Source organism: Pseudomonas sp. GV105, from assembly GCF_003058185.1.
In the GTDB taxonomy this organism is placed as follows: Bacteria; Pseudomonadota; Gammaproteobacteria; order Pseudomonadales; family Pseudomonadaceae; genus Aquipseudomonas; species Aquipseudomonas veronii.
The window spans coordinates 229,478-286,101 of sequence record NZ_QBUF01000006.1 but is presented as its reverse complement, the minus strand read 5'-3'; the positions used below and the strand labels follow the sequence as shown (position 1 = coordinate 286,101).

57 protein-coding genes (2 of these 57 running past the window's edge) are annotated in these 56,624 nt (G+C 61.4%); 43 read left to right on the top strand and 14 right to left on the bottom strand.

The genetic code is table 11. The annotated features are described in order from the left end of the window. From C8K66_RS14000 to C8K66_RS13985, 4 genes are all read left to right on the top strand, one after another. Positions 1-1,499: the 3' portion of a response regulator gene (locus C8K66_RS14000; RefSeq protein WP_046382920.1), read on the top strand. The gene continues 1,255 nt to the left of window position 1, outside the view; 1,499 of the gene's 2,754 nt are visible here — the last part of the coding sequence; its start codon lies off the left edge, out of view; the stop codon is at positions 1,497-1,499. 72 nt (positions 1,500-1,571) lie between these two features. Continuing rightward, the gene (locus C8K66_RS13995) at positions 1,572-2,561 is read left to right on the top strand and encodes a 2-hydroxyacid dehydrogenase (RefSeq protein ID WP_057004413.1); all 990 of its coding nucleotides are present in this window, start codon (positions 1,572-1,574) and stop codon (positions 2,559-2,561) included. A gap of 71 nt (positions 2,562-2,632) precedes the next feature. After that, entirely contained in the window at positions 2,633-3,073 is a 441-nt protein-coding gene (locus tag C8K66_RS13990) for a hypothetical protein (protein WP_017848021.1), read from the top strand. Beyond that, positions 3,070-3,474, top strand: a complete 405-nt coding sequence (locus tag C8K66_RS13985) for an META domain-containing protein (protein WP_057004414.1) — start codon at positions 3,070-3,072, stop codon at positions 3,472-3,474. The genes C8K66_RS13990 and C8K66_RS13985 overlap by 4 nt, the downstream gene beginning before the upstream one ends. Before the next feature lie 115 nt (positions 3,475-3,589). Here C8K66_RS13985 and C8K66_RS13980 read toward each other — a convergent pair whose 3' ends face one another. After that, complete coding sequence (locus C8K66_RS13980) at positions 3,590-4,051, bottom strand: TlpA disulfide reductase family protein (RefSeq protein WP_017848023.1); 462 nt, start codon at positions 4,049-4,051, stop codon at positions 3,590-3,592. Between the two features lie 115 nt (positions 4,052-4,166). On the opposite strand from C8K66_RS13980, the gene arsC reads away from it, so the two are divergent. The 3 genes from arsC to C8K66_RS13965 are packed head-to-tail and all read left to right on the top strand — an operon-like array spanning position 4,167 to position 5,534. Further along, complete coding sequence (arsC, locus tag C8K66_RS13975) at positions 4,167-4,520, top strand: arsenate reductase (glutaredoxin) (RefSeq protein WP_046382919.1); 354 nt, start codon at positions 4,167-4,169, stop codon at positions 4,518-4,520. Beyond that, complete coding sequence (wrbA, locus tag C8K66_RS13970) at positions 4,517-5,131, top strand: NAD(P)H:quinone oxidoreductase (protein WP_017848025.1); 615 nt, start codon at positions 4,517-4,519, stop codon at positions 5,129-5,131. Before arsC ends, wrbA begins: the two co-directional genes overlap by 4 nt. Further along, the gene (locus C8K66_RS13965) at positions 5,115-5,534 is read left to right on the top strand and encodes a DUF2069 domain-containing protein (RefSeq protein WP_017848026.1); all 420 of its coding nucleotides are present in this window, start codon (positions 5,115-5,117) and stop codon (positions 5,532-5,534) included. Before wrbA ends, C8K66_RS13965 begins: the two co-directional genes overlap by 17 nt. Before the next feature lie 83 nt (positions 5,535-5,617). Here the strand turns inward: C8K66_RS13965 and C8K66_RS13960 are convergent, their stop codons facing one another. Beyond that, positions 5,618-6,289 carry a DNA-3-methyladenine glycosylase I gene (locus C8K66_RS13960; RefSeq protein WP_017848027.1) on the bottom strand — a complete coding sequence of 224 codons (672 nt, stop codon included), beginning with the start codon at positions 6,287-6,289 and terminating at the stop codon, positions 5,618-5,620. Positions 6,290-6,356: 67 nt separating this feature from the next. Continuing rightward, complete coding sequence (ttcA, locus tag C8K66_RS13955; protein WP_017848028.1) at positions 6,357-7,181, bottom strand: tRNA 2-thiocytidine(32) synthetase TtcA; 825 nt, start codon at positions 7,179-7,181, stop codon at positions 6,357-6,359. 303 nt (positions 7,182-7,484) lie between these two features. Between ttcA and C8K66_RS13950 the strand changes: the two genes are divergently transcribed. Together C8K66_RS13950 and C8K66_RS13945 are read left to right on the top strand one after the other, a co-directional pair. Next, on the top strand, positions 7,485-8,087 hold the full coding sequence (locus C8K66_RS13950; protein ID WP_108525111.1) for a Yip1 family protein: 603 nt from the start codon (positions 7,485-7,487) through the stop codon (positions 8,085-8,087). 129 nt (positions 8,088-8,216) lie between these two features. Beyond that, positions 8,217-8,711: a SprT family zinc-dependent metalloprotease gene (locus C8K66_RS13945; RefSeq protein ID WP_079445028.1), complete on the top strand. Its 495-nt coding sequence runs from the start codon at positions 8,217-8,219 to the stop codon at positions 8,709-8,711. A 114-nt stretch (positions 8,712-8,825) separates the two neighbouring features. On the opposite strand, the gene C8K66_RS13940 is transcribed toward C8K66_RS13945, so the two are convergent. Beyond that, complete coding sequence (locus tag C8K66_RS13940) at positions 8,826-10,007, bottom strand: CaiB/BaiF CoA-transferase family protein (RefSeq protein ID WP_057004417.1); 1,182 nt, start codon at positions 10,005-10,007, stop codon at positions 8,826-8,828. 158 nt (positions 10,008-10,165) lie between these two features. On the opposite strand from C8K66_RS13940, the gene tusD reads away from it, so the two are divergent. From tusD to C8K66_RS13910, 6 genes are all read left to right on the top strand, one after another. Further along, positions 10,166-10,558 (top strand): sulfurtransferase complex subunit TusD, encoded by a 393-nt coding sequence (gene tusD, locus C8K66_RS13935; RefSeq protein WP_046382916.1) that lies wholly within the window; start codon positions 10,166-10,168, stop codon positions 10,556-10,558. A gap of 1 nt (position 10,559) precedes the next feature. After that, entirely contained in the window at positions 10,560-10,910 is a 351-nt protein-coding gene (tusC, locus tag C8K66_RS13930) for a sulfurtransferase complex subunit TusC (RefSeq protein ID WP_017848033.1), read from the top strand. After that, positions 10,910-11,188 (top strand): sulfurtransferase complex subunit TusB, encoded by a 279-nt coding sequence (gene tusB, locus C8K66_RS13925; RefSeq protein ID WP_017848034.1) that lies wholly within the window; start codon positions 10,910-10,912, stop codon positions 11,186-11,188. Before tusC ends, tusB begins: the two co-directional genes overlap by 1 nt. Then, on the top strand, positions 11,185-11,520 hold the full coding sequence (locus C8K66_RS13920) for a TusE/DsrC/DsvC family sulfur relay protein (RefSeq protein WP_017848035.1): 336 nt from the start codon (positions 11,185-11,187) through the stop codon (positions 11,518-11,520). The genes tusB and C8K66_RS13920 overlap by 4 nt, the downstream gene beginning before the upstream one ends. Further along, positions 11,517-12,518: a glycosyl transferase family protein gene (locus tag C8K66_RS13915; protein WP_108525109.1), complete on the top strand. Its 1,002-nt coding sequence runs from the start codon at positions 11,517-11,519 to the stop codon at positions 12,516-12,518. The genes C8K66_RS13920 and C8K66_RS13915 overlap by 4 nt, the downstream gene beginning before the upstream one ends. An 88-nt stretch (positions 12,519-12,606) precedes the next feature. After that, the gene (locus C8K66_RS13910; protein ID WP_057004419.1) at positions 12,607-13,602 is read left to right on the top strand and encodes a glutathione S-transferase family protein; all 996 of its coding nucleotides are present in this window, start codon (positions 12,607-12,609) and stop codon (positions 13,600-13,602) included. Between the two features lie 106 nt (positions 13,603-13,708). On the opposite strand, the gene cysG is transcribed toward C8K66_RS13910, so the two are convergent. From cysG to ftsK, 6 genes are read right to left on the bottom strand one after another with little or no spacing between them, the layout of a single operon-like run. Continuing rightward, complete coding sequence (cysG, locus tag C8K66_RS13905) at positions 13,709-15,103, bottom strand: siroheme synthase CysG (protein ID WP_017848038.1); 1,395 nt, start codon at positions 15,101-15,103, stop codon at positions 13,709-13,711. Continuing rightward, positions 15,104-16,384 carry a serine--tRNA ligase gene (gene serS, locus C8K66_RS13900; protein WP_017848039.1) on the bottom strand — a complete coding sequence of 427 codons (1,281 nt, stop codon included), beginning with the start codon at positions 16,382-16,384 and terminating at the stop codon, positions 15,104-15,106. It abuts the gene before it with no gap. Positions 16,385-16,400: 16 nt separating this feature from the next. Beyond that, on the bottom strand, positions 16,401-16,775 hold the full coding sequence (crcB, locus tag C8K66_RS13895; RefSeq protein WP_057004421.1) for a fluoride efflux transporter CrcB: 375 nt from the start codon (positions 16,773-16,775) through the stop codon (positions 16,401-16,403). Next, positions 16,775-18,097, bottom strand: coding sequence for a replication-associated recombination protein A (locus C8K66_RS13890; RefSeq protein ID WP_017848041.1), 1,323 nt, complete (start codon positions 18,095-18,097; stop codon positions 16,775-16,777). The genes crcB and C8K66_RS13890 overlap by 1 nt, the downstream gene beginning before the upstream one ends. A gap of 27 nt (positions 18,098-18,124) precedes the next feature. After that, a complete protein-coding gene (gene lolA / locus C8K66_RS13885) occupies positions 18,125-18,748 on the bottom strand; it encodes an outer membrane lipoprotein chaperone LolA (RefSeq protein ID WP_017848042.1) in 624 nt (207 codons plus the stop codon). 54 nt (positions 18,749-18,802) lie between these two features. Further along, positions 18,803-21,208: a DNA translocase FtsK gene (gene ftsK, locus C8K66_RS13880; RefSeq protein ID WP_017848043.1), complete on the bottom strand. Its 2,406-nt coding sequence runs from the start codon at positions 21,206-21,208 to the stop codon at positions 18,803-18,805. A 496-nt stretch (positions 21,209-21,704) separates the two neighbouring features. On the opposite strand from ftsK, the gene aat reads away from it, so the two are divergent. From aat to infA, 3 genes are all read left to right on the top strand, one after another. After that, entirely contained in the window at positions 21,705-22,385 is a 681-nt protein-coding gene (aat, locus tag C8K66_RS13875) for a leucyl/phenylalanyl-tRNA--protein transferase (protein ID WP_017848044.1), read from the top strand. A gap of 55 nt (positions 22,386-22,440) precedes the next feature. Continuing rightward, positions 22,441-23,148 (top strand): arginyltransferase, encoded by a 708-nt coding sequence (locus C8K66_RS13870; protein WP_017848045.1) that lies wholly within the window; start codon positions 22,441-22,443, stop codon positions 23,146-23,148. Between the two features lie 100 nt (positions 23,149-23,248). Further along, positions 23,249-23,467, top strand: coding sequence for a translation initiation factor IF-1 (infA, locus tag C8K66_RS13865; RefSeq protein ID WP_002553999.1), 219 nt, complete (start codon positions 23,249-23,251; stop codon positions 23,465-23,467). A gap of 185 nt (positions 23,468-23,652) precedes the next feature. Here infA and clpA read toward each other — a convergent pair whose 3' ends face one another. Both clpA and clpS read right to left on the bottom strand, forming a co-directional pair. Continuing rightward, a complete protein-coding gene (gene clpA / locus C8K66_RS13860; RefSeq protein ID WP_017848046.1) occupies positions 23,653-25,923 on the bottom strand; it encodes an ATP-dependent Clp protease ATP-binding subunit ClpA in 2,271 nt (756 codons plus the stop codon). 29 nt (positions 25,924-25,952) lie between these two features. Further along, entirely contained in the window at positions 25,953-26,321 is a 369-nt protein-coding gene (gene clpS / locus C8K66_RS13855; RefSeq protein ID WP_010567912.1) for an ATP-dependent Clp protease adapter ClpS, read from the bottom strand. A gap of 224 nt (positions 26,322-26,545) precedes the next feature. Here clpS and cspD point away from each other — a divergent pair, with 224 nt between their 5' ends. Further along, positions 26,546-26,824 carry a cold shock domain-containing protein CspD gene (cspD, locus tag C8K66_RS13850; RefSeq protein WP_057004490.1) on the top strand — a complete coding sequence of 93 codons (279 nt, stop codon included), beginning with the start codon at positions 26,546-26,548 and terminating at the stop codon, positions 26,822-26,824. 79 nt (positions 26,825-26,903) lie between these two features. On the opposite strand, the gene icd is transcribed toward cspD, so the two are convergent. Continuing rightward, the gene (icd, locus tag C8K66_RS13845; RefSeq protein WP_026140163.1) at positions 26,904-28,160 is read right to left on the bottom strand and encodes an NADP-dependent isocitrate dehydrogenase; all 1,257 of its coding nucleotides are present in this window, start codon (positions 28,158-28,160) and stop codon (positions 26,904-26,906) included. A gap of 505 nt (positions 28,161-28,665) precedes the next feature. On the opposite strand from icd, the gene C8K66_RS13840 reads away from it, so the two are divergent. The 22 genes from C8K66_RS13840 to nuoN all read left to right on the top strand — a co-directional run bounded on the left by C8K66_RS13840 (position 28,666) and on the right by nuoN (position 55,057). Beyond that, complete coding sequence (locus C8K66_RS13840; protein ID WP_017848049.1) at positions 28,666-30,891, top strand: NADP-dependent isocitrate dehydrogenase; 2,226 nt, start codon at positions 28,666-28,668, stop codon at positions 30,889-30,891. A 155-nt stretch (positions 30,892-31,046) separates the two neighbouring features. Next, the gene (locus tag C8K66_RS13835; RefSeq protein ID WP_046382912.1) at positions 31,047-31,493 is read left to right on the top strand and encodes an NUDIX hydrolase; all 447 of its coding nucleotides are present in this window, start codon (positions 31,047-31,049) and stop codon (positions 31,491-31,493) included. A gap of 59 nt (positions 31,494-31,552) precedes the next feature. Then, positions 31,553-32,677 carry a tRNA 2-thiouridine(34) synthase MnmA gene (mnmA, locus tag C8K66_RS13830; protein ID WP_057004423.1) on the top strand — a complete coding sequence of 375 codons (1,125 nt, stop codon included), beginning with the start codon at positions 31,553-31,555 and terminating at the stop codon, positions 32,675-32,677. Then, entirely contained in the window at positions 32,674-33,297 is a 624-nt protein-coding gene (gene hflD / locus C8K66_RS13825; protein ID WP_017848052.1) for a high frequency lysogenization protein HflD, read from the top strand. The genes mnmA and hflD overlap by 4 nt, the downstream gene beginning before the upstream one ends. A 125-nt stretch (positions 33,298-33,422) precedes the next feature. Next, positions 33,423-34,793: an adenylosuccinate lyase gene (purB, locus tag C8K66_RS13820; RefSeq protein ID WP_046382910.1), complete on the top strand. Its 1,371-nt coding sequence runs from the start codon at positions 33,423-33,425 to the stop codon at positions 34,791-34,793. An 84-nt stretch (positions 34,794-34,877) separates the two neighbouring features. Then, positions 34,878-36,047 (top strand): cupin domain-containing protein, encoded by a 1,170-nt coding sequence (locus C8K66_RS13815; protein WP_017848054.1) that lies wholly within the window; start codon positions 34,878-34,880, stop codon positions 36,045-36,047. Then, positions 36,040-36,462 (top strand): GNAT family N-acetyltransferase, encoded by a 423-nt coding sequence (locus C8K66_RS13810; protein WP_017848055.1) that lies wholly within the window; start codon positions 36,040-36,042, stop codon positions 36,460-36,462. The genes C8K66_RS13815 and C8K66_RS13810 overlap by 8 nt, the downstream gene beginning before the upstream one ends. 425 nt (positions 36,463-36,887) lie before the next feature. Next, positions 36,888-37,625, top strand: a complete 738-nt coding sequence (locus C8K66_RS13805; protein ID WP_017848056.1) for a secretin N-terminal domain-containing protein — start codon at positions 36,888-36,890, stop codon at positions 37,623-37,625. A 493-nt stretch (positions 37,626-38,118) separates the two neighbouring features. Next, entirely contained in the window at positions 38,119-39,444 is a 1,326-nt protein-coding gene (aceA, locus tag C8K66_RS13800; RefSeq protein ID WP_024076175.1) for an isocitrate lyase, read from the top strand. Between the two features lie 658 nt (positions 39,445-40,102). Then, entirely contained in the window at positions 40,103-40,516 is a 414-nt protein-coding gene (locus tag C8K66_RS13795; RefSeq protein ID WP_003219575.1) for an NADH-quinone oxidoreductase subunit A, read from the top strand. A 10-nt stretch (positions 40,517-40,526) separates the two neighbouring features. Further along, a complete protein-coding gene (locus C8K66_RS13790) occupies positions 40,527-41,201 on the top strand; it encodes an NADH-quinone oxidoreductase subunit B family protein (protein WP_003219572.1) in 675 nt (224 codons plus the stop codon). Positions 41,202-41,273: 72 nt separating this feature from the next. Further along, positions 41,274-43,058, top strand: coding sequence for an NADH-quinone oxidoreductase subunit C/D (nuoC, locus tag C8K66_RS13785; protein ID WP_017848058.1), 1,785 nt, complete (start codon positions 41,274-41,276; stop codon positions 43,056-43,058). 2 nt (positions 43,059-43,060) lie between these two features. Continuing rightward, entirely contained in the window at positions 43,061-43,558 is a 498-nt protein-coding gene (gene nuoE / locus C8K66_RS13780; RefSeq protein ID WP_017848059.1) for an NADH-quinone oxidoreductase subunit NuoE, read from the top strand. Continuing rightward, entirely contained in the window at positions 43,555-44,910 is a 1,356-nt protein-coding gene (gene nuoF / locus C8K66_RS13775) for an NADH-quinone oxidoreductase subunit NuoF (protein WP_108525107.1), read from the top strand. Before nuoE ends, nuoF begins: the two co-directional genes overlap by 4 nt. A gap of 135 nt (positions 44,911-45,045) precedes the next feature. Next, the gene (nuoG, locus tag C8K66_RS13770; RefSeq protein ID WP_108525105.1) at positions 45,046-47,760 is read left to right on the top strand and encodes an NADH-quinone oxidoreductase subunit NuoG; all 2,715 of its coding nucleotides are present in this window, start codon (positions 45,046-45,048) and stop codon (positions 47,758-47,760) included. Further along, a complete protein-coding gene (nuoH, locus tag C8K66_RS13765) occupies positions 47,757-48,764 on the top strand; it encodes an NADH-quinone oxidoreductase subunit NuoH (protein ID WP_017848062.1) in 1,008 nt (335 codons plus the stop codon). The genes nuoG and nuoH overlap by 4 nt, the downstream gene beginning before the upstream one ends. Positions 48,765-48,775: 11 nt before the next feature. Continuing rightward, positions 48,776-49,324: an NADH-quinone oxidoreductase subunit NuoI gene (gene nuoI / locus C8K66_RS13760; RefSeq protein WP_003174725.1), complete on the top strand. Its 549-nt coding sequence runs from the start codon at positions 48,776-48,778 to the stop codon at positions 49,322-49,324. A gap of 9 nt (positions 49,325-49,333) precedes the next feature. After that, entirely contained in the window at positions 49,334-49,837 is a 504-nt protein-coding gene (nuoJ, locus tag C8K66_RS13755) for an NADH-quinone oxidoreductase subunit J (RefSeq protein ID WP_017848063.1), read from the top strand. 2 nt (positions 49,838-49,839) lie between these two features. Continuing rightward, positions 49,840-50,148: an NADH-quinone oxidoreductase subunit NuoK gene (gene nuoK, locus C8K66_RS13750; protein ID WP_026140165.1), complete on the top strand. Its 309-nt coding sequence runs from the start codon at positions 49,840-49,842 to the stop codon at positions 50,146-50,148. Beyond that, positions 50,145-51,998, top strand: a complete 1,854-nt coding sequence (nuoL, locus tag C8K66_RS13745; RefSeq protein WP_017848065.1) for an NADH-quinone oxidoreductase subunit L — start codon at positions 50,145-50,147, stop codon at positions 51,996-51,998. Before nuoK ends, nuoL begins: the two co-directional genes overlap by 4 nt. Positions 51,999-52,053: 55 nt before the next feature. Beyond that, positions 52,054-53,586, top strand: coding sequence for an NADH-quinone oxidoreductase subunit M (gene nuoM / locus C8K66_RS13740; protein ID WP_010566880.1), 1,533 nt, complete (start codon positions 52,054-52,056; stop codon positions 53,584-53,586). Positions 53,587-53,593: 7 nt separating this feature from the next. Beyond that, positions 53,594-55,057: an NADH-quinone oxidoreductase subunit NuoN gene (nuoN, locus tag C8K66_RS13735; protein ID WP_017848066.1), complete on the top strand. Its 1,464-nt coding sequence runs from the start codon at positions 53,594-53,596 to the stop codon at positions 55,055-55,057. Between the two features lie 88 nt (positions 55,058-55,145). Here the strand turns inward: nuoN and C8K66_RS13730 are convergent, their stop codons facing one another. Continuing rightward, complete coding sequence (locus C8K66_RS13730) at positions 55,146-55,970, bottom strand: arylamine N-acetyltransferase (protein WP_108525103.1); 825 nt, start codon at positions 55,968-55,970, stop codon at positions 55,146-55,148. Positions 55,971-56,090: 120 nt separating this feature from the next. Between C8K66_RS13730 and C8K66_RS13725 the strand changes: the two genes are divergently transcribed. Both C8K66_RS13725 and C8K66_RS13720 read left to right on the top strand, forming a co-directional pair. Next, the gene (locus C8K66_RS13725) at positions 56,091-56,327 is read left to right on the top strand and encodes a DUF6555 family protein (RefSeq protein WP_046382905.1); all 237 of its coding nucleotides are present in this window, start codon (positions 56,091-56,093) and stop codon (positions 56,325-56,327) included. 224 nt (positions 56,328-56,551) lie between these two features. Beyond that, on the top strand, positions 56,552-56,624 hold the beginning of the coding sequence (locus tag C8K66_RS13720; protein ID WP_046382904.1) for a DUF3087 domain-containing protein. 449 nt of this gene lie beyond the right edge of the window; the window shows 73 of its 522 coding nt (coding positions 1-73); the start codon lies at positions 56,552-56,554; its stop codon lies beyond the right edge, outside the window.

The following is a 56,624-nucleotide window of genomic DNA, read 5'->3' as shown; positions in this document are numbered from 1 at the left end:
GCACCATCGTGGCCCGGGCGATGATCGAGGATGAACAAGAAGACAGTGTGCAACTGCGCATCAGCGTGCAGGACACCGGCATCGGCCTGTCCAACCAGGACGTGCGCGCGCTGTTCCAGGCGTTCAGCCAGGCCGACAACTCGCTGTCGCGCCAACCGGGCGGCACCGGCCTGGGCCTGGTGATTTCCAAGCGCTTGATCGAGCAGATGGGCGGTGAAATCGGCGTCGACAGCACACCGGGCGAAGGCTCGGAGTTCTGGATCAGCCTGAACCTGCCCAAGACCCGCGACGACGTCGAAGACCTGCCCTGCGCGCCGCTGCTCGGCCGCCGCGTGGCCGTGCTGGAAAACCACGAACTGGCGCGCCAGGCCTTGCAACACCAGCTCGAAGACTGTGGCCTGGATGTCACGCCGTTCAATACCCTGGAAAGCCTGACCAACGGCATCACCGGCGCGCATCAGACCGAACAGGCGATCGACCTGGCGGTACTCGGCGTCACCGCCAATGACCTCCCGCCCGAGCGCCTCAACCAGCATCTGTGGGACCTCGAACACCTGGGCTGCAAGGTGCTGGTGCTGTGCCCGACCACCGAGCAAATGCTGTTCAGCCCGTCGGTGCCCAACCCCAACAGCCAATTGCAGGCCAAGCCCGCGTGTACGCGCAAGCTGCGCCGCGCCCTGACCGACCTGATCAGCCCGCGCCCCACGCGCTGCGAACCGGGTGAACCGTTGTCCAGCCGCGCGCCGCGGGTGCTCTGCGTGGATGACAACCCGGCGAACCTGTTGCTGGTGCAAACCCTGCTGGAAGACATGGGGGCCAAGGTCCAGGCCGTGGAAAGCGGCTATGCGGCCATCAATGCCGTCCAGCAGGAAACCTTCGACCTGGTGCTGATGGACGTGCAGATGCCCGGCATGGACGGGCGTCAAAGCACCGAGGCGATTCGCCAGTGGGAAAGCGAGCGCCACGGCACACCGCTGCCGGTGGTGGCCCTCACCGCCCACGCCATGGCCAACGAAAAGCGTGCGCTGCTGCAAAGCGGCATGGACGACTACCTGACCAAACCCATCAGCGAACGGCAATTGGCCCAGGTGGTGCTGAAATGGACCGGCCTGGCCCTGCGCAACCAAGGGCCGGAGCGCCCGACCGAAGGCCTCGGCCCAGGCGTGCGATTGCTGGTGCTGGACCACGAAGAAGGACTGCGGCTGGCCGCGGGCAAGGCGGACCTGGCGGCGGACATGCTCGCCATGTTGCTCGCCTCCCTCGAAGCCGACCGCCTGGCCATTACCCTCGCCCGGGAGGCCAATGACAACCATGCCTTGATCGAACGCGTCCATCGCCTGCATGGCGCCACCCGCTACTGCGGCGTACCGCAACTGCGCGCCGCCTGCCAACGCGCCGAAACCCTGCTCAAGCAGGACGACGCCAAGGCCATGGCCGCGCTGGACGAGCTGGACATGGCCATTGCCCGGTTGGCCAGTGAAGCGCGGGTCAGCGCCTGAGATTTTTTACAACGCCGGGCCCGTTCCCACAGGGTCCGCGTTACCAAAACGTACATTGCAGGGAGCTTTTTCATGCGCGTCATTCTTTTCAGCAGCCAGACCTACGACCGCGACAGTTTTCTCGGCGTGTCGCTGCCGCCCGGCCTGGAACTGCAATTCCAGCCCGCCCGGCTCACCCTCGACACCGTGGCCCTGGCCGAACGCCACGAAGTGGTCTGCGCGTTTATCAACGATGACCTCAGCGCGCCCGTGCTCGAGCACCTGGCCACGGGCGGAACCCGCCTGATCGCGCTGCGCTCGGCCGGTTACAACCATGTCGACCTCGCCGCCGCCAAGCGCCTGGGCCTGACCATCGTGCGTGTGCCCGCCTACTCGCCTCATGCCGTCGCCGAACACGCCGTGGCACTGATTCTCGCCCTGAACCGGCGCCTGCACCGTGCCTACAACCGCACCCGCGAGGGCGATTTCAGCCTGCATGGCCTGACCGGCTTCGACCTTGTCGGCAAGACCGTCGGCGTGGTCGGCACCGGGCAGATCGGCGCCACCTTCGCCAAGATCATGGCCGGTTTCGGCTGCCACCTACTGGCCTACGACCCGTTCCCCAACCCGCTGGTCCAAGCGCTCGGTGCGCGCTATGTGAGCCTGCCCGAGCTGCTGGCCGAAGCGCAGATCATCAGCCTGCACTGCCCGCTCACCACCGACAGCAAGCACCTGATCAACGCCCGCTCCCTGGCGCAGATGCAGCCCGGCGCAATGTTGATCAACACCGGGCGCGGCGGCCTGGTGGACACCCCCGCGCTGATCGAAGCGCTCAAGGACGGCCAACTCGGCTACCTGGGGCTGGATGTGTATGAAGAAGAAGCCCAGCTGTTTTTCGAGGACCGCTCCGACCTGCCCCTGCAGGACGACGTGCTCGCGCGCCTGCTGACGTTCCCCAACGTGATCATCACCGCGCACCAGGCATTTCTCACCCGCGAGGCCCTGGCGGCGATCGCCGAGACCACCCTGGCCAACATTGCGGCCTGGGCCGATGGCCGGGCGCAGAATCGTGTCGACGGATGATCAGCGGTCACATACCAGGCGCATGATCCGCAGGCGCGCGTGCTAGGATGCCGCGCCTATTTGGAGGAACCATGGCCGAACACGATTTCCGCTTCAGCTTGCTGAGCCCGCAACACACCCTGATCGAATGCCGCGCCCTGGTGCCGGGCCGCTATCAGGTCACCGGCAACGGTGGTTCGATCAAGCATGGCGACGTACTGATCGTCACCCTGCGCGGCAGTAAAACCCTGTCGATGCGCCTCACCGTCGAAGGCGACGCGCGCTACTCCATCCGCCCGGCAGGTCAGTGGGTCGCCATGGCCCAGGGGCCGAAGTTCGGCGAGCTGGAGATTCACACCTGGAAGGTCAACTGCGACAGCTGCGAGGCCGTGCTGGAGTTTGAATTCGCGGTGGAGACCAAGCTGACCAAGGAACCGCTGCAACCGGCCGCCAATGCGCGCATTGCCGAGTTGGGCTGGGCCAGCGAAGGCGCCAAGCACCGCTGCCCGAAATGCCAGAAGGCCGCGCAATGAAGGGCCTGCTTCTGCTGGCCGCCGTCGGTGCCGGCCTGATGGGCTGCGCCGGTGATGCGGCAAAGCTCGAGCGGGATCACAGCTACGTGGTGGAATGGATCGGTGAGCGGCCGCTGATGGATTACGCGCACCTGAGTGTCACCTTGGGCGCCGATGGGCGCGCCTACGGCAACGGCGGGTGCAACCACTGGTTTGCACCGTACACCGTCGAGGGCGACAAACTCAGCTTCGGCAAGATCGGCAGTACGCGCAAACTCTGCGGCGACGCCCTGATGGAGCAGGAACACCGCTTCTTCCAGGCCCTGCAAGGCGTTGAGCGCTGGGACATCTCGCCGATCGAGCAGACCCGCTTCTGGCCGGCCGAAGGCAAGCCTATCCGCCTGTGGCTGGAAGAAGGCTGATAGCAGGTTCAATGGGATCTAACTGTGGGAGGGGGCTTGCTCCCGATTGCGCTATGTCAGTACCGAATATGCTGGCTGACACACCGCTATCGGGAGCAAGCCCCCTCCCATATGTTCAACCGCGCAGGGCCTTGAGCTTGGCCAGCACGCCTTGTGCCGTCTGTTCGCCCATCAACTGCTCACGCACCTTGCCCTTGTCGTCGATGATGTAAGTCACCGGCAACGCTTCGCTGCGTGGAATATCAAAGATCCCGTCCGGGTTCTGCGCCAGCACGGTGAACTTGATGCCCAGCTTGTCACTGGCTTCCTTCAGTTCCGCGCCCTGCACATTGTCGAAATTGACCCCGAACACGCCGACGTTCTGCCCTTTGAGCTGTTCAGCCAAGGCATTGAGCTCCGGGATTTCCGTGCGGCACGGGCCACACCATTCCGCCCAGTAGTTGACCACCAGCCATTGCTTGTCCAGGCGTTCGGCCGCCACTTTCTGGCCATATTGGTCAACGCCGTAGTCATTACCGCAGCCGCTGAGCAGCAGGGTTGTGATGATCGCCAATGCACCGATCAGTCGCCTTGTCATGGGGTAATCCTTCGCAAAAATGAACGTTGGCTGCGACGGATCGCCTCTTACGGTTTAAGGACCGGGCGCAGCGCAGGTAGAATACCCGCCACCTTACGCAAGATGCGACCCGCACATGACCGATCTGACGCTTTATCACAACCCGCGCTGCTCGAAATCCCGCGGAGCGCTCGAACTGCTGGAAGCACGCGGCCTCGCGCCGACGGTGGTGCGCTACCTGGAAACCCCGCTGAATGCCGCGCAACTGAAGGCCCTGCTGGCAAAACTGGGGATCAGCGCACGCCAATTGCTGCGCACCGGCGAAGAGGAATACAAAACCCTCAACCTGGCAGACGCGACGCTCAGCGAAACACAGTTGATCGCCGCCATCGCCGAGCACCCCAAGTTGATGGAACGTCCGATCCTCGAAACCCCCGACAAAGCCATCATCGGCCGCCCACCGGAGAGCGTGCTGGAGATCCTGCCGTGAGTACGCCGTATGTGCTGGTGTTGTATTACAGCCGCAACGGCTCGGTCAGCGAAATGGCCCGGCACATTGCCCGAGGCATCGAACAAGGCGGGATGGAAGCGCGCCTGCGCACCGTACCGGCGATCTCCAGCGAGTGCGAAGCCGTAGCGCCGAGCATTCCGGCCGAAGGCGCGCTGTATGCCAGCCTGGATGATCTGAAGAACTGTTCAGGCCTGGCCCTGGGCAGCCCGACCCGCTTCGGCAATATGGCCGCGCCATTGAAGTACTTTATCGACGGCACCAGTAACCTGTGGCTGACTGGCGCCCTGGTCGGCAAACCGGCCGGGGTGTTCACCTCCACCGCCAGCCTGCACGGCGGCCAGGAGACCACGCTGATGTCGATGCTGCTGCCGCTGCTGCACCACGGCATGCTGATCACCGGCCTGCCCTATAGCGAACAAGCGCTGCTCGACACCCAGGGTGGCGGTACGCCTTATGGCGCCAGCCACCATGCTGGCCCCGACGGCAAGCGCCTGCTGGATCAACATGAAATCGCCCTGTGCAAGGCCCTCGGCCTGCGCCTGGCGAAAACCGCTGCGTTGCTGGAGAACGGCCGTGGCCAAAAAACCTAAGATCCTGCCACCCCAGGCGTGGCTGGAGCCGCGGGTCAAAGTCGCACGCGCCCTGAGCCTGCTGGCGTTTTTCGGCCTGGTGGGCCTGCTCTGCGTGTATTACCTGTTCGTCGCCGACCTGCACGGCGCACGGCCGTGGGTGATCCTGCTGATCGAACTGGTGCCGCTGCTGGTGCTGGCGCCGGGGATACTGATCGGCAGCGCACGCGGGCATTCGTGGATGTGCTTTGTGGTGAACCTGTATTTCATCAAGGGCGCACTGGCGGCGTATGACCCGAACCGCCAGTGGTTCGGCGTGCTGGAAATGCTGGCGAGCCTGGCGCTGTTCTGTACGGCGTTGCTGTATGTGCGCTGGCGGTTCCAGTTGGATCGGCGCTTGGCCGGCGAGGGTCAGCCGGCCTGACCCGCCATCATCGCGGACAAGCCCACAGTTGAAATGCAGTTTCCTGTGGGAGTGGGCTTGCCCACGATGGCATCACCTCGGTCTCAATGATTGACCGTATACGCCAGCATCATCGACAACTGACACATCGGCCGCCCGCTCTCGGCATGCCACTGGTTGAACGCCCCCTGCACCGTCGCCAGGTCGCGCAGGCTGGTGGGGGCCTTGTCGACGATCTTCTGCGCGTGCAGGGCCGCGACCACGTCATCGCTCGGCACGAACGTATCCTTGCCCACCATGCGCAGAAAGCGCGGCGCCGACAGCCCGCCCAACTGATGACCGTGCTTGCTCAGGTATTTCCATAAACCGACGATATCGGTCACCGGCCAGTCGGCGATAAACGCGCCGAAGCTACCCTTCTCCTGGGCGATATCCAGGATCATCTGCGCGTTGCGCGGCACACTCTTGAGCTTGCCCAGGTGGCGGATGATGCGCGTATCCTGCATCAAGCGCTCCAGGTGCTCGGCGCCCATCAGCACGACTTTTTCCGGGTCGAAGCCAAAGAACACCTGCTCGAATGCAGGCCATTTGGCATCCACCACGCTGTGCTTGAGCCCGGCGCGGAAAACCCGCAGCGCCAGGGTCGACAGGTAGCGATCATCACTGATCTGGCGTAATTGCGCCGGCGTCTTGGGCACAGGCAGACGGGCTTCCAGTTCGGCCGCCGAACCGAAGCGGTTCAGACAATATTCGTGCAGCCACTTGTAATCGCGCATGCCCTCTCCTGGGGATTGAAATGAAAACGGCGCCTGTGAGCGCCGTCGTTCAGAGCGTTGAGAAACGTCAGAGGTTCACCACGTTGACGAAGCGCGAAGCGGCGTTCTCGTCGATACGCAGGCTGGTGAAGTCGAACAGGTTACGGTCGGCCAACTGCGACGGGATCACGTTCTGCAAGCTGCGGAAGATACTCTCGGTACGCCCTGGGGTCTTGCGTTCCCAGTCCTGGAGCATCTCCTTGACCACCTGGCGCTGCAGGTTTTCCTGGGAGCCGCACAGGTTGCACGGGATGATCGGGAATTGCTTGAAGTCGGAGTAGGCCTGGATGTCCTTCTCGTTGCAATACGCCAGCGGGCGAATCACTACGTTGCGTCCGTCATCGGCGCGCAGCTTGGGCGGCATGGCTTTGAGGGAGCCGTTGAAGAACATGTTGAGGAAGAATGTCTCGACGATATCGTCGCGGTGATGCCCCAGGGCCATCTTGGTCGCACCGATCTCATCGGCAAACGTGTAGAGCGTGCCACGGCGCAGGCGCGAACACAGCGAGCAGGTGGTCTTGCCCTCCGGGATCAGCTCCTTGACCACCGAATAGGTGTCTTTTTCGACGATGTGGTACTCGATGCCCAGTGTCTTGAGGTAGGCCGGCAGCACGTCTTCGGGGAAGCCCGGTTGTTTCTGGTCCATGTTGACGGCAACGATCTCGAACTTGATCGGCGCAACCTTTTGCAGGTGCAGCAGCACGTCGAGCATGGTGTAGCTGTCTTTGCCGCCGGAGAGGCAGACCATGACCTTGTCGCCGTCCTCGATCATGTTGAAATCGGCGACCGCTTCACCAGCCAGGCGACGCAGGCGTTTTTGCAGTTTGTTCTGGTTGACCGTAAGAGTGCCCATGGCGCTTGGATCCGCTAGAGGTGTGTGACGAAAAGCGCGGTATTTTACCGGTAAGGTTGACCAAGTTCCAATGTGGGAGGGAGCAAACCTCCTCCCCCACTTGAGTGCATTGCCAACGACAGACCGCGCCGCGATTAAGCCCACTGTTTACAGCGCAATTTGCTCTAAAGCCCTACGGTTTTTCCGGTCATCACTTCCTATACTGCGACTTGAGGTCGCACATAACTATCCAGACCTTTCAGGCCATCTGGCCCGTAGGCGCTCCGATGGGGGGCGATGGTAATAACGACAGGAGTGACTGGCATGATCCATCACGTCGTGGGGCTTTTTACCCATCCCGACCAGGAATGGCGGGAAATTCGTGGCGATAAAGAAGAAAGCGTCGGCCACATGTACCTCACTCACACCTTGATTCTCGCGGCGATCCCCGCCGTATCAGCCTTTATCGGCACCACCCAGGTCGGCTGGGTCATCGGCAGTCGTTCCCCGGTCATGCTGACCCAGGAAAGCGCCTTGTGGATGACCGTCATGTCGTACCTGGCGATGCTCGGCGGCGTAGCGATCATGGGCGCCTTCATTCACTGGATGGCGCGCACCTACGACGCCAGCCCCAGCATGGCGCGTTGTGTCGCCTTTGCCACCTACACCGCGACACCGTTGTTCATCGGCGGGCTGGCGGCGCTCTACCCGCACATGTGGCTGGGGATGGTCGTCGGCACGGCGGCGATCTGTTACACGGTGTACCTGCTGTATGTGGGGTTGCCGACGTTCATGAGCATCGATCCGGACGAAGGCTTTCTGTTTTCCAGCTCGGTGCTGGCCGTGGGCCTGGTCGTGCTGGTGGCAATCATGGCGTTCACCGTGATCGTCTGGGGCCTGGGCGTTGGCCCGATCTATACCAACTAAGCGGTTTCACCCAGCAGGCAAGGCCACCGCAAGGTGGCTTTGTGCGTCATGCATGACCATTCGGCGCCTGACCGATTCGGAAACACCCGCCTTTGCGGCATACTGGACATCTCTGGAGAGATGTACAGCATGCCCGAGCAACTCAATACCCGCGTCGAAGATTGTTTCCTGCTAGCCGAATCCTTTTTCAAACGAAGCTTCAAACGCCCCCAGGTCAGCCTCAAGTTGCGGGGCCAGAAAGCCGGTGTCGCGCATTTGCACGAAAACCTGCTGCGCTTCAACCCACAGTTGTACCGAGAAAACAGCCAACACTTCCTGAAACAGACCGTGGCCCATGAAGTGGCGCACCTGATCGCCCACCAATTGTTTGGCGAGCGCATCCAGCCCCATGGCGAGGAATGGCAACTGATCATGCGCGGCGTGTATGAACTGCCGCCAGACCGTTGCCACACCTATGAGGTCAAGCGCCGCCAGGTGACCCGCTATATCTACCGCTGCCCATGTGCCGACAGCGACTTCCCGTTTTCGTCACAGCGCCATGGGTTGGTGAGGCAGGGGCGGCGTTATCTGTGCAGGCGCTGTCGGCAGACGTTGGTGTTTACCGGGGAAACTCGCGTCGAGTGAAATATGCGGTGTGTGTGAGGGCCTCATCGGGGGCAAGCCCCCTCCCACATTTTGACCCTGTTCACAGAGCTAATTGTGGGAGGGGGCTTGCCCCCGATGAGGCCCGCCCAGTCACTACACAATCACCTTGGCAGCACGCAACGCGCTGATGCGCTGTGAGCTCAAGCCCAATTCCATCAGCACTTCATCACTGTGCGCGCCCACCGCCGCCCCGATATGCCGGGGGGCTGGCAACCCTTCGGAGAACTTCAGCGGGCAAGCCATCTGCGCCTGGGTCGAGCCGTCGGGCCGCGGCACCTGGGTGACCAGTTCCCGCGCCTTCAACTGCGGATGCTCCACGGCTTCGCTCAGGCTCAGCACCGGTTCGACGCACGCATCGACCCCGGCAAACAACTCGCACAATTCCTCGAAGCTGCGCTTCTCGAACTCAACCTGCAGCGCCTGCTTGAGCGCCTTTTGCTGCTCAGGCTCGGGCGACAAGCCTTGTGCCGCCAGTTCCGGTCGCCCCAACGCGGCGCACAATTGCTGCATGAATGCCGGTTCCAGACTGCCGACCGACATCCAGCGCCCATCGCGGGAACGGTAATAATCGTAGAAACTGCCGCCATTGAGCACATGGGTCTCCCACCCCGGCTCCACGCCACAGGCCAGGTAGCCAGCGCCGGCCATGGCATTCAAGCTGAACGAGCAGTCGGTCATGCTCACATCCAGGTATTGGCCAACGCCGCTCTGTTGCCGCGCAATCACCGCCGCGAGCAGGCCCACCACCGCGTGCAGCGAGCCACCGGCGACATCCGCCAATTGCACGCCCAACGGCAGCGGCCCGCTGTCCCGCCGCCCGGTATGGCTGGCCACTCCGGCCAACGCCAGGTAGTTGATATCGTGCCCAGCGCGGTCCTTGTAGGGGCCGGTCTGACCGTACCCGGTGATCGACACATAAATCAGCCGCGGGTTGATCGCCTTCAACGCCGCATACCCCAGGCCCAGGCGCTCCATCACCCCGGGGCGAAACTGTTCGAGCACGATGTCGTAGCCCTTGACCAGCTCGCGCACAATCTCCAGCGCCTCGGCCTGCTTCAGATCCAGGGCGAGGCTGCGCTTATTGCGATTGAGGTAAGCATGGCTGGCCGAGGTGCCCTGATCGTGGGGCGGCAGCACGCGCAGCAGGTCCATGCGCGTGGGCGATTCGATGCGCAGCACCTCGGCGCCCATGTCCGCCAGCATCAGCGACGCAAACGGGCCGGGCAGCAAGGTGGAAAAATCCAGTACTTTGAGGGACGCCAAGGGACCTGACATGGAGACTCCGTTTCCGATTCGACTGGCGACAGCGTAGTCAGCCTTCAGCGCCGACGGCAATCGTCAGAACGATCATCGGCAGTGACCGTTTTGATCACGGCGGGCTTTTTCCCGGCGGCGGCCTTATCATTGGCCCACGTTTGCTTGCAGGGGGTTCCATGAAATTTGCGATAGCACTGTTTTCCGCCGCCCATGCGCCCTCCTCGCGTCGCGCCTTGCTGTTCGCCCAGGCGGCGCTGGCCGGCGGGCACGAGATTGTGCGCCTGTTTTTTTATCAGGACGGCGTCTACAGTGCCTCCAACACCATCGTTGCGCCACAGGATGAGCAAGACATCGCTCGCCAATGGCGTGAGTTTGTCAGCGCGCATCAGTTGGACGCCGTGGTGTGCATCGCCGCCGCCCTGCGCCGTGGCGTGCTCGACAGCGAAGAAGCCGCGCGTTACCAGCGCAGCGCGGTGAACCTGGAGGCGCCATGGGAGCTGTCGGGCCTTGGGCAATTGCACGACGCGACCCAGGCCGCCGACCGCCTGATCTGTTTTGGAGGGCCGTGACATGTCCAAATCCTTGCTGGTCATCAGCCGCCAGGCACCGTGGTCCGGGCCGAGCGCGCGGGAAGCCCTGGATATCGTATTGGCCGGCGGCGCGTTCGATCTACCCATCGGCCTGTTGTTCCTGGATGACGGCGTGTTCCAACTGGCGCCGCACCAGGACGCCAAGGCCGTGCAGCAAAAAGACCTCGGCGCCAACCTGCAAGCACTGGGGCTGTTCGGTATCGACGAGGTGTTTGCCTGCGGCCACAGCCTGGCTGCGCGCGGGCTGACGCACCCGGTCAATGCACAGCCGCTGAACGACGAACAGATTTCCCAGTTGATTGACCGTTACGACCAGGTGATAACCCTCTGATGTCGACTTTACATGTGGTGTCCCACTCCCCGTTTACCGATAGCCGCCTCGACAGCTGCCTGCGCGTCTGTGGCAGCGACGATGCGATCCTGCTCTGTGGCGACGGCGCCTACGGGCTGCGTCACCCGGCGCTGCTGACCAAAGGCGTGAAGGTCTTTGTGCTGGCCGAAGACAGCCTGGCGCGCAACCTGCCGCTGCCCGACTGGGCCGACTGCGTGGATTACCCAGGTTTCGTGCAACTGTCGATCGACTACGACAAGGTCAACACCTGGCTATGAACACCCTGACCGTGGGCGCGCGCACCCTCGAACTGGACAAGGACGGCTACCTCGTCGACCTGAACGAGTGGTCGGCCGACGTGGCCAACGCCCTCGCCGCCGCCGAAGCCCTCGAGCTGACCCCGGCGCATTGGGAAATCCTCGAGCTGCTGCGCCAGTTTTATCAAGAGTTCCAGCTGTCCCCCGCCACACGCCCGCTGATCAAGTACACCGCCTTGAAGCTGGGTGCGGACAAGGGCAACAGCCTGCACCTCAACAAACTGTTCAACGGCACTCCCGCCAAACTCGCCGCCAAGCTGGCCGGCCTGCCCAGACCGACGAATTGCTTATGACCGACTTTGCTCCGCTGACCCTCGAAACCCCTGCCGAGCACCCGTTTGCACCGTTCGTGCGTATCCTGGGCAAAGGCAAGCGCGGTGCGCGCAACCTGACCCGCGAAGAAGCCCGCGAAGCCATGGGTATGCTGCTTGACGAAAAAGTCGAAGACACCCAGCTCGGCGCCTTCCTCATGCTGCTGCGCCACAAAGAGGAAAGCCCGGAAGAACTCGCCGGTTTCACCGAAGCGGTGCGCGAGCGCCTGCACGCCCCGGCGCTGGAGGTGGATATCGACTGGCCGACCTATGCCGGCAAAAAGCGCCACCTGCCGTGGTTCCTGCTGGCCGCCAAGTGCCTGGCGCAGAACGGTGTACGCATCCTCATGCATGGCGGCGGCGCCCACACGGCCGGCCGGCTGTACACCGAGCAATTGCTGGAAGGTCTACAGATCCCGCTGTGCCGCAATTGGCAGCAGGTCGAGACAGCCTTCGAGCACGGCAACCTGGCATTTATCCCGCTGGGCGACTGGGCCCCGCAACTGCAACGCATGATCGACCTGCGCAACACCCTGGGCCTGCGCTCGCCGATCCACTCCCTGGCACGCCTGCTCAACCCGCTGAATGCACGCTGCGGCCTGCAAAGCATCTTCCATCCCGGCTACCAGGGCGTACACCGCGATGCCAGCGGCCTGCTCGGCGACACGGTGATTGTGGTCAAGGGCGATGGCGGCGAAATCGAGATCAACCCCGACACGATCAGCCACCTCTACGGCAGCACCGGTGGCGAAAGCTGGGACGAAGAATGGCCCGCCCTCGCCGCCCAGCGCCATGTCAAACCGGCCAGCCTGGAGCCCGAGCAGTTGAAAGCGCTGTGGCGCGGCGAGGTCGAGGACAGCTACCCGCAACTCGCCTTGATCGCCACCATGGCCCTGGCCTTGCGCGGCCTCGGTCATCCGCGGGAGCAAGCGTTCGAATTGGCCCAGCAATACTGGGACGCACGGGATAAATCGATTTAATCGATCATTCCCCCGCAATCTTTGCGCTTTTAGTTCGAACTCATCCCTTTAGACTGGACTCCAACGCTTATTAGCCAAGGAGCCAGTCATGGGTTTGCTGATTGAAGGACGCTGGCACGACCAGTGGTACGAAAGTAGCGCGGATGGCGCGTTCCAGCGGGAACAGGCACAACGCCGCCACTGGGTGACCGCTGACGGCCAGCCCGGCCCCAGCGGCGAAGGTGGCTTCAAGGCCGAAGCCGGTCGTTACCACCTGTATGTGTCGCTCGCCTGCCCGTGGGCCCATCGCACGCTGATCCTGCGCAAACTCAAGGGGCTGGAAGGTCTGATCGACGTGTCCGTGGTCAGCTGGCTGATGCTGGAAAACGGCTGGACCTTCGACAAGGCCCGCGGCTCCAGCGGCGACTCGCTGGATGGCTTCGCGTTCATGCACCAGCGCTACACCGCCGACACGGCCGATTACACCGGGCGCGTCACGGTGCCGGTGCTGTGGGACAAACAACTCAAGCGCATCGTCAGCAATGAATCAGCGGAGATCATCCGCATGTTCAACAGCGCGTTCAACGGGCTGACCGGCAACACCCTGGACTTCTACCCCGAGGCTCTGCGCCCGCGCATCGATGCGCTGAACGAGCGCATCTACCCCGCCGTGAACAACGGCGTGTACCGCGCAGGCTTCGCCACCTCGCAGCAGGCCTATGAGCGTGCGTTCGATGATGTGTTTGCCGAACTGGACCACTTGGAACAGCACCTGGGCGAGCATCGCTACCTGGCCGGTGAGTACCTGACCGAGGCGGATGTACGGCTGTTTACCACGCTGATTCGATTTGATGCGGTGTATTACAGCCACTTCAAATGCAACCTGCGGCGGATTGCCGATTATCCGAATCTGTCGAATTGGTTGCGGGAAATCTATCAATGGCCGGGAGTGGCCGAGACGGTGGACTTTGCGCACATCAAGGGGCATTACTATGCCAGCCACCGCACCATCAATCCGACGGGGATTGTGCCCAAGGGGCCGTTGCAGGTGTTTGATGCCGAGCATGATCGCGGGCGGTTGAGCGCTAAGGGCGTCTGGCGTTGATCCAGAGGATGGGTTGGATCTAATGGCCTCATCGGGGGCAAGCCCCCTCCCACATTGGAAGGCATTCCAAAATGTGGGAGGGGGCTTGCCCCCGATGCATTCAGGCTCAGACCTGAGCCTGGGCGCCTTCAAACCATTTGAGCTTCTCGCGCAGCACCACCACTTCACCGACGATCACCAGCGTCGGCGCATGCACTTCATGCTCCGCCACCAGGCGCGGCAGGTCGGCCAGGGTGCCGGTGAACACGCGCTGGTTGGACGTGGTGCCCTGCTGGATCAACGCCGCTGGCGTGTCCGCCGAACGTCCATGCTTGATCAACTGTTCGCAGATGATCGGCAAACCGATCAAGCCCATGTAGAACACCAGGGTCTGCGACGGGCCCACCAGATCACCCCAAGGCAGGTCCGAGGTGCCGTTCTTCAGGTGACCGGTGATAAAGCGTACCGATTGCGCATAGTCACGGTGGGTCAACGGAATCCCGGCATACGCCGCGCAGCCGCTGGCTGCCGTGATCCCCGGCACCACCTGGAACGGAATGCCATGGGCCGCCAGTTCTTCGATCTCTTCGCCGCCACGGCCGAAGATGAACGGATCGCCGCCCTTGAGGCGCAGCACGCGCTTGCCCTGCTTGGCCAGGTCGACCAATTGCTGGTTGATCTGGTCCTGGGGCACGGCGTGATCGGCGCGACGCTTGCCCACGTAGACGCGCTCGGCATCACGACGGCACAGCTCAAGAATCGCTGGGGCCACCAGACGGTCGTAGAGCACCACATCGGCTTGCTGCATCAAACGCAAGGCGCGGAAGGTCAACAGGTCCGGATCGCCGGGGCCGGCGCCCACCAGGTAGACTTCGCCCGGCGCATAAGGCGGCGCGCCGTTGACCTTTTCGATCAGCAAACGCTCGGCTTCATCGCCCTGCCCGGCCAGTTGCCGGTCGGCAATCGGGCCCTGGAAGACTTCTTCCCAGAACGCGCGGCGCTGCTGCACGTCCGGGTACAAACGCTTGACCTGGGCCCGAAAGCGCGCCGCCAGCCCGGCCAACTGGCCATACGTGGACGGAATCCAGGTTTCCAGCTTGGCCCGGATCAAGCGCGCCAACACCGGCGCATCGCCGCCGCTGGACACCGCGATCACCAAGGGCGAACGGTCGACAATCGCCGGGAAGATCACGCTGCACAGGGCTGGCGCATCCACCACGTTGACCGGTACGCAACGGCGCTTGGCATCACTGGACACTTGCGCGTTCAGTGGTTCGTCGTCCGTTGCGGCGATGATCAGGGTGCAACCGTCAAGGTCGGCCTCCTGATAACCGCGCACGATCAGTTCCCCGCCACTGCCCAGCACCAGTTCACGCAACTGGTCTTCGATCTGGGGAGCAACCACCCGCAGCAGCGCGCCGGCGTCGGCCAGCAGGCGGGACTTGCGCAAGGCAATCTCCCCGCCACCGACGACCAACACACGACTGCCGCGCAGGTTATGAAACAGCGGCAGAAATTCCATTTAGCCGATGACCTCGATGCCCGCCATGTACGGCTTGAGCACATCCGGCACACGGATCGAACCGTCGGCCTGCTGGTAGTTTTCGAGCACGGCCACCAGGGTACGGCCTACGGCCAGGCCCGAACCGTTGAGGGTATGCACCAGTTCCGGCTTGCCGGTTTCCGGGTTGCGGAAACGCGCCTGCATGCGACGGGCCTGGAAATCACCGCAGTTGGAGCACGACGAGATCTCGCGGTATTTATCCTGGCTCGGCACCCACACTTCGAGGTCGTAGGTCTTCACGGCGCTGAAACCCATGTCGCCGGTACACAGCGCCAGCACGCGGTACGGCAGCTCCAACAGTTGCAGCACGCGTTCGGCGTTGGCGGTCAGGCCTTCGAGGGCTTCCATGGAGGTCGACGGCTCGACAACCTGCACCATCTCGACTTTGTCGAACTGGTGCTGGCGGATCATGCCGCGGGTGTCGCGCCCCGATGCACCGGCTTCACTGCGAAAGCACGGCGTGTGGGCGACGAGCTTGAGCGGCAGGTGCTTGGCGTCGAGGATCTCGCCGGCGACGATGTTGGTCAGCGACACTTCGGCGGTCGGGATCAGGTACAGGTCGGCTTCGCCATCGCGGCTGATCTTGAACAGGTCTTCCTCGAACTTCGGCAACTGGCCGGTGCCCTGCAGGGCCGGCGCCTGAACCAGATACGGGGTGTAGGCCTCTTCGTAGCCGTGCTCGCCGGTGTGCAGGTTGATCATGAACTGCGCCAGGGCGCGATGCAGGCGGGCAATCGGGCCGCGCAGCAAGGCAAAGCGCGCACCGGACAGCTTGGCGGCGGTTTCGAAATCCAGGCCGCCGTTCAGTTCGCCCAGGGCGACGTGGTCCTTGATCGCGAAATCAAAGGCCTTTGGCGTGCCCCAGCGGCGCACTTCGACGTTGCCGTCTTCGTCCGCACCGACCGGCACCGACTCGTGCGGCAGGTTCGGAATGCCCAGCAGGATCGAATCCAGCTCGCCCTGGATCTTGTCCAGTTCGAGTTTGCCGTCGGACAGCTCGGTGCCCATGCGCTCGACATCCGCCATCAACGGCGCGATGTCTTCACCGCGCTGCTTGGCCTGCCCGATGGACTTGGAACGCGCATTACGCTCAGCCTGCAGTGCTTCGGTGCGGGTCTGGACGGTCTTGCGCTGTTCTTCCAGCGCTTCGATGCGCGCAACATCCAAGGCAAAGCCACGGGATGCCAGGCGGTCCGCTACGTCCTGAAGGTTGCTACGTAACAGTTTGGAATCGAGCATGTCGGTCTCTCGTTTATCAAAGTTTGGTCAAGGACAGGCCGGCCCAGGTGGCGAGCAGCCCGCCGAACACGCTGATGCCCAGGTACCCGAAGGCGACCAGGGCCTGCCCGCTTTCCAGCAGGCGCACCGTATCCAGTGAAAAGGATGAAAAGGTCGTCAGACCGCCTACAAAGCCGACAATCAAGCCGGCACGAATTTCAATCGGCACTTCCGGGCGCAACAGGAACCAACCGTACAACAGCCCGATGATCAGGCAGCCGACCAGGTTGACCGCCAGGGTCGCCGTATAAAAATACCTCGGCCAGTTGGCGTTAACCCAATTACCAGTGGCGAAACGCAATAATGTACCAGCGATGCCGGCAACGGACACGGCAAGAATCGTCTTGAGCACTACTTTCTCCGCTGTTTGGGGCTGAGACGGTCGAGTTGAGCGAGGTGATTGAGCTTTTCACCGATCTTCAGCTCCAGGCCACGGGGCACCGGCTGGTAGAACGGCTGCGGCTCGAGCGCGTCAGGGAAGTAATCTTCGCCGGCGGCATAGGCGTCCGGCTCATCGTGGGCGTAGCGGTATTCATCGCCGTAACCCAGTTGTTTCATCAATTTGGTCGGCGCATTGCGCAGGTGCAGCGGCACTTCGAGGGAGCCATGTTCGGCCGCGGCGCGCAGTGCCGATTTGAAGCCCATGTACACCGCGTTGCTTTTCGGCGCGCAGGCCAGGTAGGTAATGGCCTGGGCCACCGCCAGCTCGCCTTCGGGGCTGCCCAGGCGCTCCTGCACTTCCCACGCCGCAAGGCACAGGCTCAAGGCGCGGGGGTCGGCGTTGCCGATGTCTTCGCTGGCCATACGCACCACGCGGCGCGCGAGGTAGAGCGGGTCGCAGCCACCGTCGATCATGCGTGCGAACCAGTACAACGCGCCGTCGGGGTTGGAGCCGCGCACCGATTTGTGCAGCGCCGAAATCTGATCGTAGAACGCTTCACCACCCTTGTCGAAACGCCGGCGCGTGTCGCCGAGCAGGCTTTGCAGGAGTTCGACGCCAATCTCGCTGCCGTCCTCGGCCAGGTCGGAGGCGTTCTCCAGCAGGTTCAGAAAGCGCCGCCCATCGCCGTCGGCGGCGCTGAACAGGATCTTGAAGCCTTCATCGCTGAGGCTCAACTGGCGCTTGCCCAAGCCCTTGTCTTCGCTCAAGGCGCGCTGCAGCAGCTTTTGCATCGCCGCTTCATCCAGGCTCTTGAGCACATACACCCGCGCCCGCGAGAGCAAGGCGTTGTTCAATTCGAAGGACGGGTTCTCGGTGGTTGCACCGATAAAAATCAGCGTGCCGTCTTCGACATACGGCAAGAACGCGTCCTGCTGCGACTTGTTGAAGCGATGCACTTCGTCGACGAACAAGATGGTGCGCTTGCCGTATTGCCCGGCCTGCTGCTTGGCCACTTCCACGGCCTGGCGGATCTCTTTGACCCCAGCCAGCACCGCCGAGACCGTTTCGAAGTGAGCATCCGAGACTTTCGCCAACAGCCGCGCCAGCGTGGTTTTACCCACCCCCGGCGGCCCCCAGAAAATCATCGAGTGCAGCGCTCCCTGCTCCAGGGCTTCGCGCAAAGGCTTGCCGCGAGCGAGCAGGTGTTCCTGACCGACGTACTCATCCAGGTTGGTCGAACGCAAGCGTGCGGCCAGGGGTTGAGCGATCGGGTCACTTCGAAACAGGTCCATGGGCAGCGTTTGAAACCTCTAGGCAGGTTATTCCTGGATCACGTCGGCACCCTTGGGGATGTCGAACTTGAACGTGGACGCGGGCACCGGCACGTTGGCCTTGACCCCGGTGAACAGGATATCGGTGCGCTGGCCGACGCTGTCGATCAGGCGCATGTTATTGATCACGCCGTTACCGAACGAAAGGTGCAGGCTGTCGAACAGCGTGTCCTTGGATTTCGGCTTGAGGGTGAATTCGATCACATTGCTGGTTTGCTTGGAGGTGATCTCGAAGCTGTCGTTGATCTTCGACACATCGCCCGACAGCAACAGCGCCGGGGTCTGGTTCAAGCGCGGATCGAGCTTTTTGATGGTCGCCTGTTCCAGGTCCGGGTCCCACAGCGTGACTTTCTGGCCATCGGAAACGATGGTCTGCTCGGCCTTCCCTTCCGTGTGCCAGTAGAACAGCCCAGGGCGCTGCACGGCCATTTCACCGGCGGTTTCCTGCAACTGGGTGCCGCCGGCATCCAGGGTCAGCTGGGAGAAGCGTGCGGTCAGGGTCTTGGATTTGTCCAGCAGGTTGGTCAGGCTGGCGACGGAGGCCGGATCAGCGTGAGCCGAAACAGCAGTCAGGGCCAGTGCCGGCAACAACAGCATGCGGATAAGACGCATGGGAGTCCTCATTGAGTCGTTAGGGCGCGCCGCGTGCTGCCACGCGGCGCGTGATCAGTCGCGCATCTGCCCGGGGGCGATGACTTCGCGCGAGCCGTTGGTGTTCATTGCGGTGACGACGCCGGCATTTTCCATGGCTTCGATCATGCGGGCGGCGCGGTTGTAGCCGATTTTCAGCTTGCGCTGCACGGCGGAGATCGAGGCGCGACGGCTTTCCAACACGAAGGCCACCGCTTCGTCGTACAGCGCGTCGGTTTCGGCATCATCGTCGCCACCGCTGCTGCCGCCGTCGAAGCCGCTGCCGGCTTCTTCAACACCGGCGAGGATGTCGTCGTTGTATTCCGGCGCACCGCGCAGTTTCCAGGCTTCCACCACGCGATGCACTTCATCGTCGGAAACGAACGCGCCATGCACGCGAATCGGCAGGCTGGTGCCCGGCGGCATGTAGAGCATGTCACCGTGGCCCAGCAATTGTTCGGCGCCGCCCTGGTCGATGATGGTCCGCGAGTCGATCTTGCTCGACACCTGGAACGCCATGCGCGTCGGGATGTTGGCCTTGATCAGACCGGTGATCACATCCACCGACGGCCGCTGGGTTGCGAGGATCAAGTGGATACCGGCAGCACGCGCCTTCTGTGCGATACGTGCGATCAACTCTTCAACCTTCTTGCCGACGATCATCATCATGTCGGCAAATTCGTCGACCACCACGACGATGGTCGGCAACTTGGTCAGCAATGGCGCTTCGTCGTGGATGCTTTCGCGCTTGTACAGCGGGTCGGTCAGCGGCGTGCCGGCGTCCTGGGCTTCCTTGACCTTGGCATTGAAGCCCGACAGGTTGCGCACGCCCATCTTCGCCATCAGCTTGTAGCGCCGCTCCATCTCGGCAACGCTCCAGCGCAGGGCGTTGGCGGCGTCCTTCATATCGGTGACCACCGGGCAGAGCAAGTGCGGAATGCCTTCGTAGATCGACAATTCGAGCATCTTCGGGTCGATCATGATCAGCTTGGCGTCTTCCGGGCCGGACTTGAACAGGATCGACAGGATCATCGCGTTGACCCCCACCGACTTACCCGAACCGGTGGTACCGGCCACCAGCAGGTGAGGCATTTTCGCCAGGTCGGTGATTACCGGCTTGCCGCCGATGTCATGGCCCAGGGCCAGGGTGACCGGCGATTTGAAGTTGTCGTATTCCGGGGTCGACAGCACCTCGGAGAAGCGCACGATCTGGCGGTCTTCGTTGGGAATCTCGATGCCCACGGTGGTTTTGCCAGGGATCACTTCCACCACGCGCACGCTGGTCACGGCCAGGGAGCGGGCGAGGTCTTTGGCCAGGTTGGAGATTCGGCTGACCTTGACCCCGGCCGCTGGCTGGATTTCGTAACGGGTAATCACCGGGCCGGGGTGGATCGAGTCCACCGAGACTTCGACGCCGAATTCCTTGAGTTTGATTTCCAGCAGATGGCCGACGGCCGCCAGGGACTCCGGGGAATAGTTGAGTTGTTTCTTCTCGGCCGGGTCGAGAATCGAGATCGGCGGCAGCGTGCCTTCGACCGCGCTGTCGACAAACAACGGCGCCTGTTTTTCTTTCTGCACGCGATGGCTCGGCTCGGGAGCCTTGGGCGGTGCCGGGGCAATCACCGGCGGCACCTGTTTCTCGCGCTCCGACATGTGCTTGCTCAGGGCTTGTTCGCGTTCGATCAGGCGTTCCTTGACCTTGGCCTGTTCACGCCGGTCCGGCGTGCTCGGGGCCACGACCTCGTTGACGCGGGTGTCCACCTCGCGCAATTGGGCCACCATGCGCTTGCGCTCCACCCGGGCCGCCCACCAGCGGTTGGCGGCGCCCTGGAACAGCTCCAGCAGGTCGAGGGTGATTTTGCCGGTCACGTCCATCACCTTGAACCACGACAGGTCGGTGAACACGGTGAGGCCGAACAGGAACAGCGCGATAAACATCAGGGTGCTGCCCTGGATATTCAGGGTCTTGCGGGCCAGGTCGCCGAGGCTCTCACCCAGCGCGCCGCCAGCGCCCGCCGGCAGGCCGGTCGGCGCATGGAAATGGATATGCGCCAGCGCCGCGCCGGACAGCACCAGGAACACCAGGCCGATCAGGCGCCAGGAAAACAGCCAACCGCTCCACTGCCACGGCTCATGACGCTGGCGGAAGATCTGCCAGGTCTTGATCGCCAGCAGCAACGGGAAGATGTACGCGAAATAACCCAGCACCATGAACAGGATATCGGCGCTGTAGGAACCGGCAGGCCCACCGAAGTTCTGCACGTCATCGATCTTGCTGTTGTGGCTCCAGCCCGGATCGTCCTTGCCATAGGTGAGCAAGGCCATCATCAGGAACAGGCACAGCGCGCCGATGGCGATCAGCGCACCTTCCTTGAGCCGATAATGCAGGTGCTGACGCCAGGCCGGCACGACTGTTTTTTGTGTCGCGGTGGATTTCTTCAAAACGGGTCTTTTCCTGCGCCTTTAGCGCGTCCATCTGTTGAATGACTGCACACTGCCGCCCAATCCGAGCAGCCGAAAAATAAACGAACGCCGTTAAATCTACCTTTAACACCGAGCGATTGACGAGTGAAACGGCGATAACGCCAGAATGCCCGCATTGTACGGGTTTGTGTCCGCGATGCCACGCCCTTGCCCCTTGCGCGGCAGCCTGGACAATTCAAGTGTCACACACTGTTCAATTTGAGCATGCATTGTCTTTGCTGACAAAGGCTTATGCGCTGTTTTTAGCAATCCAGGCAAGCTTGGCAATTGGCCTGCATGGGGCAGCCCCGAATACGACCACGTCTCTGAGAGAGAGTTGCAGAAACACCCGCTCACGCTAATCCACAGCAATGCCCGATTCGGGCTGGCCCCCTGACGCCGGGTCGACAATAATCAACCCTCTGGGCAGACCCGACGCCTGCCACCCCCCTCCCCTTCCGTAAGCCTGGATGCCATGCTGACCTGGTTACAACGCGACACCCTGACCTTCCCGCCGCTGGCCAAAGCCATGCGCGAACCCAATGGCCTGCTCGCCGCCGGTGGCGACCTGTCGGCCGAGCGGCTGATCCAGGCCTATCGCCACGGCTGCTTTCCGTGGTTCTCGCAAGGCCAGCCGATTCTCTGGTGGTCACCGGACCCTCGCACGGTGATTTTCCCCGACGAACTGCACGTATCCCGCAGCCTGGGCAAATTATTGCGCCAGCAGCGCTATCGCGTGACCTTCGACCAGGACTTCGCTGCGGTCATCCAGGCCTGCGCCGCGCCTCGCGCCTATGCAGATGGCACCTGGATCACCGAAGGCATCCAGAGCGCCTACCAGGAGCTGCACGCGCGGGGTTACGCGCACTCGGTCGAGGTCTGGGACAACGGCGAACTGGTGGGCGGCCTGTATGGGCTGGCGATGGGCCGGCTGTTTTTTGGCGAATCCATGTTCAGCCGCGCCGATAACGCCTCGAAGTTCGGTTTTGCCACGCTGACCCGGCAGCTGCAGGCATGGGGTTTTGTGCTGATCGACTGCCAGATGCCCAACGATCACCTGCACAGCCTGGGCGCCCGCGCCATACCGCGCAGCGAGTTCGCCGGCTTCCTGCGCGACTATCTGGACCAACCCAACGCTGGACCGTGGGTTTCCTAGGCGACTTCCTCGCACCTGGCTTACACTTATTTCAAAGCTTATCCGAGGGTTGATCATGACCGAGCTGGCGCGCTTGAAGTTTTATGCCACTCAAGCCCACTCTTGCAGCTATCTGCCCGACGAACAGGCCACCACGCTGTTCCTCGACCCCAGCCAGCCGATGGACGTGCATGTGTATGCCGACCTTTCGGAAATGGGCTTTCGGCGCAGCGGCGATCACCTGTACCGACCGCACTGCCAAAACTGCAATGCCTGCGTGCCGGCACGCATTCCCGTGGCGCAGTTTGTGCCGGACCGCAACCAGAAGCGCATCCTCAAGCGCAACGCCGACCTGACGGTCACGGCGGCCAACCCCAGGTTCAGCGAAGAATACTTCGATCTTTACCAGCGCTACATCGAACAACGCCACGCCGACGGCGACATGTTCCCACCCAGTCGCGACCAGTTTTCCACCTTCCTGGTGCGTGAACTGCCTTTCTCACGTTTCTACGAATTCCGACTCGACGGGCGCCTGCTGGCCGTCGCCGTGACCGATTTGCTGCCCAACGGCCTGTCGGCGGTGTACACCTTCTATGAACCCGACGAAGAGCGGCGCAGCCTGGGACGCTTCGCGATCCTCTGGCAAATCAGCGAAGCCCGGCGCTTGGAACTGGAGGCGGTGTACCTTGGATACTGGATCAAAAACTGCAAAAAGATGAACTACAAGACCCAATATCGGCCGATTGAACTGCTGATTAATCAAAGATGGGTCACGCTTAACTAGAACCTCTTGGCTTAAACACCCTTTTTCGGGCACAATGCACGCCGCTTTTGCCTGGCGCAGTTGCACCGGGCCATTCACTGGATACCGAGGGCTTTACTGCATGTCGAAAGAAGACAGCTTCGAAATGGAAGGCACTGTCGTCGACACCCTGCCCAACACCATGTTTCGTGTGGAGTTGGAAAATGGGCACGTCGTAACCGCGCATATCTCCGGCAAGATGCGCAAGAACTACATTCGTATTCTTACCGGTGACAAAGTGCGCGTCGAGCTGACGCCCTATGACTTGAGCAAAGGGCGCATCACTTACCGCGCCCGCTAATCAAGTCAATACAAGACGCCCGGTTATGCCGGGCGTTTTTGTGTGTATAGCATTTACCTGACACCCGAAACCCAATGCGGGAGGGGGCTTGTTCCCCCCCACATTGGATCGCCATTGTTCTGGCAATTGCATTTCAAGACAGCAAAAAGGCGCCTTTCGGCGCCTTTTGCGTAGCTGCAGAACGATCAGGCCATTTCGGCCGTGGTCTCGAACTCGAAGGTCAGCTCGCCGTCCTTCAGGTCGATATGCACCACGCCACCATGGTCGGAGAGCTCGCCGAACAGGATCTCTTCGGCCAATGGTCGCTTGATCTTGTCCTGGATCAGACGCGCCATCGGGCGAGCGCCCATTGCCGCGTCGTAACCACCTTCGGCCAGCCAATTGCGCGCCGCGTCCGTCACTTCCAGCTGCACGCGCTTGTCTTCCAACTGCGCTTGAAGCTCGGTGAGGAACTTGTCCACCACGTTTTTGATGACCTCATGGCTGAGGCGACCAAACTGGATAATGGTGTCCAGGCGGTTGCGGAACTCCGGCGTGAAGCTCTTCTTGATCACTTCCATCGCATCGGAAGAGTGATCCTGATGCGTAAAGCCGATCGACGCCCGCGCCGCGGTTTCAGCACCGGCGTTGGTGGTCATGATCACGATCACGTTGCGGAAATCCGCCTTGCGCCCGTTGTTGTCGGTCAGAGTGCCGTGGTCCATGACCTGCAGCAGTAGGTTGAAGACTTCCGGGTGAGCCTTCTCGATTTCATCGAGCAGCAATACGCAATGCGGCTGCTTGGTGATCGCCTCGGTCAACAGGCCGCCCTGATCAAAACCGACATAGCCCGGAGGCGCACCGATCAGGCGCGACACGGTGTGACGTTCCATGTATTCGGACATGTCGAACCGCACCAACTCAATGCCCATGGCCTTGGCCAACTGCCGAGCCGCTTCGGTCTTGCCGACGCCGGTCGGGCCGGCGAACAGGAACGAACCGACGGGCTTGTCCGGCGACTTGAGGCCCGCCCGCGACAACTTGATCGCAGTGGACAGCGAGTCGATGGCCGCATCCTGGCCAAACACGGTGAGCTTGAGGTCGCGCTCCAGGTTACGCAGCAGCTCTTTGTCGGAGGTGGTGACGTGTTTTGGCGGAATCCGCGCGATCTTGGCCACGATATCCTCGACCTGAGCCACGTCGATGCGCTTCACACGCTTCTCGACCGGCTGCAGACGCTGATAGGCACCCGCCTCGTCGATCACGTCGATGGCCTTGTCCGGCATGTGCCGATCGTTGATGTAGCGCGACGCCAGCTCGGCAGCGGCCCGCAACGCTTCATCGGTGTACTCGATGCCATGATGCGCTTCGAAACGCCCCTTGAGCCCACGCAGGATGCCGATGGTGTCTTCAACCGAAGGCTCGGACACGTCGACTTTCTGGAAGCGACGCGCCAGGGCACGGTCTTTCTCGAAGATCCCGCGGAATTCCTGGAACGTGGTCGAGCCGATGCAGCGGATATCACCCGACGACAACAATGGCTTGAGCAGGTTGGAAGCATCCATCACACCACCGGAGGCCGCACCGGCCCCAATGATCGTGTGGATTTCATCGATGAACAGGATCGCCTGCGGGCGTTTTTTCAGCTCGCCGAGCAGCGCCTTGAAGCGCTTCTCGAAATCGCCGCGGTACTTGGTCCCGGCGAGCAACGCGCCGAGGTCAAGGGAGTAGACGACGCTGCTGGCCAGCAAGTCCGGCACCTGGTTGTCGACGATACGCTTGGCCAGGCCTTCGGCAATCGCGGTTTTACCCACGCCCGCTTCACCCACCAGCAACGGGTTGTTCTTGCGACGACGTGCGAGGATCTGCGCCACGCGCTCAACTTCAGCCTCGCGCCCCACCAGCGGATCGATCCGCCCCTGGCGCGCCAGCTCATTGAGATTGCTGGCATAGGCATCCAATGGGTTGCCCGAAGAAGAAGACTCACCGCCCTCGTCGTCCTGCATTTCCTGCTCACCCTCGGAATGATCGCCGTGCCCAGGCACTTTGGAGATACCGTGGGCGATGTAGTTGACGACATCGATACGGGCAACGCTCTGCTGCTTGAGCAGGAACACTGCCTGGCTTTCCTGTTCGCTGAAGATGGCGACAAGCACATTGGCGCCCGTGACTTCACGCTTACCGGAGCTCTGTACGTGGAAAACAGCACGCTGCAATACCCGCTGAAAGCCCAGGGTCGGCTGGGTTTCACGGTCCTCGTCATGCACGGGGATCAGTGGCGTCGTGGAGTCGATGAACTCCTGCAGGTCATGCTTGAGTTTGTCGAGGTTGGCGCCGCACGCACGCAAAACGGTGGCGGCAGCTTCGTTATCCAAAAGTGCCAGCAGCAGGTGCTCGACGGTCATGAATTCATGACGCTTCGAACGGGCCTCTTTGAAGGCAAGATTGAGGGTGACTTCGAGCTCGCGGTTTAACATAGCTTCACCTCATACCCAAGTGGTCGGCGTTAACCGTCCTTCTCGATTTCACAGAGTAGCGGATGCTGGCTTTCCCTGGCGTACTGGTTGACCTGCATGGCCTTTGTCTCGGCGATGTCGCGGGTAAACACTCCACATACTGCCCGTCCTTCTGTGTGAACGGCCAGCATTACCTTGGTCGCCAACTCGCGGTTCAGGTTAAAAAACACCTCGAGTACTTCGACCACGAAATCCATCGGTGTGTAGTCATCGTTGAACAAAACCACCTTGTACATCGGCGGCGCCTGTAGAGCAGGCTTGGCCTCCTGAACAGCAATGCCTGCAGAACCGTCGTCATCGTGCTCGTGATCCGGTCGATCCTGATTGAATGTTAGTCGAATCTGGCTGATTGCATGCATGGAAAGAAAGGTTCGTCAGTGGTTCAAATACAGTGGTGGGGGCGACCTGTCAGAATTTCAACTCCGACCGTTCGGTCACCTTGACTATCGGCAAATCGGTGTTACAACCAATAGAACCCACAGTGGGTAAAAAAGGTCCGCGCAGTCAACCTTATTTATTCGGGTTAGGACGGATAAACTGGATGATACTCCAGTGATGGAGTCTGGTGCAGAGGGATATGGGTATGTCTGGCGTCAAGATCAGTGGCAAGGTCAAATGGTTCAACAATGCCAAGGGTTACGGCTTCATTAATGAAGAAGGTAAGACCGAGGACCTTTTTGCGCATTATTCAGCGATCCATATGGATGGCTACAAAACGCTGAAAGCGGGCCAAGCTGTGAGCTTTGAGATCATTCAAGGACCGAAAGGGCTGCACGCCGTGAACATCTGTGCAAGCACGATCACTACATCTGCAAAACCCGTTGTATCCGCCGCTCAAAAAGAAAAGAAGCTAACGGCCTGATTCACTGCCAAGCGAGAAGCATGCAAATAAAAAACGGCCACCCAACCCATTGGAGTGGCCGTTTTTTATGCCTGCGTGTTTACATGTGCGAGATCAGCGCATCGCCAAAGCCCGACGACGACACCAACTTCGCGCCCTCCATCAGGCGCTCGAAGTCATAGGTCACGGTCTTGGCCGAGATAGCGCCATTGGTGCCCTTGATGATCAGATCGGCCGCTTCGGTCCAGCCCATGTGGCGCAGCATCATTTCCGCCGACAGGATCAGCGAACCCGGGTTGACCTGGTCCTTACCGGCATATTTCGGCGCGGTACCGTGGGTGGCTTCAAACATTGCCACGGTGTCGGACAGGTTGGCGCCCGGCGCAATGCCGATACCACCGACTTCCGCCGCCAGGGCGTCAGACAGGTAATCACCGTTGAGGTTGAGGGTCGCGATCACATCATATTCAGCCGGACGCAGCAGGATCTGCTGCAGCATGGCATCGGCAATCGCATCCTTGACCACGACATTCTTGCCGGTCTTCGGGTTCTTGAACTGCATCCACGGCCCGCCATCGAGCAGGGTTGCGCCGAATTCTTCAGCCGCCACTTCGTAGGCCCATTCCTTGAAGGCACCTTCGGTGAACTTCATGATGTTGCCTTTGTGTACGATGGTCAGCGACTCGCGGTCGTTATCCACGACATATTGCAGGGCCTTGCGCGCCAGGCGCTTGGTGCCCTCTTTGGACACCGGCTTGATGCCGATACCGCAATCCTGGTCGAAGCGGATCTTGGTGACGCCCATTTCCTCCTTGAGGAACTTGATCACTTTGATCGCTTCCGGCGAACCGGCTTTCCACTCGATCCCGGCGTAAATATCTTCGGAGTTTTCACGGAAGATGGTCATGTCCACGTCGCCAGGCTTTTTGACCGGGCTCGGCACGCCTTCGAACCAGCGCACCGGGCGCAGGCACACATACAGGTCGAGTTGTTGGCGCAGGGCCACGTTCAACGAACGGATGCCACCACCGACCGGCGTGGTCAGCGGGCCTTTGATGGAGACTACGTAATCGCGCACCGCGTCCAGGGTTTCCTGGGGCAGCCAGGTGTCCTGGTCATAGACTTGGGTCGCCTTCTCACCGGCGTAAACTTCCATCCACGAAATCTTGCGCTTGCCGCCGTAAGCTTTTTCAACAGCGGCGTCGACCACCTTGATCATCACTGGGCTGATGTCGACACCGATACCGTCACCTTCGATATAAGGGATGATCGGTTGGTCAGGAACATTGAGAGAATGGTCTGCATTGACGGTGATTTTGTCGCCGACTGCCGGAACCTGAATCTTCTTGTATCCCATGCTGAACTCCATCTATGGATTGAACATCTGGCTGCGTTCGAGCCTACTCCAGATAAATGACGACTTAAACCTCACGCCACGCTCATTTGCATCGAAAACAGCATATTTAGTCGCCTACAAGCTTGAAAGCAAAGGGAAAAGCGCCAATCTTGAGCACATCATGCGACTTTAGGCGCAACTTGGTCCCTGCGACCTTTAGACCAATGGACGACCCACCTTTTGTATGAAGGCTCGGCGTAAGCATAGCGACCTATGTATAATGCCGCCGCTGACCAAAGAGTCACGACGGCCGACCGCCTGCTTCTTCAATAGAAAGCAGCGCCCAGCGCCAGAAAAGCCGGACTAAACAATAGTCCACCCGCTTGACGCTCGACTGATGCAACCCAACATCACCGCGAAGAAACCTCGACCTTTCGCTCATGGATGACTTTGAACGAACGCGCTCTACCCGGCGCATCTCGAGTTTCTGCGCACGCTTTCAGCAAAGAAGAGAGTTAATCCGAATATGCCCACCCGCTCGAAGATCATCTACACCTTCACCGACGAAGCACCAGCCCTCGCCACCTATTCACTGCTGCCTATCGTAGAGGCCTTCACCGCTTCCGCTGATATTGCCGTGGAAACCCGCGACATCTCCCTCGCCGGGCGCATCCTCGCAAGCTTCCCCGAGCAACTGGGCACCAAAGCCGTCCCGGACCACCTCGCCGAACTGGGCGCCCTGGCCGTTACGCCTGAAGCCAACATCATCAAGCTGCCTAACATCAGCGCCTCGACGCCTCAACTGCAGGCGGCGATCAAAGAACTGCAAGCCAAGGGCTACGCCCTGCCGGACTACCCGGAAACCGTAACCACCGACGCGGAAAAAGAAACCCGCGCACGTTACGACAAGATCAAGGGCAGCGCCGTGAACCCGGTACTGCGCGAAGGCAACTCCGACCGCCGCGCACCGCTGTCGGTCAAGAACTACGCACGCAAGCACCCGCACAAGATGGGCGCCTGGGCTGCCGACTCCAAGTCCCACGTCGCTTACATGAGCCACGGCGACTTCTACGGCAGCGAAAAAGCCGTACAGATCGAGGCAGCCGACGCGGTCAAAATCGAACTGATCGCTAAAGACGGCACCGCGACCGTACTGAAGGAAAAGACTTCCGTACAAGCTGGCGAAATCATCGACAGCTCCGTGCTGAGCAAGAACGCCCTGCGCAGCTTCATCGCCGCTGAAATCGAAGACGCCAAGAAACAAGGCGTACTGCTGTCGGTTCACCTGAAAGCCACCATGATGAAGGTCTCCGACCCGATCATGTTCGGCCAGATCGTTGCCGAGTTCTATAAAGACGCCCTGACCAAGCACGCCGCCGTGCTGGAGCAGATCGGCTTCAACCTGAACAACGGCATCGGCGACCTGTACGCTCGCATCAAGGCCCTGCCGGCCGAGCAGCAAGCGCAGATCGAAGCCGATATCCAGGCGGTCTACGCCGCTCGCCCTTCCTTGGCGATGGTCAACTCCGACAAAGGCATCACCAACCTGCACGTGCCGAGCGACGTGATCGTCGACGCCTCGATGCCGGCCATGATCCGTGACTCCGGCAAAATGTGGGGCACCGACGGCCAGCTGCACGACACCAAGGCCGTGATCCCAGATCGCTGCTACGCCACCATCTACCAAGCCGTCATCGAAGACTGCAAGGCCAATGGCGCGTTCGATCCGACCACCATGGGCAGCGTGCCAAACGTTGGTCTGATGGCACAGAAAGCCGAAGAGTACGGCTCTCACGACAAGACCTTCCAGGTCAAGGCTGACGGCGTCGTCCGCGTTACCGACAGCAAGGGCAACCTGCTGATGGAACAGGCCGTCGAAGCCGGCGACATCTTCCGTATGTGCCAGGCCAAAGACGCGCCGATCCAGGACTGGGTCAAACTCGCCGTCAACCGCGCCCGCGCCAGCAACACCCCGGCCATCTTCTGGCTGGACCCACAGCGCGCCCACGACGGTGCGGTGATCGAGAAAGTCCAGACCTACCTGAAAGACCACAACACCGACGGCCTGGACATCCGCATCATGTCGCCGGTCGACGCGATGAAGTTCACCCTGGAGCGCACCCGCAAGGGCCTGGACACCATCTCGGTGACCGGTAACGTACTGCGCGACTACCTGACCGACCTGTTCCCGATCATGGAACTGGGCACCAGCGCCAAGATGCTGTCGATCGTGCCGCTGATGAACGGTGGCGGTCTGTTCGAAACCGGCGCTGGCGGTTCGGCACCCAAGCACGTGCAGCAACTGCTGGAAGAAAACTTCCTGCGTTGGGATTCCCTGGGCGAGTTCCTGGCCCTGGCCGCATCGCTTGAGCATTTGGGCGTGACTTACAACAACCCGAAAGCCCTGGTGCTGTCCAAGACCCTGGACCAGGCCACCGGCCAGTTCCTCGACAACAACAAGTCGCCATCGCGCAAAGTCGGCAACATCGACAACCGCGGCAGCCACTTCTACCTGGCGCTGTACTGGGCCCAAGCCCTGGCCGCACAGACCGAAGACACCGCGCTGCAAGCGCAATTCGGTGAACTGGCCAAGACCCTCGCCGCGAACGAGGCAACCATCGTTGCCGAGCTCAACGCCGTACAGGGCAAGCCAGTGGACATCGGCGGCTACTACGCGCCGAACCCGGAGCTGACCAGCAAAGTCATGCGCCCGAGCAACACCCTCAACGCGGCAATTGCCAAGCTGAAGTAAGGTTGTAAGGATGCAAACAAACCCCGGCCCCGTGCCGGGGTTTGTGTTTCCAGCGAATAAACCGGATTCAAATGTGGGAGGGAGCTTGCTCCCCTCCCACACCGACTGCAATCCTGCCTGAAGACCGCACCGCACTCAGAATCGAGAGGCATCCAATGACCTGGCAACCCCACATCACCGTCGCCACCATCGTCGAAGACAACGGCCGCTTCCTGATGGTCGAAGAACTCAAGGGCGGCCGCGCCGTGCTCAACCAGCCCGCCGGCCACCTCGACCCGCACGAAACCCTGACCGAAGCCGCCGTGCGTGAAACCCTCGAAGAAACCGGCTGGGACGTCGAAGCCACCGGCATCGTCGGCATCTACCTGTACACCGCGCCGAGCAACGGCGTGACCTACCAGAGGGTCTGCTTCACCGCCAAGGCGCTGAAACACCGCCCGGACTATCAACTTGACGACGGCATCGTGCGCGCCCGCTGGCTGAGCCGTGACGAGCTGATGGGCCTGCGCGACGTCTGGCGCAGTGAGCTGATCATCCGGTGTATCGATGATTATCTGGCCGGCTTTCGCCACAGTCTCGAATTGATCCGACCTTCTCTTTAGCCTTGAAGGCTTGGGCCTGTTAGAATCGCGTCCTTTTTCAAGACACCCGTTGAAACCCTATGCGTGATCCAGCCCCTTCTGACACACAAAAGAAGCGCGTCATCGTCGGCATGTCCGGCGGCGTGGATTCTTCCGTTTCCGCCGTTCTGCTCATGGAGCAGGGTTATGAGGTGGAAGGCCTGTTCATGAAGAACTGGGAAGAAGACGATGGAACGGAATATTGCACCGCCATGGACGACCTGGCGGATGCCCAGGCCGTGTGCGACAAGATCGGCATCAAGCTGCACACCGCCAACTTCGCCGCCGAGTACTGGGACAACGTGTTCGAGCACTTCCTGGCCGAATACAAGGCCGGCCGCACGCCGAACCCGGACATCCTGTGCAACCGCGAGATCAAGTTCAAGGCGTTCCTCGACTACGCCATGATGCTCGGCGCCGACCTGATTGCCACCGGCCACTACGTGCGCCGTCGTGACATCGACGGGCGCACCGAACTGCTCAAGGGCCTGGACCCCAACAAGGACCAGAGCTACTTCCTGCACGCCGTTGGCGGCGAACAGATCGCCAAGACCCTGTTCCCGGTCGGCGAACTGGAAAAGCCCGAAGTACGCCGGATCGCCGAGCAGCACGACCTGGCCACCGCCAAGAAGAAGGATTCCACCGGGATCTGCTTTATCGGCGAGCGCCGCTTCAGCGACTTCCTCAAGCAATACCTGCCAGCGCAACCGGGCGAGATCAAAACCACCGAAGGCGAGGTCATCGGCCGCCATCACGGCCTGATGTACCACACCATCGGCCAGCGCCAGGGCCTGGGCATCGGCGGTTTGAAAGACGCCGGCGACGAGCCGTGGTACGTGCTGGTCAAGGACCTGGAGCACAACGAACTGATCGTGGGCCAGGGCAATGACCACCCATGGCTGTTCTCCCGCGCACTGCTCGCTTCGGATATCTACTGGGTCAACCCGGTGGACCTGAGCGCGCCGCGCCGCCTGACCGCCAAGGTGCGCTATCGCCAGAGCGACCAGCCCTGCACCCTGGAAAAAACCGCCGACGGTTACCGCGCCACCTTCGATGACCCGCAGCGCGCGGTCACGCCTGGCCAGTCCGTGGTGTTCTACGATGGCGAGGTGTGCCTGGGGGGCGGCGTGATTGAAGTCGCCGAACCCTGGAGCAGCCCGGCATGAGCCCGATCCAGGAGCAATTGACCGCGCTCGGCGGGGTCTTCCTCGCCGCAGTGCTGGTGGACAAGATCGCCAAGACCGGCCAGGTTACCGAGGCCGGCCTGACCTGCATGCTCGGCAGCCTGCTGGTTCGCGACCCCAAGGACACCCTGGAAGTCTATGGCGGTGACGACCTGGCGCTGCGTGAAGGCTACCGCGCGCTGGTCGGCGCACTGGAACGCGACCCGAGCACCTTGCAGCGCGAACCGCTGCGCTACGCCCTGTCGATGCTCGGCCTCGAGCGCCAACTGGCCAAGCGTGACGACCTGCTGGAGACCATCGGCAAGCGCCTGCCGCAGATCCAGTCCCAGGTTGAACACTTCGGCCCGGCCCACGAAAACGTCATCGCCGCCTGCGGCGCGCTGTACCAGGACACCTTGAGCACATTGCGCCAGCGCATCCAGGTGCATGGCGACATGCGCAACCTGCAACAACCGAACAACGCCTCGAAGATCCGCGCCCTGCTTCTGGCCGGTATCCGCTCGGCGCGGTTGTGGCGCCAGCTGGGCGGTCATCGTTGGCAGTTGGTCATCAGCCGTCGCAAATTGCTCAAAGAGCTTTACCCGTTGATGCGCAACGAATAAGTCGCAGCCACGGGCTATTTTCAAGCCGTTACGCGTAATACGCCGGTCAGTTGGCAACGGACCGGCGGATTTTTTCATGTATGATACGCGCCCCATTTCGTTGCCCGACTGTCCGAGAACACCCCATGCAGCTCTCTTCGCTCACTGCGGTTTCCCCTGTTGACGGCCGCTACGCCGGCAAGACCCAGGCCCTGCGCCCGATTTTCAGTGAATACGGCCTGATCCGTGCCCGCGTACTGGTTGAAGTGCGCTGGCTCCAGCGCCTGGCCGCTCACCCTGCCATCAGTGAAGTGCCGGCGTTCTCCGCCGAAGCCAACGCGGTATTGAACACCCTGGCGGAAAACTTCTCTCTGGAGCACGCCGAGCGTGTCAAAGAGATCGAGCGCACCACCAACCACGACGTCAAAGCCATCGAATACCTGCTCAAAGAGCAAGCGGCCAAGCTGCCGGAACTGGCCAACGTCAGCGAATTCATCCACTTCGCCTGCACCAGCGAGGACATCAACAACCTGTCCCACGCCCTGATGCTGCGCGAAGGCCGTGATGAGGTGATGCTGCCGCTGATGCGCCAGACCGCCGAAGCCATCCGCGAACTGGCGATCCGCTTCGCCGCTGTGCCGATGCTGTCGCGCACCCACGGTCAACCGGCCTCGCCGACCACCCTGGGCAAAGAACTGGCCAACGTGGTGTATCGCCTGGAGCGCCAGATCGCTCAAGTGGCGGCCGTCCCGCTGCTGGGCAAGATCAACGGCGCCGTGGGCAACTACAACGCCCACCTGTCGGCCTATCCGGAGATCGACTGGGAAGCCAACGCCCGCGCCTTCATCGAAGACGAACTGGGCCTGGGCTTCAACCCGTACACCACGCAGATCGAACCGCACGACTACATCGCCGAGCTGTTCGACGCGATTGCGCGCTTCAACACCATCCTGATCGACTTTGACCGTGACGTCTGGGGCTACATCTCCCTGGGCTACTTCAAGCAGCGCACCATTGCCGGCGAAATCGGTTCGTCGACCATGCCGCACAAGGTCAACCCGATCGACTTCGAAAACTCCGAAGGCAACCTCGGCATCGCCAACGCCCTGTTCCAGCATCTGGCCAGCAAGTTGCCGATCTCCCGCTGGCAGCGCGACCTGACCGACTCCACCGTACTGCGCAACCTCGGCGTGGGCTTTGCCCACAGCGTGATCGCCTACGAAGCCAGCCTCAAAGGCATCAGCAAGCTGGAACTCAACGAGCAGAAAATCGCCGCTGACCTGGATGCATGCTGGGAAGTTCTGGCCGAACCGATCCAGACCGTGATGCGCCGCTACAACATCGAAAACCCGTATGAGAAGCTCAAAGAGTTGACGCGCGGCAAAGGCATCAGCCCTGAAGCACTGCAAACTTTCATCGACGGCCTGGACATGCCCGCCGCTGCCAAGGCCGAGCTGAAACTGCTCACCCCGGCCAACTACATCGGCAACGCCGTGGCCCAAGCCAAACGCATCTGATCATCGCAAGCCCCTTTGAGACGCCCGGCCGCGCCGGGCGTTTTTATTCCAGTCTGAAAAGTGCTTTTTTTCAATAGGTTACACATGAATCCTGATATCCCTCTTCAACTTCTGGGCGGCATCACGGCACGGGAATTCCTGCGCGACTACTGGCAGAAAAAACCGCTGCTGATCCGTCAGGCCATTCCTGATTTCGAAAGCCCGATCGACGCCGATGAACTGGCCGGCCTGGCCCTGGAAGAAGAAGTCGAGTCGCGCCTGGTGATCGAACACGGCGAGCGTCCGTGGGAACTGCGCCGCGGCCCGTTCGCCGAAGACACCTTCAGCACCCTGCCCGAGCGCGAGTGGACCCTGCTGGTGCAGGCGGTCGACCAGTTCGTGCCGGAAGTCGCCGAACTGCTCGAACAGTTCCGCTTCCTGCCCAGCTGGCGCATCGACGACGTGATGATCAGCTTCGCCGCACCCGGCGGCAGCGTGGGTCCGCACTTCGATAATTACGACGTGTTCCTGCTGCAAGCCCATGGCAAGCGCAACTGGAAGATCGGCCAGATGTGCAGCTCTGACAGCCCGATGCTGCAACACGCCGACCTGCGCATCCTCGCCGAATTCGAAGAGATCGCCGAATGGGTGCTGGAACCGGGCGACATGCTCTACCTGCCGCCACGCCTGGCCCACTATGGCATTGCCGAAGATGACTGCATGACCTACTCGGTCGGCTTCCGCGCGCCAAGCGCCGCCGAAGTGCTGACCCACTTCACCGACTTCCTCAGCCAGTACCTGACCGACGAAGAGCGTTACACCGACGCCGACATCCAACCGGCCAGCGATCCACACCAGATCCAGAGCGATGCCCTCGACCGCCTCAAGAGCCTGCTGGCCGAGCACATGAGCGACGAGCGCATGCTGCTGACCTGGTTCGGCCAGTTCATGACCGAGCCGCGCTACCCGGAACTGGTCGCCGGCCCGGAAGAGCTGCTGGAAGAAGACGTGGTCGGCAGCCTGGAAGATGGCGGCGTGTTGATCCGCAACCCAAGCGCGCGCATGGCCTGGTCCGAAGTCGACGACGACCTGCTGCTGTTCGCCAGCGGCCAGAGCCGTTACCTGCCGGGCAAGCTGCGCGAACTGCTGAAAATGATCTGCGCAGCCGACGCCCTGCACATCGACAACCTGAGCGAATGGCTGGCGGACGACGATGCCCGCGACCTGCTGTGCGAGCTGGTCAAGCAGGGAAGCCTGGGGTTTGCCGATGAATAAGATTCACGTCAATGTCGCGAACTGGCATAAGGATATCGCCGAGATTCGGCGCATTCGTGAAGCGGTATTTATCGCCGAACAATCGGTCCCACCCGAACTGGAATGGGACGCAGACGACGCGGACGCCGTGCATTTCCTCGCGTTCGAGGGCGACTTTCCGATTGGCACCGCGCGCCTGCTGCCCAGCGGCGAGATCGGCCGCGTGTCGGTCCTCAAGGACTGGCGCGGGCTTAAAGTCGGCGACAAGCTGATGGAAGCCGTGATTGGCGAAGCCGAGAAGCGCGGCCAGAATAAACAGTTCCTCAGTGCGCAGGTCTATGCCGCGCCGTTCTATGAGCGACTGGGCTTCAAGATCGTCAGCGAGGAATTCCTTGAAGTCGGGATTCCGCACGTCGATATGGTGCGCGAGGGCTGATCCGGGACCGCGTCGTTGCTATCGGGGGCAAGCCCCCTCCCACATTTTGACCGAGAGCATCCCTTGGAATGCCGTCAAGTGTGGGAGGGGGCTTGCCCCTCCCACATTTTGACCGAGAGCGTCCCTTGAAATGCCGTCAAGTGTGGGAGGGGGCTTGCCCCTCCCACATTTTGACCGAGAGCGTCCCTTGGAATGCCGTCAAGTGTGGGAGGGGGCTTGCCCCTCCCACATTTTGACCGAGAGCGCCCCTTGGAATGCCGTCAAGTGTGGGAGGGGGCTTGCCCCCGATAGCATTACCAGCAGCACCCCAAAACACCCTGCCATCCACCGATGCCAGGGTGTTTTGCCGTCTACGATTCAACTTGCGACCCGCCAGGCCGACAAACTGGCACTATCAAGCCTTATGACTCGCAGAGATAACGGACATGTCCCTACGCACCCTGCTCACCGCCCTCCTCCTGACCGCCAGCTTCACAGCGGCGGCCGACACCGAAGTCGTCAATTTGAGCCACCGCACCAGCGCCGACCTGCTGCCCGTGGCGCAGAACTTCCTCGGCAAGGACGGCACCGTCAGCGCCTACGGCAATCAACTGATCGTCAATGCCGACCCCGTCAGGATCCAGGACCTGCGCACCCTGCTCTCGCAACTGGACATACCGGCCAAGCGCCTGCTGATCACCGTCGACACCAACGAAAACAACCAGCAAAGCAGCGGCGACAGCCAGACCCGCATCATCAGCTACGGCACCGCCAGCCGCGACGGCGGCATCCAGCAGATCCAGGCCAGTGAAGGCGTGCCCGCACTGATCCAGGTAGGCCAGAGCGTGCCACTGACCACCACCCAGCCCGATGCCTACGGCCGCCCGCAGAACCAGACCCAATACCGCAACGTCACCCAGGGGTTCTACGTCACCGCCAGCGTGACCGGCGACACCGTACACCTGGCGATCAGCACCAACCGTGACCGCATGAGCCAGGAGCGTCCCGATGTAGTGAACGTGCAAAGCACCGACACAACCGTCAGCGGCCGCCTGGGCGAGTGGATTCCGCTGGCCGGCATCAATCGCGAAACCCAGGCCGACAAATCCTCTACGACCCGCACTTACGCTACCCAGGGCCGCGACGACCTGACTTTACGGGTTAAAGTCGACACCTTGAACTGAAGCACCGATAACTGACTGATGAGTCGTATAAGACTAAAGATGTAGTGCCTGAAAAAAAGCACTACAAAACATTTGACGATCCAAAAAAGCATGGGCATGATGGCCTCGCTCCCGCTAATCAGAGGCCCTGGCAAGGGCCTTCGGATCGTCGCTCTAAGCTACCCAACTGAGCCGATTCGTGTCTGTACCGCCCACAAGGTGTGTTTGACGAGGTTGCGACTGGAACGAAGTTGTCCCGAGGGACGGAAGCTAACCAGGTAACCCGGCTACACACTGATGAATCGCCCCAAGGCCCACGACGCCCGAAGACCGTTCGCAGTTCGCCCCTACCTGCCCCACTCCCCCCCTCGTCATTCGTTCATCCCGTCGCTTCCCCGCCAGACTTGACTTGAACACCTGTGCTTCTGGTCAGCGAGCAGCCAAGCCCACGCACTGTATACGTGGCTGGCAAACGGAATTTTCCACCCAGACCTATGCGACGAGGTTTATCTCCATGGCACTGACACGCGAACAGCAAATTGCAGCCCTTGAAAAAGACTGGGCTGAAAACCCACGCTGGAAAGGCGTGACCCGCGCTTATTCCGCTGCTGACGTCGTCCGCCTGCGTGGCTCGGTTCAACCTGAGCACACTTTTGCAAAACTCGGCGCCGAGAAGCTGTGGAACCTGGTCACCCAGGGCGCCAAGCCATCCTTCCGTCCCGACAAAGATTTCGTCAACTGCATGGGCGCCCTGACCGGTGGCCAGGCAGTCCAACAGGTAAAAGCCGGTATCCAGGCGATCTACCTGTCCGGCTGGCAAGTGGCAGCGGACAACAACTCCGCTGAATCCATGTACCCCGACCAATCGCTGTACCCGGTGGACTCCGTACCGACCGTGGTCAAGCGCATCAACAACTCGTTCCGTCGCGCCGACCAGATCCAGTGGAAAGCCGGTAAAGGCCCAGGCGACGAAGGCTACATCGACTACTTCGCACCGATCGTGGCTGACGCCGAAGCCGGTTTCGGCGGCGTGTTGAACGCCTACGAGCTGATGAAGAGCATGATCGAAGCAGGCGCCGCCGGCGTTCACTTCGAAGACCAACTGGCCTCGGTGAAGAAATGCGGCCACATGGGCGGCAAGGTACTGGTACCGACCCAGGAAGCTGTACAGAAGCTGACCGCTGCCCGTCTGGCGGCTGACGTTGCCGGCACACCGACCATCATCCTGGCCCGTACCGACGCCAACGCTGCCGACTTGCTGACTTCGGACTGCGACCCGTATGACCAACCGTTCGTCACTGGCGAACGTACCCAGGAAGGCTTCTACAAAGTGCGCGCCGGTCTCGACCAGGCCATCGCTCGCGGCCTGGCCTATGCGCCTTACGCCGACCTGATCTGGTGCGAAACCGCCAAGCCGGACCTGGCAGAAGCCCGTCGTTTCGCCGAAGCGATCAAAAAGGAATACCCGGACCAACTGCTGTCCTACAACTGCTCGCCTTCCTTCAACTGGAAGAAAAACCTGGACGACGCGACCATCGCCAAGTTCCAGCGCGAACTGTCCGCCATGGGCTACAAGCACCAGTTCATCACCCTGGCCGGCATTCACAACATGTGGCACAGCATGTTCAACCTGGCGCACGACTACGCCCGCAACGACATGACCGCCTACGTGAAACTGCAGGAGCAGGAATTCGCTGACGCCGCCAAGGGTTACACCTTCGTGGCTCACCAGCAGGAAGTGGGCACCGGCTACTTCGACGACATGACCACCGTGATCCAGGGCGGCACCTCGTCCGTGACCGCGCTGACCGGTTCGACCGAAGAAGAACAGTTCCACTGAGTGACTGAGCAAACGGCCATTGCGCCCCCAGTAAACAGCTAACCGCAATGCCGCACGACCTGACGCCCCGACTGGTTCGGGGCGTTTTTTTGCCCGAAGAAAATCCCCCCTGACACCACAAAGATCAAAAATGTGGGAGGGGGCTTGCCCCCGATTACGGTGTGCCAGTCAATACGTCTGTTGCTGATCCACCGCCATCGGGGGCAAGCCCCCTCCCACATCGAGGAATGGGCCAACCAGAAGAATTTGTGTGAAACATTGATCCAAAGCGGTATTTGGTTCAGATAAATCAGTTAAAAGATGCGCTCCGGCAACTAGCGGTAATCAAGCAAGTAACGACAACTTCCTGCACCACACCGCAACCACCCGCTTAACGCCCGCCCAAATAACATTCATTATCATTTGGACCATGAAAGCGTCGTTACAGGTTAAACAAAACATATTTGATAAAAAGCCCGCTAATGCCCGTAACTCAAGGGCTGCAGCCCTACGGAGGCGTACTATGTGCTTATTCCACCGAATAATTTCGCTATATGAATTTTACTTGCCCGGTGTTTAGCCATAAAATCACCGCGATTGATTGCGCTGCGACATATCGTCACTGCATTGTTACTTTTTCGAGCTCAGAGACCTTTGCTCTCTGCTAAGGATTACCAGCATGACCGAAGCGACAGGACTCATGGCCCACAACTGGGGCTTTGCCATTTTCCTCCTCGGTGTTGTCGGCCTCTGTGCCTTCATGCTCGGCGTCTCCAGCCTACTCGGGTCAAAAGCCTGGGGCCGCAGCAAAAACGAACCGTTCGAGTCCGGCATGCTGCCCACAGGTGGCGCCCGCTTGCGGCTCTCAGCCAAATTCTATCTGGTCGCGATGCTCTTCGTGATCTTCGATATCGAAGCCCTCTTTCTCTTTGCCTGGTCTGTGTCTGTCCGCGAAAGCGGCTGGACCGGATTCGTCGAAGCCCTCGTTTTCATAGCAATTCTGTTGGCAGGCCTTGTCTACCTATTTCGAGTGGGCGCCCTTGATTGGGCTCCGGAAGCTCGTCGCAAGCGGCAAGCGAAGCTGAAACAATGAGGCTTTGGCGATGCAATACAATCTCACCAGGATCGACCCGGATGCTCCTAACGAGCAGTACCCCATCGGCGAACGGGAAACCGTTTCCGATCCGTTAGAAGACCAAGTCCACAAAAACATCTACATGGGCAAGCTGGAAGACGTGCTGAGCGGCGCGGTCAACTGGGGGCGTAAAAACTCCCTGTGGCCGTACAACTTCGGTCTGTCCTGCTGCTACGTGGAAATGACCACCGCCTTCACGGCGCCCCACGACATCGCGCGCTTCGGCGCCGAAGTGATCCGGGCCTCGCCGCGTCAGGCGGATTTCATGGTTATCGCCGGTACCTGCTTTATCAAGATGGCGCCGATCATTCAGCGTCTCTACGAGCAAATGCTCGAGCCGAAGTGGGTTATCTCCATGGGTTCGTGCGCCAACTCCGGTGGCATGTACGACATCTACTCCGTTGTTCAGGGGGTGGACAAGTTCCTGCCCGTGGACGTCTACGTGCCTGGCTGCCCGCCCCGCCCCGAAGCATTTCTGCAAGGCTTGATGCTGTTGCAGGAATCGATTGGCAAGGAGCGTCGCCCACTTTCCTGGGTTGTCGGAGATCAAGGCGTTTACCGCGCCGAGATGCCGTCACAAAAGGAACAGCGCCGCGAACAGCGTATTCAGGTCACCAACCTGCGCAGCCCCGACGAAGTCTGATCCAGAGCCGCTTCTTTTATAGAACGAAAACCTGGCTTCATTCTTTACGTTGACCGAAAGCGATAAAAAACCATGACTACAGGCAGTGCTCTGTACATCCCGCCTTATAAGGCAGACGACCAGGATGTGGTCGTCGAACTCAATAACCGTTTTGGCCCTGACGCCTTCACCGCCCAGGCCACACGTACCGGCATGCCGGTGCTGTGGGTGGCGCGCGCCAAGCTCGTCGAAGTCCTGACCTTCCTGCGCAACCTGCCCAAGCCGTACGTCATGCTCTATGACCTGCATGGCGTGGACGAGCGTCTGCGCACCAAGCGCCAGGGGCTGCCGAGCGGCGTCGACTTCACCGTGTTCTATCACCTGCTGTCGATCGAACGTAACAGCGACGTGATGATCAAGGTCGCCCTCTCCGAAAGCGACCTGAGCGTGCCGACCGTCACCGGCATCTGGCCCAACGCCAGCTGGTACGAGCGTGAAGTCTGGGACATGTTCGGTATCGACTTCCCGGGCCACCCGCACCTGTCGCGCATCATGATGCCGCCGACCTGGGAAGGTCACCCGCTGCGCAAGGACTACCCTGCCCGCGCCACCGAATTCGACCCGTTCAGCCTGACCCTGGCCAAACAGCAACTGGAAGAAGAAGCCGCACGCTTCCGTCCGGAAGACTGGGGCATGAAGCGTTCCGGCACCAACGAGGACTACATGTTCCTCAACCTGGGCCCGAACCACCCTTCGGCGCACGGTGCCTTCCGTATCATCCTGCAGCTGGACGGCGAAGAAATCGTCGACTGCGTGCCGGACATCGGCTACCACCACCGTGGTGCCGAGAAGATGGCCGAACGCCAGTCCTGGCACAGCTTCATCCCGTACACCGACCGTATCGACTACCTCGGCGGCGTGATGAACAACCTGCCTTACGTGCTCTCGGTCGAGAAGCTGGCCGGCATCAAGGTGCCCGACCGCGTCGACACCATCCGCGTCATGATGGCCGAGTTCTTCCGGATCACCAGCCACCTGCTGTTCCTGGGGACCTACATCCAGGACGTCGGCGCCATGACTCCGGTGTTCTTCACCTTCACCGACCGTCAGCGCGCCTACAAAGTCATCGAAGCCATCACCGGTTTCCGCCTGCACCCGGCCTGGTACCGCATCGGCGGTGTGGCCCACGACCTGCCGCGCGGCTGGGAAAAACTGGTCAAGGAATTCGTCGACTGGCTGCCCAAGCGTCTCGACGAATACACCAAGGCCGCCCTGGACAACAGCATCCTCAAGGGTCGGACCATTGGCGTCGCCGCCTACAACACCAAAGAGGCCCTGGAATGGGGCGTCACCGGTGCCGGCCTGCGTTCCACCGGTTGCGATTTCGACCTGCGCAAGGCCCGTCCGTACTCCGGCTACGAGAACTTCGAATTCGAAGTACCGCTGGCCGCGAACGGCGATGCCTATGACCGCTGCATGGTCCGCGTCGAAGAGATGCGCCAGAGCATCAAGATCATCGACCAGTGCCTGCGCAACATGCCGGCCGGCCCGTACAAGGCGGATCACCCGCTGACCACGCCGCCGCCGAAAGAGCGCACGCTGCAGCACATCGAAACCCTGATCACGCACTTCCTGCAAGTTTCGTGGGGCCCGGTGATGCCGGCCAACGAATCCTTCCAGATGATCGAAGCGACCAAGGGTATCAACAGTTATTACCTGACGAGCGATGGCGGCACCATGAGCTACCGCACCCGGATTCGTACTCCAAGCTTCCCGCACTTGCAGCAGATCCCTTCGGTGATCAAAGGCGAGATGGTCGCGGACTTGATTGCGTACCTGGGTAGTATCGATTTCGTTATGGCCGACGTGGACCGCTAAGCATGAATAACACGCTTATCCAGACAGACCGTTTCACCTTGAGTGAAACCGAGCGCTCGGCCATCGAGCACGAGCTGCATCACTACGAAGACCCGCGCGCGGCGTCGATCGAAGCCTTGAAGATCGTCCAGAAGGAACGTGGCTGGGTGCCGGACGGCGCCCTCTACGCCATCGGCGAGATCCTCGGCATCCCCGCCAGCGACGTTGAAGGCGTGGCCACGTTCTACAGCCAGATCTTCCGCCAGCCCGTGGGCCGCCATATCATTCGCGTATGCGACAGCATGGTCTGCTACATCGGTGGTCACGAGTCGGTGGTCAGCGAGATCCAGAACAAGCTTGGCATCGGCCTCGGCCAGACCACCCCGGACGGCCGCTTCACGCTGCTGCCGGTGTGCTGCCTGGGCAACTGCGACAAGGCGCCGGCGTTGATGATCGACGACGACACATTCGGTGACGTGCAGCCTGCTGGCGTGACCCAATTGCTCGAGGGCTACCCATGACCCTGACTTCCTTCGGCCCGGCCAACCGCATCAAGCGGTCGCCCGAGACTCACCCGCTGACCTGGCGCCTGCGTGACGATGCCGAGCCGGTATGGCTCGAGGAGTACCAGGCCAAGAACGGTTACGCCGCTGCGCGCAAAGCCTTCGCCGACATGGCCCAGGACGATATCGTCCAGACCGTGAAGGACGCCGGCCTCAAGGGCCGCGGCGGCGCAGGCTTCCCCACTGGCGTGAAGTGGGGCCTGATGCCCAAAGACGAATCCATCAACATCCGCTACCTGCTGTGCAACGCGGATGAAATGGAGCCGAACACCTGGAAAGACCGCATGCTGATGGAGCAACTGCCCCATCTGCTGATCGAAGGCATGCTGATCAGCGCCCGCGCGCTGAAAACCTACCGCGGCTACATCTTCCTGCGTGGCGAATACACCACCGCCGCCAAGCACCTCAACCGTGCCGTGCAAGAAGCCAAGGCTGCGGGCCTGCTGGGCAAGAACATCCTCGGTTCGGGTTTCGACTTCGAACTGTTCGTACACACCGGCGCCGGGCGTTATATCTGCGGTGAAGAAACCGCACTGATCAACTCCCTCGAAGGCCGCCGCGCCAACCCGCGTTCCAAGCCGCCCTTCCCTGCCGCCGTCGGCGTGTGGGGCAAGCCGACTTGCGTGAACAACGTCGAAACCCTGTGCAACGTGCCGGCGATCATTGCCGACGGCGTGGACTGGTACAAATCGTTGGCCCGCGAAGGCAGTGAAGACATGGGCACCAAGCTCATGGGCTTCTCCGGCAAGGTCAAGAACCCTGGCCTGTGGGAACTGCCATTCGGCGTGACCGCGCGCGAGCTGTTCGAGGACTACGCCGGCGGCATGCGCGACGGCTACACCCTCAAGGCCTGGCAGCCAGGCGGCGCCGGCACCGGCTTCCTGCTCCCCGAGCACCTCGACGCACAGATGTATGCCGGCGGCATCGGCAAGGTGGGCACCCGGATGGGTACTGGCCTGGCGATGGCGGTGGACAACACCGTGAACATGGTCTCGCTGCTGCGCAACATGGAGCAGTTCTTTGCCCGTGAATCCTGCGGTTTCTGCACTCCGTGCCGCGACGGTCTGCCGTGGAGCGTCAAGCTGCTGATGGCGCTGGAAAAAGGCGAAGGCCGCGAGGGTGACATCGATACCCTGCTGGGGCTGGTCGGTTTCCTCGGCCCAGGCAAGACCTTCTGTGCTCACGCACCGGGCGCCGTGGAGCCATTGGGCAGCGCAATCAAATATTTCCGCTCGGAGTTCGAAGCCGGCATCGCGCCTACCAGCGCCGCCGTCCCGCCTCTGGCGAGGCCGATCGTAGTCGGCGCGTAACGCTTAAACAGGCGAAGGGTCCGTGCCCTTCGCCTCGTCATGTGCTGACGCCGTCAAGGCTGTGTTGATGCACATGAATAACAAGATTCCATTAGCCACGCCCGCTGACAACGGGCCAACGAAGATCTTTGAACCATGGCCACTATCCACGTAGACGGCAAAGCGCTCGAAGTCGATGGGGCAGACAACCTGTTACAGGCGTGTCTGTCACTAGGCCTCGACATCCCTTATTTCTGCTGGCACCCCGCTCTTGGTAGCGTCGGTGCCTGTCGCCAGTGTGCGGTCAAGCAGTACACCGACGAGAACGACACCCGTGGTCGCATCGTCATGTCCTGCATGACCCCAGCCACCGACAACACCTGGATCTCCATCGACGATGAAGAATCCAAGGCGTTCCGCGCCAGTGTCGTCGAATGGCTGATGACCAATCACCCTCACGACTGCCCGGTCTGTGAGGAAGGCGGCCACTGCCACCTGCAAGACATGACGGTGATGACCGGCCACAACGAGCGCCGCTATCGCTTCACCAAGCGCACCCACCAGAACCAGGAACTGGGCCCGTTCATTTCCCACGAAATGAACCGCTGCATCGCCTGCTACCGCTGCGTGCGCTTCTATAAAGACTACGCTGGCGGCACCGACCTCGGCGTCTTCGGCGCCCACGACAACGTGTACTTCGGTCGCGTTGAAGACGGCGTACTGGAAAGCGAATTCTCCGGCAACCTCACCGAAGTCTGCCCGACCGGTGTGTTCACCGACAAGACGCACTCCGAGCGCTACAACCGCAAGTGGGACATGCAGTTCGCCCCGAGCATCTGCCATGGCTGCTCCAGCGGTTGCAACATCTCCCCGGGCGAGCGCTACGGCGAACTGCGTCGCATCGAAAACCGCTTCAACGGTTCGGTCAACCAGTACTTCCTGTGCGACCGTGGCCGTTTCGGCTATGGCTACGTCAACCGCGAAGACCGCCCACGCCAGCCACTGCTGGCCGGCGGCGCGAAGCTGAACACCGACGAAGCCCTGGATAAAGCCGCCGACCTGCTGCGCGGTCGCAACATCGTCGGCATCGGTTCGCCGCGTGCCAGCCTCGAAAGCAACTACGCGTTGCGCGAACTGGTCGGCGCCGAGCACTTCTACTGCGGTATCGAAGCCGCTGAACTGGAGCGCATCCGCCTGGTCCTGCAAGTGCTGAACGACAGCCCGCTGCCAGTGCCGAACATGCGCGACATCGAAGACCACGATGCGATCTTCGTGCTCGGTGAAGACCTCACCCAGACCGCCGCACGTATGGCCCTGTCGCTGCGCCAGTCGGTCAAAGGCAAGGCCGAAGCCATGGCCGACGCCATGCGCGTACAGCCTTGGCTCGACGCCGCGGTGAAAAACATCGGCCAGCACGCGCTGAACCCGCTGTTTATCGCCAGCCTGGCCGAAACCAAGCTCGACGACATCGCCGAAGAATGCGTACACGCAGCGCCAGATGACCTGGCCCGCCTCGGTTTCGCCGTGGCCCACGCCCTTGACGCCAGCGCGCCGGCCGTCGAAGGTCTGGACGCTGAAGCCGTGGCACTTGCCCAACGCATCGCCGACGCCCTGCTGGCGGCCAAGCGCCCACTGATCATCGCCGGCACCTCGCTGGGTTCCAAGGCGCTGATCGAAGCGGCGGCCAACATCGCCAAGGCCTTGAAGCTGCGCGAGAAGAACGGTTCCATCAGCCTGATCGTGCCGGAAGCCAACAGCCTCGGCCTGGCCATGCTCGGTGGCGACTCCGTCGACAGCGCCCTGCAAGCCGTGATCGACGGCAAAGCCGACGCCCTGGTAGTGCTGGAAAACGACCTGTACACCCGCACGGATTCGGCCAAGGTCGACGCCGCGCTGAACGCTGCCAAAGTGCTGATCGTCGCCGACCACCAGAAGACCGCTACCAGCGAGCGTGCCGACCTGGTATTGCCGGCCGCGACCTTCGCCGAAGGCGATGGCACCCTGGTCAGCCAGGAAGGCCGCGCCCAGCGCTTCTTCCAGGTGTTCGATCCGAAGTACATGGACGCCAGCATCCTGGTTCACGAAGGCTGGCGCTGGCTGCATGCCCTGCGCTCGACTCTGCTCAATCAGCCGATCGACTGGACCCAACTCGACCACGTCACCGCAGCCGTCGCGGCGAGCGCCCCGCAACTGGCGCGTATCGTCGACGCTGCACCGTCCGCCGCGTTCCGCATCAAGGGCATGAAACTCGCCCGTGAGCCGCTGCGCTACTCCGGTCGTACCGCCATGCGGGCCGACATCAGCGTGCATGAACCGCGTACTCCGCAAGACAACGACACCGCGTTCGCCTTCTCCATGGAAGGTTACTCGGGTTCGGTCGAGCCGCGTCAGCAAGTGCCATTTGCCTGGTCGCCGGGCTGGAACTCGCCGCAGGCCTGGAACAAGTTCCAGGACGAAGTCGGTGGTCACATCCGCGCTGGCGACCCGGGCACCCGCCTGATCGAACCCCAGGGCGATGCGTTGAACTGGTTCGCCGCCGTACCGCGTCCGTTCAACCCGGCCCAGGGCACCTGGCAGGTTGTGCCGTTCTTCCACCTGTTCGGCAGCGACGAGACCTCGTCCAAAGCCGCACCGGTTCAAGAACGCATCCCGGCTGCCTACGTGTCCCTGGCCAAGTCCGAAGCCGACCGTCTCGGCGTCAACGATGGTGCCCTGCTCAGTCTGAACGTCGCGGGCAAGACCCTGCGTCTGCCGCTGCGCATCAACGACGAGTTGGGTGCCGGCCTGGTTGCACTGCCAAAAGGCATCGCCGGTATTCCACCGTCGATCTTTGGCCAAACCGTTGACGGTCTGCAGGAGGCAGCGCAATGACCTGGTTCACCCCTGAAGTCATCGATGTGATCATTGCGGTCGTCAAGGCCATCGTGATCCTGTTGGCCGTGGTCGTGGCGGGCGCCCTGCTCAGCTTCGTCGAACGTCGCCTGCTGGGCTGGTGGCAGGACCGTTACGGTCCGAACCGCGTTGGCCCGTTCGGCATGTTCCAGATCGCTGCCGACATGCTGAAAATGTTCTTCAAGGAAGACTGGACCCCGCCGTTTGCCGACAAGGTGATCTTCACCCTGGCACCGGTCGTGGCCATGAGCGCCTTGCTGATCGCCTTCTCGATCATCCCGATCACCCCGACCTGGGGCGTGGCGGACCTGAACATCGGCTTGCTGTTCTTCTTCGCCATGGCCGGTTTGTCGGTCTACGCGGTGCTGTTCGCCGGCTGGGCCAGTAACAACAAGTTCGCCCTGCTGGGCAGCTTGCGGGCCTCGGCCCAGACCGTGTCCTACGAAGTGTTCATGGGCCTCGCGCTGATGGGCATCGTGGTGCAGGTCGGCTCGTTCAACATGCGCGACATCGTCGAGTACCAGGCGCAGAACCTGTGGTTCATCATTCCGCAGTTCTTTGGCTTCTGTACGTTCTTCATCGCTGGCGTCGCCGTGACTCACCGTCACCCGTTCGACCAACCGGAAGCGGAACAGGAACTGGCCGACGGTTACCACATTGAATATGCCGGCATGAAATGGGGCATGTTCTTCGTCGGTGAGTACATCGGCATCATCTTGATCTCGGCCCTGCTGGTCACGCTGTTCTTCGGCGGCTGGCACGGTCCGTTCGGCATCCTGCCGCAGCTGGCGATCTTCTGGTTCTTACTGAAGACCGCGTTCTTCATCATGCTGTTTATCCTGCTGCGCGCTTCCATTCCGCGTCCACGGTATGACCAGGTGATGGATTTCAGCTGGCGCTTCTGCCTGCCGCTGACCCTGATCAATTTGCTGGTGACGGCTGCCGTTGTGTTGTTGAACACGCCCGCGGGCGCGGTTCAGTGAGGATTTGACCCATGTTCAAATATATTGGCGACATCGTTAAGGGTACCGGTACCCAGTTGCGAAGCCTGGTGATGGTGTTCGGTCACGGCTTTCGCAAACGCGACACCCTGCAATACCCGGAAGAAGCGGTGTACCTGCCGCCGCGCTATCGCGGCCGCATCGTACTGACCCGCGACCCCGATGGCGAAGAGCGTTGCGTAGCCTGCAACCTGTGCGCCGTGGCGTGCCCGGTGGGTTGCATCTCCCTGCAGAAAGCTGAAACCGAAGACGGTCGCTGGTACCCGGACTTCTTCCGCATCAACTTCTCGCGCTGCATTTTTTGCGGCCTCTGCGAGGAAGCTTGCCCGACCACCGCGATCCAGCTCACACCGGATTTCGAGATGGCCGAGTTCAAACGTCAGGACCTGGTGTACGAGAAAGAAGATCTGCTGATCTCTGGTCCCGGTAAAAACCCTGATTACAACTTCTATCGTGTTGCAGGTATGGCCGTTGCCGGTAAGCCGAAAGGCGCCGCACAAAACGAAGCCGAGCCGATCAACGTGAAGAGCTTGCTGCCTTAAGGAAGAAAGATGGAATTCGCTTTCTATTTCGCATCGGGTATTGCAGTGGTGTCCACGCTTCGCGTGGTCACCAACACCAACCCCGTGCACGCCCTGCTCTACCTGATCATTTCGCTGATCGCCGTGGCCATGACCTTTTTCAGCCTCGGCGCACCGTTCGCCGGTGTACTGGAAGTGATCGCCTACGCTGGCGCCATCATGGTGCTGTTCGTGTTTGTGGTGATGATGCTCAACCTCGGGCCGGCCTCGGTCGCCCAGGAACGCGTCTGGCTCAAGCCGGGCATCTGGCTCGGCCCGGTGGTCCTCGCCGCGCTGCTGCTGGCTGAACTGCTGTATGTCCTGTTCGCTCACCAGAGCGGCCAGGCCATCGGCCACACCACCGTTGGCGCGAAGGCCGTGGGCGTCAGCCTGTTCGGCCCGTATCTGCTGGTGGTCGAACTGGCTTCGATGCTGCTGCTCGCCGCAGTCATCACCGCCTTCCACTTGGGCCGTAACGAAGCCAAGGAGCAATGATGATGCCTGCTATCCCTTTGGAGCATGGTCTGGCGGTCGCCGGCATCCTGTTCTGCCTTGGCCTGGTCGGCCTGATGGTTCGCCGTAACATTTTGTTCGTGTTGATGAGCCTGGAAGTCATGATGAACGCTGCGGCACTGGCGTTCATCGTGGCAGGTAGCCGTTGGGGCCAGCCAGATGGACAAGTCATGTTCATCCTGGTGATCAGCCTGGCAGCCGCCGAGGCCAGTATTGGCCTGGCGATCCTGCTGCAACTGTATCGTCGCTTCCACACGCTTGATATCGACGCTGCCAGTGAGATGCGCGGATGAACATGATCTTTCTGACTTTCGTATTTCCCCTGATCGGTTTCCTGCTGCTGTCGTTCTCTCGCGGACGCTGGTCGGAAAACCTCTCGGCCCTGGTCGGCGTGGGCTCCATCGGCCTGTCGGCGATTGTCGCCGCCTACGTCATCTGGCAATTCAACGTCGCGCCGCCGGAAGGCGGCCACTACACCCTGGTGTTGTGGCAGTGGATGTCGGTGGAGGGCTTCAAGCCCAACTTCGCCCTCTACGTCGACGGCCTGTCGATCACCATGCTCGGCGTGGTGGTGGGTGTAGGTTTCCTGATCCACCTGTTCGCGTCCTGGTACATGCGCGGTGAAGCCGGTTACTCGCGCTTCTTCGCGTACACCAACCTGTTTATCGCCAGCATGCTGTTCCTGGTGCTGGGCGATAACCTGTTGTTCCTGTACTTCGGCTGGGAAGGCGTGGGCCTGTGCTCGTACCTGTTGATCGGTTTCTACTACAGCAACCGCAACAACGGTAACGCGGCACTCAAGGCCTTTATCGTGACCCGGATCGGCGACGTGTTCATGGCCATCGGCCTGTTCATCCTGTTCCAACAGGTGGGCACGCTGAACATCCAGGAACTGCTGGTGCTGGCACCGCAGAAATTCCAGGTCGGCGACTTCTGGATCACCCTGGCGACCCTGATGCTGCTGGGCGGCGCTGTCGGTAAATCCGCGCAACTGCCGCTGCAAACCTGGCTCGCGGATGCGATGGCCGGCCCGACGCCTGTTTCGGCACTGATCCACGCCGCAACGATGGTGACCGCGGGTGTCTACCTGATCGCCCGTACCCACGGCCTGTTCACCCTGGCGCCGGACGTCCTGCACCTGGTGGGCGTGGTCGGCGGCGTGACCCTGGTACTGGCCGGCTTCGCCGCGCTGGTGCAGACCGACATCAAGCGTATCCTCGCCTACTCGACCATGAGCCAGATCGGCTACATGTTCCTGGCCCTGGGCGTCGGCGCCTGGGACGCGGCGATCTTCCACCTGATGACCCACGCGTTCTTCAAGGCCCTGCTGTTCCTCGCCTCCGGTGCGGTGATCGTCGCCTGCCACCACGAGCAGAACATCTTCAAGATGGGCGGCTTGTGGAAGAAACTGCCACTGGCCTACGCCAGCTTCATCGTCGGCGGTGCCGCACTCGCAGCCCTGCCATTGGTGACCGCCGGTTTCTACTCGAAAGACGAAATCCTCTGGGAAGCCTTTGCCAGCGGTAACCAGAACCTGCTCTACGCAGGCCTGGTGGGTGCGTTCATGACCTCGCTGTACACCTTCCGCCTGATCTTCATCACCTTCCACGGTGAAGCCAAGACCGAAGCACACGCAGGCCACGGCATCTCCCATTGGCTGCCACTGTCGGTGCTGATCATCCTGTCGACCTTCATCGGCGCCATGATCACCCCGCCACTGGCCGGCGTACTGCCGGAAAGCGTCGGCCATGCCGGCGGCGAAGCCCAGCACAGCCTGGAAATCGCCTCGGGCGCCATTGCCATCGCGGGTATCCTGCTGGCGGCCCTGCTGTTCCTCGGCAAGCGTCGCTTCGTCACTGCCGTCGCCAACAGTGGCATCGGCCGTTTCCTTTCGGCCTGGTGGTTCGCCGCCTGGGGCTTCGACTGGATCTACGACAAACTGTTCGTCAAGCCTTACCTTGCGATCAGCCACGTACTGCGCAAAGACCCGCTCGACCAGACCATCGGTTTGATCCCGCGTGCCGCCAAGGCTAGCCACACCGCCCTGAGCCGCAGCGAGACTGGCCAATTACGTTGGTATGCAGCTTCCATGGCGGCCGGTGCCGTTCTGGTGATCGGCGCCATCGTTGTGGTAGCGGTCTGACCATGTCTAAGTACATTGCGAACTTTGCGAACTTGCGAAAGGAAACGAGCCCGTCATGATTCTGCCCTGGCTAATCCTGATCCCCTTTATCGGCGGCCTGCTCTGCTGGATGGGTGAACGCTTCGGCGCCACCCTCCCCCGCTGGATTGCGTTGCTGACCATGTCCCTGGAACTCGCGCTCGGCCTCTGGCTGTGGGCCCATGGCGACTATTCATTTGCTCCGGCGCCTGGCGCCGATCCGACCTGGGCGCTTGAGTTCAAGCACGTCTGGATCCAGCGCTTCGGCATCAACGTACACCTGGCCCTCGACGGCCTGTCGTTGCTGATGATCCTGCTGACCGGCCTGCTGGGTGTTCTCTCGGTACTCTGCTCCTGGAAAGAGATCCAGCGTCACGTGGGCTTCTTCCACCTGAACCTGATGTGGATCCTGGGCGGCGTGGTCGGCGTGTTCCTCGCCCTCGACCTGTTCATGTTCTTCTTCTTCTGGGAAATGATGCTGGTGCCGATGTACTTCCTCATCGCGCTCTGGGGTCATAGTTCTTCGGACGGCAAGAAAACCCGGATCTACGCGGCGACCAAGTTCTTCATCTTCACCCAGGCTTCCGGCCTGATCATGTTGGTGGCGATCCTCGGTCTGGTCTTGGTCAACTTCAACAGCACGGGCGTGATTACCTTCAACTACGCCGATCTGTTGAAAACCAAGATGTCCCTGACCACCGAGTACATCCTGATGCTGGGCTTCTTCATCGCCTTCGCGGTGAAGCTGCCGGTGGTGCCGTTCCACTCCTGGCTGCCGGATGCCCACGCCCAGGCGCCGACCGCCGGTTCCGTGGACCTGGCCGGTATCCTGCTGAAGACGGCGGCCTACGGCCTGCTGCGTTTCGCCCTGCCGCTGTTCCCGAATGCCTCGGCCGAGTTCGCGCCGATCGCCATGACCCTGGGTCTGATCGGGATCTTCTACGGTGCGTTCCTGGCCTTCGCGCAAACCGACATCAAGCGTCTGGTTGCCTTCTCGTCCGTTTCCCACATGGGTTTCGTACTGATCGGTATCTACTCCGGCAGCCAGGTGGCGTTGCAAGGCGCCGTGATCCAGATGTTGGCGCACGGTGTTTCAGCCGCCGCACTGTTTATCCTCAGTGGTCAGTTGTACGAGCGCCTGCACACCCGTGACATGCGTGAGATGGGTGGCGTGTGGTCGCGCATCGCCTACCTGCCGGCGATCAGCCTGTTCTTTGCCGCCGCGTCCCTGGGCTTGCCGGGCACCGGTAACTTCATCGGCGAGTTCCTGATCCTGATGGGGACCTTCGTGCAGACACCGTGGATCAGCGCCATCGCTACTTCCGGCCTGGTATTCGGTTCGGTCTACTCGCTGATCATGATCCACCGTGCGTACTTCGGTCCGGCCAAGTCCGACACCGTCCTGCGCGGGATGGATGCTCGCGAACTGATCATGGTGCTCGGTATGGCGGTCCTGCTGATCTACATCGGCGTGTACCCACAACCGTTCCTGGACACTTCTGCCGCAACGATGCATGGCGTGCAGCAGTGGTTCGGCACCGCCTTCTCTCAACTCGCTTCGGCCCGGTAAGAGCGCTATGGAATTCACGATCCAACACTTTATCGCGCTTGCGCCGCTGCTGATCACCAGCCTCACCATTGTGGTGGTGATGCTGTCGATCGCCTGGCGTCGCAATCATGCGCAAACCTTCCTGCTGTCCTGTGCGGGTTTGAACCTGGCCTTGCTGTCGATCATCCCGGCACTCAAGGTCGCGCCCCTGGCGGTGACCCCGCTGATGATGATCGATGACTTCGCGCTGCTGTATATCGCGTTGATCCTCGTCGCCACCCTGGCCTGCGTCACCCTCGCCCACGCCTACCTCGGCGAAGGCGGCACCGGCTACCCGGGCAACCGCGAAGAGCTGTACCTGCTGATCCTGCTGGCTGCGGCCGGCGGTATCGTGCTGGTCAGCGCGCAGCACCTGGCCGGTTTGTTCATCGGCCTGGAACTGCTGTCGATCCCGACCTACGGCCTGGTGGCCTACGCCTTCTTCAACAAGCGCTCCCTGGAAGCCGGCATCAAGTACATGGTGCTGTCGGCCGCCGGTTCCGCGTTCCTGTTGTTCGGTATGGCCCTGCTCTACGCCGAAGCCGGCAGCCTGAGCTTCACCGGTATCGGCCACGCCCTGGCGGCCACCAGCATGCCTGCGCCGATCGCCCAACTGGGCCTGGCGATGATGCTGATCGGCCTGGCTTTCAAACTGTCGCTGGTGCCCTTCCACCTGTGGACACCGGACGTGTACGAAGGCGCTCCGGCGCCGGTGGCCGCGTTCCTGGCCACGGCGACGAAAGTTGCGGTGTTTGCGGTGGTGGTGCGTCTGTTCCAGATCTCCCCAGCGGCCAACACCGGCGTGTTGAGCGACGTACTGAGCGTGATCGCCGTTGCCTCGATCCTGTTCGGTAACCTGCTGGCGCTGACCCAGAACAACCTCAAGCGTCTGCTGGGTTACTCGTCCATCGCCCACTTCGGCTACCTGCTGATCGCCCTGGTGGCGAGCAAAGGCCTGGCCCTGGAAGCGATCGGCGTGTATCTGGTCACCTACGTGATCACCAGCCTCGGCGCCTTCGGTGTCATCACCCTGATGTCCTCGCCTTACAAAGGCCGTGACGCCGACGCCCTGTACGAATACCGCGGCCTGTTCTGGCGCCGTCCGTACCTGACCGCCGTGTTGACCCTGATGATGCTGTCCCTGGCCGGTATCCCGCTGACTGCGGGCTTTATCGGCAAGTTCTACATCATCGCGACCGGCGTTGAAGCGCATCAATGGTGGCTGGTTGCCTCGCTCATCCTGGGTAGCGCCATCGGCGTGTTCTACTACCTGCGCGTGATGGTCACCCTGTACCTGATCGAGCCAAACCTGCGTCGTGTGGATGCCGAGCTGCACTGGGAACAGAAAGCCGGTGGCGTGATGCTGCTGGCCATCGCCGTGCTCGCCTTCTTCCTCGGCGTGTACCCACAACCGTTGCTCACTTTGGTGCAGCACGCGGTACTGGGCGTTTGATCGCTTAGCGGTACGCAGTAAACAGAAACGGCACCTTCGGGTGCCGTTTTTGCGTTTATGGGCCAGAGAAGATGCGGCCTCAATGCGTCTAAAGATTGGCCGACACTAAACCATCGAGCGTTTCGCGAAGCCGCTGATGCACCGGCAAACGAAGACCAAAGGTGCCGCGCAGCACATCAAGCAATTCATCGGCACTGGCTATCGCGCGTTTTTCGCTGGGACCGTCCAGGGAGTGCATCGCGTAGTGGCCGTTGTTCAAGGTGTGACGCTTACCCGGCGCGAGCAGTGCCACTTTCAACTGACCGAGAAACGGCGAGCCCGCGTGGGTGGAGACGTACCAGTTGCCGATTTCATAGTCGATGTCTGCCTGCACCTGCAGGTCGAACACATACAAGCCACGCCACTCCCCGCCGACGTCGGCCCACAGGGTGTAGCTGCCGTGCTTAACGGTCAGCCGAAAGGGTTCGTGGGCGGTGGCCTGGATCGCTTCGCTGTCCAGGCGTAACGGGCTGCTCGGCACCATGCCGCCAAAGCCGACGTCGCAGATATAGCGCACACCGTCCACCGTCACCAGGCTCAGGCGATGGGTACGCGCGGTGTGTGCATCCGGTGGCCCGCCCATCACGACCCGTCCGGTGATGCCGCGTGCGTCGAAGCCCAGCTCCTGCAGCAGCTCCAGGAACAGTTGGTTCAGTTCATAGCAATACCCGCCGCGTCCATCGAGCAAGACTTTTTGTTCGACGCTGGGCAGGTCGATCGGCACCGGCAAGCGCAGCAGGGTCGACAGGCTTTCAAAGGCGAACGTACACACATGCCGCAATTGCAGGTCCTGCAAGGTTTGCAGGGTCGGCGGCGGCGGCGCAGCGTAGCCCAGGCGTTGCAGGTACAGGTGGCTTTGGGTCAGGCGGGACATGACGCGATCCTTGGGCGCGTGGCGAAGGCTCCACTATGCCGCCCGGACCGGCAATTTGTCATTTCGAATGAACCTTTTTAAACGCTTTCCTATCCATCTATAACAAGACAGGGAGGCAACATGAGTAGCGCAAAAATCTACACCATTACCTATCAACTGCACGGTCAACCGAAGTCTTTCGTGGTGCGTGCCGAAGTGATGAATAACGCCGAGGCCTGGCACTGGGCGGCCGTTGATGCCGATATTGCGCATGTCAGCCGTATCGGTCGGGTCGGCCACGAACAGGTGAAAAAAACCACCCGGCCCTGGGCCGAGAAGTACGGCATCACCGACGTCAACTGGGTACCGCCCAAATAAACAAACGCCCCGTTCAACGACGGGGCTTTTTTTTCGACAGCATTTGGTTGCTCACGCTCTTTCGGGGCATTGCGTGTGCGATCCGGGCCGGGGCTGCTTGCAATCGATCATAGAGAACGCCCCACACGCCTTCGTTCAACGTGTTTACCGCACACCCCATCGCCAAGCATGAGAAGATGCGGCCCTGCCCTATCCCCTACAAACGCCAAGGAGATTTTCCCCGGATGTTCGAACTCAAACCCTGCGACCCCATCACCTACCGCCAGCAGACCCGTCGCAGTACGTTGATCGTGGCCG

Bases quoted from the DNA above. Each gene is read 5' to 3' on its own strand.
- C8K66_RS13940 (WP_057004417.1), bottom strand. From the start codon at position 10,007: ATGTCAGGTCCCTTGGCGTCCCTCAAAGTACTGGATTTTTCCACCTTG.
- C8K66_RS13835 (WP_046382912.1), top strand. From the start codon at position 31,047: ATGACCTGGCAACCCCACATCACCGTCGCCACCATCGTCGAAGACAAC.
- C8K66_RS13990 (WP_017848021.1), top strand. From the start codon at position 2,633: ATGGCCGAACACGATTTCCGCTTCAGCTTGCTGAGCCCGCAACACACC.
- C8K66_RS13810 (WP_017848055.1), top strand. From the start codon at position 36,040: ATGAATAAGATTCACGTCAATGTCGCGAACTGGCATAAGGATATCGCC.
- tusD (WP_046382916.1), top strand. From the start codon at position 10,166: ATGAAATTTGCGATAGCACTGTTTTCCGCCGCCCATGCGCCCTCCTCG.
- ttcA (WP_017848028.1), bottom strand. From the start codon at position 7,181: ATGGGCACTCTTACGGTCAACCAGAACAAACTGCAAAAACGCCTGCGT.
- C8K66_RS13790 (WP_003219572.1), top strand. From the start codon at position 40,527: ATGCAATACAATCTCACCAGGATCGACCCGGATGCTCCTAACGAGCAG.
- C8K66_RS13910 (WP_057004419.1), top strand. From the start codon at position 12,607: ATGGGTTTGCTGATTGAAGGACGCTGGCACGACCAGTGGTACGAAAGT.
- C8K66_RS13985 (WP_057004414.1), top strand. From the start codon at position 3,070: ATGAAGGGCCTGCTTCTGCTGGCCGCCGTCGGTGCCGGCCTGATGGGC.
- clpS (WP_010567912.1), bottom strand. From the start codon at position 26,321: ATGCATGCAATCAGCCAGATTCGACTAACATTCAATCAGGATCGACCG.
- nuoI (WP_003174725.1), top strand. From the start codon at position 48,776: ATGTTCAAATATATTGGCGACATCGTTAAGGGTACCGGTACCCAGTTG.
- C8K66_RS13960 (WP_017848027.1), bottom strand. From the start codon at position 6,289: ATGCGCGATTACAAGTGGCTGCACGAATATTGTCTGAACCGCTTCGGT.
- nuoC (WP_017848058.1), top strand. From the start codon at position 41,274: ATGACTACAGGCAGTGCTCTGTACATCCCGCCTTATAAGGCAGACGAC.
- purB (WP_046382910.1), top strand. From the start codon at position 33,423: ATGCAGCTCTCTTCGCTCACTGCGGTTTCCCCTGTTGACGGCCGCTAC.
- cspD (WP_057004490.1), top strand. From the start codon at position 26,546: ATGTCTGGCGTCAAGATCAGTGGCAAGGTCAAATGGTTCAACAATGCC.
- nuoJ (WP_017848063.1), top strand. From the start codon at position 49,334: ATGGAATTCGCTTTCTATTTCGCATCGGGTATTGCAGTGGTGTCCACG.
- infA (WP_002553999.1), top strand. From the start codon at position 23,249: ATGTCGAAAGAAGACAGCTTCGAAATGGAAGGCACTGTCGTCGACACC.
- tusC (WP_017848033.1), top strand. From the start codon at position 10,560: ATGTCCAAATCCTTGCTGGTCATCAGCCGCCAGGCACCGTGGTCCGGG.
- cysG (WP_017848038.1), bottom strand. From the start codon at position 15,103: ATGGAATTTCTGCCGCTGTTTCATAACCTGCGCGGCAGTCGTGTGTTG.
- C8K66_RS13920 (WP_017848035.1), top strand. From the start codon at position 11,185: ATGAACACCCTGACCGTGGGCGCGCGCACCCTCGAACTGGACAAGGAC.
- nuoG (WP_108525105.1), top strand. From the start codon at position 45,046: ATGGCCACTATCCACGTAGACGGCAAAGCGCTCGAAGTCGATGGGGCA.
- C8K66_RS13730 (WP_108525103.1), bottom strand. From the start codon at position 55,970: ATGTCCCGCCTGACCCAAAGCCACCTGTACCTGCAACGCCTGGGCTAC.
- icd (WP_026140163.1), bottom strand. From the start codon at position 28,160: ATGGGATACAAGAAGATTCAGGTTCCGGCAGTCGGCGACAAAATCACC.
- tusB (WP_017848034.1), top strand. From the start codon at position 10,910: ATGTCGACTTTACATGTGGTGTCCCACTCCCCGTTTACCGATAGCCGC.
- C8K66_RS13890 (WP_017848041.1), bottom strand. From the start codon at position 18,097: ATGGACCTGTTTCGAAGTGACCCGATCGCTCAACCCCTGGCCGCACGC.
- aat (WP_017848044.1), top strand. From the start codon at position 21,705: ATGCTGACCTGGTTACAACGCGACACCCTGACCTTCCCGCCGCTGGCC.
- C8K66_RS13795 (WP_003219575.1), top strand. From the start codon at position 40,103: ATGACCGAAGCGACAGGACTCATGGCCCACAACTGGGGCTTTGCCATT.
- clpA (WP_017848046.1), bottom strand. From the start codon at position 25,923: ATGTTAAACCGCGAGCTCGAAGTCACCCTCAATCTTGCCTTCAAAGAG.
- C8K66_RS13915 (WP_108525109.1), top strand. From the start codon at position 11,517: ATGACCGACTTTGCTCCGCTGACCCTCGAAACCCCTGCCGAGCACCCG.
- nuoM (WP_010566880.1), top strand. From the start codon at position 52,054: ATGATTCTGCCCTGGCTAATCCTGATCCCCTTTATCGGCGGCCTGCTC.
- C8K66_RS13815 (WP_017848054.1), top strand. From the start codon at position 34,878: ATGAATCCTGATATCCCTCTTCAACTTCTGGGCGGCATCACGGCACGG.
- aceA (WP_024076175.1), top strand. From the start codon at position 38,119: ATGGCACTGACACGCGAACAGCAAATTGCAGCCCTTGAAAAAGACTGG.
- nuoL (WP_017848065.1), top strand. From the start codon at position 50,145: ATGAACATGATCTTTCTGACTTTCGTATTTCCCCTGATCGGTTTCCTG.
- C8K66_RS13950 (WP_108525111.1), top strand. From the start codon at position 7,485: ATGATCCATCACGTCGTGGGGCTTTTTACCCATCCCGACCAGGAATGG.
- lolA (WP_017848042.1), bottom strand. From the start codon at position 18,748: ATGCGTCTTATCCGCATGCTGTTGTTGCCGGCACTGGCCCTGACTGCT.
- mnmA (WP_057004423.1), top strand. From the start codon at position 31,553: ATGCGTGATCCAGCCCCTTCTGACACACAAAAGAAGCGCGTCATCGTC.
- nuoF (WP_108525107.1), top strand. From the start codon at position 43,555: ATGACCCTGACTTCCTTCGGCCCGGCCAACCGCATCAAGCGGTCGCCC.
- serS (WP_017848039.1), bottom strand. From the start codon at position 16,384: ATGCTCGATTCCAAACTGTTACGTAGCAACCTTCAGGACGTAGCGGAC.
- C8K66_RS13840 (WP_017848049.1), top strand. From the start codon at position 28,666: ATGCCCACCCGCTCGAAGATCATCTACACCTTCACCGACGAAGCACCA.
- C8K66_RS13980 (WP_017848023.1), bottom strand. From the start codon at position 4,051: ATGACAAGGCGACTGATCGGTGCATTGGCGATCATCACAACCCTGCTG.
- C8K66_RS13805 (WP_017848056.1), top strand. From the start codon at position 36,888: ATGTCCCTACGCACCCTGCTCACCGCCCTCCTCCTGACCGCCAGCTTC.
- nuoK (WP_026140165.1), top strand. From the start codon at position 49,840: ATGCCTGCTATCCCTTTGGAGCATGGTCTGGCGGTCGCCGGCATCCTG.
- C8K66_RS13725 (WP_046382905.1), top strand. From the start codon at position 56,091: ATGAGTAGCGCAAAAATCTACACCATTACCTATCAACTGCACGGTCAA.
- C8K66_RS13945 (WP_079445028.1), top strand. From the start codon at position 8,217: ATGCCCGAGCAACTCAATACCCGCGTCGAAGATTGTTTCCTGCTAGCC.
- arsC (WP_046382919.1), top strand. From the start codon at position 4,167: ATGACCGATCTGACGCTTTATCACAACCCGCGCTGCTCGAAATCCCGC.
- C8K66_RS13870 (WP_017848045.1), top strand. From the start codon at position 22,441: ATGACCGAGCTGGCGCGCTTGAAGTTTTATGCCACTCAAGCCCACTCT.
- nuoH (WP_017848062.1), top strand. From the start codon at position 47,757: ATGACCTGGTTCACCCCTGAAGTCATCGATGTGATCATTGCGGTCGTC.
- hflD (WP_017848052.1), top strand. From the start codon at position 32,674: ATGAGCCCGATCCAGGAGCAATTGACCGCGCTCGGCGGGGTCTTCCTC.
- nuoN (WP_017848066.1), top strand. From the start codon at position 53,594: ATGGAATTCACGATCCAACACTTTATCGCGCTTGCGCCGCTGCTGATC.
- nuoE (WP_017848059.1), top strand. From the start codon at position 43,061: ATGAATAACACGCTTATCCAGACAGACCGTTTCACCTTGAGTGAAACC.
- C8K66_RS13995 (WP_057004413.1), top strand. From the start codon at position 1,572: ATGCGCGTCATTCTTTTCAGCAGCCAGACCTACGACCGCGACAGTTTT.